This window comes from Amycolatopsis antarctica (assembly GCF_002262875.1).
Classification (GTDB): domain Bacteria; phylum Actinomycetota; class Actinomycetes; order Mycobacteriales; family Pseudonocardiaceae; genus Amycolatopsis; species Amycolatopsis antarctica.
Genome location: NZ_NKYE01000016.1, coordinates 1 through 56,028 on the forward strand (window position 1 = coordinate 1; position 56,028 = coordinate 56,028).

General features: G+C 70.1%; 53 protein-coding genes, 2 pseudogenes and 1 riboswitch (1 of these 56 only partly in view). Of the genes and pseudogenes, 32 read left to right on the forward strand and 23 right to left on the reverse strand.

Going from position 1 to position 56,028, the window contains the following annotated elements; genetic code table 11:
* Window positions 1-102: pseudogene (locus CFN78_RS22230) on the forward strand (IS5/IS1182 family transposase); the annotation flags it as partial.
* Between the two features lie 339 nt (window positions 103-441).
* Here CFN78_RS22230 and CFN78_RS22235 read toward each other — a convergent pair.
* Window positions 442-957: an inorganic diphosphatase gene (locus CFN78_RS22235; protein ID WP_094864823.1), complete on the reverse strand. Its 516-nt coding sequence runs from the start codon at window positions 955-957 to the stop codon at window positions 442-444.
* A 171-nt stretch (window positions 958-1,128) separates the two neighbouring features.
* Here CFN78_RS22235 and dacB point away from each other — a divergent pair, with 171 nt between their 5' ends.
* From dacB to folK, 13 genes are all read left to right on the forward strand, one after another.
* The gene (dacB, locus tag CFN78_RS22240; RefSeq protein ID WP_165777672.1) at window positions 1,129-3,237 is read left to right on the forward strand and encodes a D-alanyl-D-alanine carboxypeptidase/D-alanyl-D-alanine endopeptidase; all 2,109 of its coding nucleotides are present in this window, start codon (window positions 1,129-1,131) and stop codon (window positions 3,235-3,237) included.
* A gap of 40 nt (window positions 3,238-3,277) precedes the next feature.
* Window positions 3,278-4,357 (forward strand): zinc-dependent metalloprotease, encoded by a 1,080-nt coding sequence (locus tag CFN78_RS22245; RefSeq protein WP_240519623.1) that lies wholly within the window; start codon window positions 3,278-3,280, stop codon window positions 4,355-4,357.
* Entirely contained in the window at window positions 4,354-5,334 is a 981-nt protein-coding gene (gene tilS, locus CFN78_RS22250) for a tRNA lysidine(34) synthetase TilS (protein WP_094864825.1), read from the forward strand. The genes CFN78_RS22245 and tilS overlap by 4 nt, the downstream gene beginning before the upstream one ends.
* A gap of 3 nt (window positions 5,335-5,337) precedes the next feature.
* Window positions 5,338-5,892, forward strand: a complete 555-nt coding sequence (hpt, locus tag CFN78_RS22255; protein ID WP_094864826.1) for a hypoxanthine phosphoribosyltransferase — start codon at window positions 5,338-5,340, stop codon at window positions 5,890-5,892.
* Between the two features lie 139 nt (window positions 5,893-6,031).
* Window positions 6,032-6,397 (forward strand): hypothetical protein, encoded by a 366-nt coding sequence (locus CFN78_RS22260; RefSeq protein ID WP_094864827.1) that lies wholly within the window; start codon window positions 6,032-6,034, stop codon window positions 6,395-6,397.
* Window positions 6,398-6,416: 19 nt separating this feature from the next.
* Complete coding sequence (locus tag CFN78_RS22265; protein WP_420807916.1) at window positions 6,417-7,772, forward strand: hypothetical protein; 1,356 nt, start codon at window positions 6,417-6,419, stop codon at window positions 7,770-7,772.
* Between the two features lie 77 nt (window positions 7,773-7,849).
* On the forward strand, window positions 7,850-8,650 hold the full coding sequence (locus CFN78_RS22270) for an ESX secretion-associated protein EspG (RefSeq protein ID WP_094864828.1): 801 nt from the start codon (window positions 7,850-7,852) through the stop codon (window positions 8,648-8,650).
* A gap of 54 nt (window positions 8,651-8,704) precedes the next feature.
* On the forward strand, window positions 8,705-9,547 hold the full coding sequence (locus tag CFN78_RS22275; protein WP_094864829.1) for an ESX secretion-associated protein EspG: 843 nt from the start codon (window positions 8,705-8,707) through the stop codon (window positions 9,545-9,547).
* 207 nt (window positions 9,548-9,754) lie between these two features.
* The gene (ftsH, locus tag CFN78_RS22280) at window positions 9,755-12,217 is read left to right on the forward strand and encodes an ATP-dependent zinc metalloprotease FtsH (protein ID WP_094864830.1); all 2,463 of its coding nucleotides are present in this window, start codon (window positions 9,755-9,757) and stop codon (window positions 12,215-12,217) included.
* Between the two features lie 22 nt (window positions 12,218-12,239).
* Window positions 12,240-12,845 carry a GTP cyclohydrolase I FolE gene (gene folE / locus CFN78_RS22285; protein WP_094864831.1) on the forward strand — a complete coding sequence of 202 codons (606 nt, stop codon included), beginning with the start codon at window positions 12,240-12,242 and terminating at the stop codon, window positions 12,843-12,845.
* A 68-nt stretch (window positions 12,846-12,913) separates the two neighbouring features.
* Window positions 12,914-13,726 carry a dihydropteroate synthase gene (gene folP, locus CFN78_RS22290; RefSeq protein WP_094864832.1) on the forward strand — a complete coding sequence of 271 codons (813 nt, stop codon included), beginning with the start codon at window positions 12,914-12,916 and terminating at the stop codon, window positions 13,724-13,726.
* Window positions 13,719-14,129, forward strand: a complete 411-nt coding sequence (folB, locus tag CFN78_RS22295; RefSeq protein ID WP_094864956.1) for a dihydroneopterin aldolase — start codon at window positions 13,719-13,721, stop codon at window positions 14,127-14,129. Before folP ends, folB begins: the two co-directional genes overlap by 8 nt.
* Window positions 14,130-14,239: 110 nt before the next feature.
* Window positions 14,240-14,737 carry a 2-amino-4-hydroxy-6-hydroxymethyldihydropteridine diphosphokinase gene (folK, locus tag CFN78_RS22300; protein WP_094864833.1) on the forward strand — a complete coding sequence of 166 codons (498 nt, stop codon included), beginning with the start codon at window positions 14,240-14,242 and terminating at the stop codon, window positions 14,735-14,737.
* A 47-nt stretch (window positions 14,738-14,784) separates the two neighbouring features.
* Here folK and CFN78_RS22305 read toward each other — a convergent pair whose 3' ends face one another.
* Window positions 14,785-15,732, reverse strand: a complete 948-nt coding sequence (locus CFN78_RS22305) for a helix-turn-helix domain-containing protein (RefSeq protein WP_094864834.1) — start codon at window positions 15,730-15,732, stop codon at window positions 14,785-14,787.
* A gap of 168 nt (window positions 15,733-15,900) precedes the next feature.
* On the opposite strand from CFN78_RS22305, the gene CFN78_RS22310 reads away from it, so the two are divergent.
* From CFN78_RS22310 to CFN78_RS22340, 7 genes are all read left to right on the forward strand, one after another.
* Window positions 15,901-16,362 (forward strand): DUF3180 domain-containing protein, encoded by a 462-nt coding sequence (locus CFN78_RS22310; protein ID WP_094864835.1) that lies wholly within the window; start codon window positions 15,901-15,903, stop codon window positions 16,360-16,362.
* Window positions 16,363-16,431: 69 nt separating this feature from the next.
* A complete protein-coding gene (locus CFN78_RS22315; protein WP_094864836.1) occupies window positions 16,432-18,378 on the forward strand; it encodes a DUF6779 domain-containing protein in 1,947 nt (648 codons plus the stop codon).
* Window positions 18,379-18,530: 152 nt separating this feature from the next.
* A complete protein-coding gene (locus tag CFN78_RS22320; protein WP_094864957.1) occupies window positions 18,531-19,703 on the forward strand; it encodes a PrsW family intramembrane metalloprotease in 1,173 nt (390 codons plus the stop codon).
* Window positions 19,704-19,835: 132 nt separating this feature from the next.
* On the forward strand, window positions 19,836-20,780 hold the full coding sequence (locus CFN78_RS22325) for a Rossmann-like and DUF2520 domain-containing protein (protein ID WP_094864958.1): 945 nt from the start codon (window positions 19,836-19,838) through the stop codon (window positions 20,778-20,780).
* Window positions 20,777-21,658, forward strand: a complete 882-nt coding sequence (panC, locus tag CFN78_RS22330; protein WP_094864837.1) for a pantoate--beta-alanine ligase — start codon at window positions 20,777-20,779, stop codon at window positions 21,656-21,658. Before CFN78_RS22325 ends, panC begins: the two co-directional genes overlap by 4 nt.
* 62 nt (window positions 21,659-21,720) lie before the next feature.
* Window positions 21,721-22,215 (forward strand): aspartate 1-decarboxylase, encoded by a 495-nt coding sequence (gene panD, locus CFN78_RS22335; protein WP_094864838.1) that lies wholly within the window; start codon window positions 21,721-21,723, stop codon window positions 22,213-22,215.
* A 40-nt stretch (window positions 22,216-22,255) separates the two neighbouring features.
* The gene (locus CFN78_RS22340; protein WP_094864959.1) at window positions 22,256-23,041 is read left to right on the forward strand and encodes a type III pantothenate kinase; all 786 of its coding nucleotides are present in this window, start codon (window positions 22,256-22,258) and stop codon (window positions 23,039-23,041) included.
* Between the two features lie 13 nt (window positions 23,042-23,054).
* Here the strand turns inward: CFN78_RS22340 and CFN78_RS22345 are convergent, their stop codons facing one another.
* A complete protein-coding gene (locus CFN78_RS22345) occupies window positions 23,055-23,369 on the reverse strand; it encodes a DMT family transporter (RefSeq protein WP_094864839.1) in 315 nt (104 codons plus the stop codon).
* 37 nt (window positions 23,370-23,406) lie between these two features.
* Window positions 23,407-23,470: riboswitch (guanidine-III (ykkC-III) riboswitch) on the reverse strand.
* Between the two features lie 221 nt (window positions 23,471-23,691).
* On the opposite strand from CFN78_RS22345, the gene lysS reads away from it, so the two are divergent.
* The 4 genes from lysS (at window position 23,692) to CFN78_RS22365 (ending at window position 30,198) form a co-directional block, all read left to right on the forward strand.
* The gene (lysS, locus tag CFN78_RS22350; protein WP_094864840.1) at window positions 23,692-25,203 is read left to right on the forward strand and encodes a lysine--tRNA ligase; all 1,512 of its coding nucleotides are present in this window, start codon (window positions 23,692-23,694) and stop codon (window positions 25,201-25,203) included.
* A gap of 160 nt (window positions 25,204-25,363) precedes the next feature.
* On the forward strand, window positions 25,364-25,711 hold the full coding sequence (locus CFN78_RS22355) for a histone-like nucleoid-structuring protein Lsr2 (protein WP_094864841.1): 348 nt from the start codon (window positions 25,364-25,366) through the stop codon (window positions 25,709-25,711).
* A gap of 1,132 nt (window positions 25,712-26,843) precedes the next feature.
* On the forward strand, window positions 26,844-29,399 hold the full coding sequence (locus tag CFN78_RS22360; RefSeq protein WP_094864842.1) for an ATP-dependent Clp protease ATP-binding subunit: 2,556 nt from the start codon (window positions 26,844-26,846) through the stop codon (window positions 29,397-29,399).
* Between the two features lie 271 nt (window positions 29,400-29,670).
* On the forward strand, window positions 29,671-30,198 hold the full coding sequence (locus CFN78_RS22365; RefSeq protein WP_094864843.1) for a hypothetical protein: 528 nt from the start codon (window positions 29,671-29,673) through the stop codon (window positions 30,196-30,198).
* Between the two features lie 118 nt (window positions 30,199-30,316).
* Here CFN78_RS22365 and CFN78_RS22370 read toward each other — a convergent pair whose 3' ends face one another.
* The 3 genes from CFN78_RS22370 to CFN78_RS22380 form a co-directional block, all read right to left on the reverse strand.
* Entirely contained in the window at window positions 30,317-31,246 is a 930-nt protein-coding gene (locus CFN78_RS22370) for a trypsin-like serine peptidase (RefSeq protein ID WP_205660614.1), read from the reverse strand.
* A 388-nt stretch (window positions 31,247-31,634) separates the two neighbouring features.
* On the reverse strand, window positions 31,635-32,300 hold the full coding sequence (pcp, locus tag CFN78_RS22375; RefSeq protein ID WP_094864844.1) for a pyroglutamyl-peptidase I: 666 nt from the start codon (window positions 32,298-32,300) through the stop codon (window positions 31,635-31,637).
* 31 nt (window positions 32,301-32,331) lie between these two features.
* Window positions 32,332-33,306 carry an alpha/beta fold hydrolase gene (locus CFN78_RS22380; protein WP_094864845.1) on the reverse strand — a complete coding sequence of 325 codons (975 nt, stop codon included), beginning with the start codon at window positions 33,304-33,306 and terminating at the stop codon, window positions 32,332-32,334.
* 127 nt (window positions 33,307-33,433) lie between these two features.
* Between CFN78_RS22380 and CFN78_RS22385 the strand changes: the two genes are divergently transcribed.
* Both CFN78_RS22385 and CFN78_RS22390 read left to right on the forward strand, forming a co-directional pair.
* A complete protein-coding gene (locus tag CFN78_RS22385) occupies window positions 33,434-33,646 on the forward strand; it encodes a hypothetical protein (RefSeq protein ID WP_094864846.1) in 213 nt (70 codons plus the stop codon).
* A complete protein-coding gene (locus CFN78_RS22390) occupies window positions 33,639-34,607 on the forward strand; it encodes an endonuclease/exonuclease/phosphatase family protein (protein ID WP_240519624.1) in 969 nt (322 codons plus the stop codon). Before CFN78_RS22385 ends, CFN78_RS22390 begins: the two co-directional genes overlap by 8 nt.
* A 15-nt stretch (window positions 34,608-34,622) precedes the next feature.
* On the opposite strand, the gene CFN78_RS22395 is transcribed toward CFN78_RS22390, so the two are convergent.
* The 4 genes from CFN78_RS22395 to CFN78_RS22410 all read right to left on the reverse strand — a co-directional run bounded on the left by CFN78_RS22395 (window position 34,623) and on the right by CFN78_RS22410 (window position 36,991).
* Window positions 34,623-35,447: an SIR2 family NAD-dependent protein deacylase gene (locus CFN78_RS22395; protein ID WP_240519625.1), complete on the reverse strand. Its 825-nt coding sequence runs from the start codon at window positions 35,445-35,447 to the stop codon at window positions 34,623-34,625.
* Window positions 35,448-35,454: 7 nt separating this feature from the next.
* A complete protein-coding gene (locus tag CFN78_RS22400) occupies window positions 35,455-35,763 on the reverse strand; it encodes an antibiotic biosynthesis monooxygenase family protein (protein WP_094864847.1) in 309 nt (102 codons plus the stop codon).
* A gap of 164 nt (window positions 35,764-35,927) precedes the next feature.
* Window positions 35,928-36,122, reverse strand: a complete 195-nt coding sequence (locus CFN78_RS22405) for a DUF397 domain-containing protein (protein WP_094864848.1) — start codon at window positions 36,120-36,122, stop codon at window positions 35,928-35,930.
* Between the two features lie 8 nt (window positions 36,123-36,130).
* Window positions 36,131-36,991: a helix-turn-helix domain-containing protein gene (locus tag CFN78_RS22410; protein ID WP_094864849.1), complete on the reverse strand. Its 861-nt coding sequence runs from the start codon at window positions 36,989-36,991 to the stop codon at window positions 36,131-36,133.
* A gap of 132 nt (window positions 36,992-37,123) precedes the next feature.
* On the opposite strand from CFN78_RS22410, the gene CFN78_RS22415 reads away from it, so the two are divergent.
* On the forward strand, window positions 37,124-37,348 hold the full coding sequence (locus tag CFN78_RS22415) for a hypothetical protein (protein WP_133116423.1): 225 nt from the start codon (window positions 37,124-37,126) through the stop codon (window positions 37,346-37,348).
* Here the strand turns inward: CFN78_RS22415 and CFN78_RS22420 are convergent, their stop codons facing one another.
* Window positions 37,349-38,809 (reverse strand): M1 family metallopeptidase, encoded by a 1,461-nt coding sequence (locus tag CFN78_RS22420; RefSeq protein ID WP_094864851.1) that lies wholly within the window; start codon window positions 38,807-38,809, stop codon window positions 37,349-37,351. It lies immediately after the preceding gene.
* A 13-nt stretch (window positions 38,810-38,822) separates the two neighbouring features.
* Here CFN78_RS22420 and CFN78_RS22425 point away from each other — a divergent pair, with 13 nt between their 5' ends.
* Window positions 38,823-39,614, forward strand: coding sequence for an alpha/beta fold hydrolase (locus tag CFN78_RS22425; protein ID WP_240519626.1), 792 nt, complete (start codon window positions 38,823-38,825; stop codon window positions 39,612-39,614).
* 46 nt (window positions 39,615-39,660) lie between these two features.
* On the opposite strand, the gene CFN78_RS22430 is transcribed toward CFN78_RS22425, so the two are convergent.
* The 5 genes from CFN78_RS22430 to CFN78_RS22450 all read right to left on the reverse strand — a co-directional run bounded on the left by CFN78_RS22430 (window position 39,661) and on the right by CFN78_RS22450 (window position 45,103).
* Complete coding sequence (locus tag CFN78_RS22430) at window positions 39,661-40,725, reverse strand: peptidoglycan recognition protein family protein (protein WP_094864964.1); 1,065 nt, start codon at window positions 40,723-40,725, stop codon at window positions 39,661-39,663.
* Between the two features lie 361 nt (window positions 40,726-41,086).
* Entirely contained in the window at window positions 41,087-42,166 is a 1,080-nt protein-coding gene (locus CFN78_RS22435) for a peptidoglycan recognition protein family protein (protein ID WP_094864852.1), read from the reverse strand.
* Between the two features lie 287 nt (window positions 42,167-42,453).
* Window positions 42,454-43,329: an HhH-GPD family protein gene (locus tag CFN78_RS22440; RefSeq protein ID WP_094864853.1), complete on the reverse strand. Its 876-nt coding sequence runs from the start codon at window positions 43,327-43,329 to the stop codon at window positions 42,454-42,456.
* 37 nt (window positions 43,330-43,366) lie between these two features.
* Window positions 43,367-43,870, reverse strand: coding sequence for a beta-class carbonic anhydrase (locus tag CFN78_RS22445; RefSeq protein WP_094864854.1), 504 nt, complete (start codon window positions 43,868-43,870; stop codon window positions 43,367-43,369).
* Window positions 43,871-44,002: 132 nt separating this feature from the next.
* Window positions 44,003-45,103, reverse strand: a complete 1,101-nt coding sequence (locus CFN78_RS22450; protein WP_094864855.1) for a LacI family DNA-binding transcriptional regulator — start codon at window positions 45,101-45,103, stop codon at window positions 44,003-44,005.
* Window positions 45,104-45,323: 220 nt separating this feature from the next.
* On the opposite strand from CFN78_RS22450, the gene CFN78_RS22455 reads away from it, so the two are divergent.
* The 3 genes and pseudogenes from CFN78_RS22455 (at window position 45,324) to CFN78_RS22465 (ending at window position 48,108) form a co-directional block, all read left to right on the forward strand.
* Complete coding sequence (locus CFN78_RS22455; RefSeq protein ID WP_094864856.1) at window positions 45,324-46,355, forward strand: metal ABC transporter solute-binding protein, Zn/Mn family; 1,032 nt, start codon at window positions 45,324-45,326, stop codon at window positions 46,353-46,355.
* Between the two features lie 71 nt (window positions 46,356-46,426).
* Window positions 46,427-47,167 (forward strand): annotated as a pseudogene (locus CFN78_RS22460) (metal ABC transporter ATP-binding protein); the annotation flags it as partial.
* A gap of 47 nt (window positions 47,168-47,214) precedes the next feature.
* Window positions 47,215-48,108, forward strand: a complete 894-nt coding sequence (locus tag CFN78_RS22465; RefSeq protein ID WP_094864858.1) for a metal ABC transporter permease — start codon at window positions 47,215-47,217, stop codon at window positions 48,106-48,108.
* Here the strand turns inward: CFN78_RS22465 and CFN78_RS22470 are convergent.
* The 7 genes from CFN78_RS22470 to rlmB form a co-directional block, all read right to left on the reverse strand.
* Entirely contained in the window at window positions 48,062-49,372 is a 1,311-nt protein-coding gene (locus CFN78_RS22470; RefSeq protein ID WP_205660615.1) for an alginate O-acetyltransferase AlgX-related protein, read from the reverse strand. The genes CFN78_RS22465 and CFN78_RS22470 overlap by 47 nt on opposite strands.
* Window positions 49,373-49,525: 153 nt before the next feature.
* Entirely contained in the window at window positions 49,526-50,755 is a 1,230-nt protein-coding gene (locus CFN78_RS22475) for a DUF445 domain-containing protein (protein WP_094864860.1), read from the reverse strand.
* A 60-nt stretch (window positions 50,756-50,815) separates the two neighbouring features.
* A complete protein-coding gene (locus CFN78_RS22480) occupies window positions 50,816-51,991 on the reverse strand; it encodes a DUF445 domain-containing protein (protein WP_205660622.1) in 1,176 nt (391 codons plus the stop codon).
* Between the two features lie 173 nt (window positions 51,992-52,164).
* On the reverse strand, window positions 52,165-53,601 hold the full coding sequence (locus CFN78_RS22485; RefSeq protein WP_094864862.1) for an MBOAT family O-acyltransferase: 1,437 nt from the start codon (window positions 53,599-53,601) through the stop codon (window positions 52,165-52,167).
* A 123-nt stretch (window positions 53,602-53,724) separates the two neighbouring features.
* Window positions 53,725-54,618 (reverse strand): hypothetical protein, encoded by an 894-nt coding sequence (locus CFN78_RS22490; protein WP_240519627.1) that lies wholly within the window; start codon window positions 54,616-54,618, stop codon window positions 53,725-53,727.
* Window positions 54,619-54,800: 182 nt separating this feature from the next.
* A complete protein-coding gene (locus tag CFN78_RS22495; protein WP_094864863.1) occupies window positions 54,801-55,238 on the reverse strand; it encodes a GNAT family N-acetyltransferase in 438 nt (145 codons plus the stop codon).
* 41 nt (window positions 55,239-55,279) lie between these two features.
* Window positions 55,280-56,028 carry the 3' portion of a 23S rRNA (guanosine(2251)-2'-O)-methyltransferase RlmB gene (gene rlmB / locus CFN78_RS22500; RefSeq protein ID WP_094864864.1) on the reverse strand. 208 nt of this gene lie beyond the right edge of the window, so 749 of the gene's 957 nt are visible here — the last part of the coding sequence; its start codon lies beyond the right edge, outside the window; the stop codon is at window positions 55,280-55,282.

The window sequence follows — 56,028 nt, forward strand, 5'->3', positions numbered from 1 at the left end:
ATCCGATTGATGGCCGCACGGCTAGCAGGCGAAAACGTCGAACCTCACGGCCCCATCGAGACCGAGGCAGCCCAACGCCTAGCAGACGACCTCACACCCTGACCACCAAGGTTTCACCACACCCTCTGAGGCGGGGCCCGGACCGGCCTGCGATCGGTGTCGGCAACAGCGACCGGCGCCAGTAGAGGTGGAGCACCACCACCGAAGCTCACGACGATGGCCGGTACCGCGCACAACGAGCAGGCGATTGAGCGCATCGCGGCCCAGGTGCGCGAGTTCCTCGCGGGCTACCCGGTTCCGGGCTTCGCCTGCTGAGCGCGGCGGCGAGCCGGTAGCGGAACCGGCCGTCCCGGAGAACACGTCTGCGGTGCCGCCTGGTGGCGACACCGCAGATACGTGTCAACGCAGTCCTGACCGTCGGGGTCAGACCTGGACGCCAGCTCAGTGCTCGCCGCCCTCGGCTTCCAGCTTCTCCAGCCGGTCGACCTCGCGGGCGTAGGACCGCTCGATCTCCTGCTCGGACTCGACCCGGCCCGCCCAGGAAGAACCCTCGACGCTCTTCGCCGGTTCGAGATCCTTGTACACCTCGAAGAAGTGCTGGATCTCCAGCCGGTGGAACTCGTTGAGGTGGTGGATGTCGCGCAGATGCTCCAGTCGCGGATCGTGCGACGGAACGGCCAGCACCTTGTCGTCCGGGCCCTTCTCGTCGGTCATCCGGAACATGCCGATCGCGCGGCAGCGGATCAGGCAGCCCGGGAACGTGGGCTCCTGCACGAGTACCAGCACGTCGAGCGGGTCACCGTCCTGGCCGAGGGTGTCATCGATGAACCCGTAGTCGGCCGGGTACTGGGTGGCCGTGAACAGGGTGCGGTCGAGCTTGATGCGCCCCGTCTTGTGGTCCACTTCGTACTTGTTGCGTTCCCCTTTGGGGATTTCGATCGTGACGTCGAATTCCACGCCGTCCTCGCTGCTCTATGTCATCGGTAGCGCCCTTGGGAGGGCGGCTCGCCGTTTCACTGTGTTGACCTCACTAGTGTGGACTACGGCGCAGGCGGGGAACGCATCACCGGGTGTGAGATTGCCCCTGGCCGTATGACGGGGACACGAGAGCGACGTGGAGGAGGGTGCGTGCCGGAGCCGGAGGGGCCTGCGTGGCCGTCGGGGGACAGCGACGACGAACAGCGGGAACGGTCCGGCGACGAACGGACCCACGAGCTGAAGCGTCCCGCGCCCGACCTGCACGACCAGCCGACGGTCTGGGCGCAGCGGCCCAGCACGGCATCCGCGCCGGAACCTCCCGGCGACACGACCGCGGAACCCCCGGCCACCGGAGGGGAAGCAGCGGCGGCCGACAAGGCCCAGCCGGCGGGCTGGTTCGAGGAGCCGACCTCACAGCTCCCGCTGCCTGCCGCACGGGACGGGTCCGCCGCCGAGCATCCCGGAGCGGACCAGCAGCGGACCGAGCCACGGGCCGTGCCCGGTCCGCAACCCGGTCAGCCACAGCAACCCCGGCAACCCCAGCCGCCGCACCAACCCCAGGCACAGCACCAACCGGCCCGGCAGCAGCCTGCGCAGGCTCCCGCGCAGCAGCAACAGCCCGCCCAGCAGCAGACCCCGCCGGGCGAGCGGACCGTGGTGACGCCGGGCCTCGACCCGGCGCGGACCGGGCAGCAGCGCCAGGCCCCGCCGCACGAGCACCCGACACAGCCCGCCACGCCGCCACCCGCGGGCACGCACGCCCAGCCGATGCGGATCGAACCCGGAATGGAGAACGTCCCGGCGGCGGCGTCCACCGGGGAGCAGCCCGCCGCGTCCGCCGGACAGGACGGCGCATCGGCCGCCCCGCGGAAACGCAGGAAGCGCACGTTGATCGGCAGCGGTCTCGCACTGCTGCTGGTGATTGCCGTGGGGGTGGTTCTCGCCCTGCCCGCCGTCTCGAACCGGCTCGCCCTGCCCTGGGCACCCAACGCGCCGAAGGCCGACCCGCCCGCCGCCGAACCGGTGAACCTGTCACTGCGCGGGCCGGGCGACACCCCGGGGCCGACGGCGGACGGGGTGACCGCGGCGCTGCAGGGACCCGCGGGCAACGCCGCACTGGGCACGCTGACCGGCAGCGTCGTCGACCCGGCGACCGGCCGGACGCTCTGGGAACGCGACGCGGGCACTCCGCTGACCCCGGCGTCCACCACGAAGCTGCTGACCGCGGCCGCCGCGCTCCTCTCCCTTGACCACGGCGCGCAGTTCAGCACCAAGGTCGTCGCGGGCGAACAACCCGGATCGGCCGTGCTGGTCGCGGGCGGTGACGTCACCCTGTCCTCACTGCCCGCGGGGGAGGAGTCGATCTACCCGGGGGCGGCGCATCTCGACGAGCTCGTCGAGCAGGTCAAGGCGGCATCCGGCGGCCAGGTCAGCTCGGTGTCGCTGGACCTGAACGCCTTCACCGGCCAGCCGACCGCACCGGGCTGGGCACCGGAGGACACGCCCTCGACCTACATGGCCGACGTCGTGCCCGCGATGCTCGACGGCGGACGGTCCAGCGCGACCGACGGCAAGGCGATGCGGGTACCCAACCCGGGCGGCGTACTCGCGCAGCAGCTCGCCGGCAGGCTCGGCGCGCAGGTCGCCGCACCCGTCACCGCAACGGCCCCGCAGGGCGCCAAGGTCCTCGGCGAGGTCTCCTCGGCGCCCCTGCGGGAACTCGTGGACACCATGCTGGTCACCTCGGACAACCTGCTCGCCGACGTGCTCGCCCGGCACGTGGCGATCGCCGCCGGCAAGGACCCGTCCTTCGCCGGTGGTGCCGAGACGACGCTGCAAGTGTTGCGCGACAACGGTTTCGACCTCACCGGCGTCGAACTGTCGGACGGCAGCGGCCTGTCCACCGCGAACCGGGTGCCGGCGAAACTGCTGACCGAGCTGCTGGCCGTGGCCGGGGCGGCGGACGGGGCCGACCCGAGGACCGCGAAGCTGCGCCCGATGCTCGGCGGCCTGCCCGTCGCGGGCGGCAGCGGAACTCTCGCCGGCCGCTACACGGCCGCACCGGCCGACACCGGCAAGGGCTGGGTCCGGGCGAAGACCGGCACGCTCTCCGGCGTCAACACCCTCGCCGGGATCGTCCTTGACGCCGACGGTCGTCCGCTCGTGTTCGCGCTGATGTCCGCCGGTTCCGACCTCGGGCCCGGCCAGGCCGCGCTGGACGGCGTCGCCGCCGCGCTGCGTGGCTGCGGCTGCCGTTAGGCGGCGGCGCACCGCCCGAGCCGCGGGTAGCGTCGGGCGGGTGAGCGAGGCGAAGCAGCGGAACGGGCAGGCGCCGGGCGCGACGATCGACTGGCGGCTGGCCGCGGCCACCGGGGCGCTGCTGGTGCGCGGTGGACCGGTGGTGCCCAGGGCCGAGGCCGACACCGCCGTGCGCGACCTGCGCGAGATGACCATCGACGCCGAGGCGCACGTGCGTGAGCTGACCGGGCTCGGCCACGGACTCCCGCTGTTGCCGGGCGAGGTGGTCGACCGTCCGGGATGGGTGCGTGCCGCGGCGTCCGGGCTCGGCGAGCTGACCACCGGCGCGCTCACCGGTGGCGAGGGTGCTGTCCCGCCCGCGCGCGGCGGGCCGATCGGGCAGGTCGTCGCCGGTGGCGCGGGCGTGCAGACCGGTCTGGTGCTCGCCTTTCTGGCTCCCCGCGTACTCGGCCAGTACGACCCCTTCGGCGGACCGGACCGGGAAGGGCGCCTGCTGCTGGTGGCGCCCAACGTGGTCACGGCGGAACGCGCGATGCGGGTCTCCGGCGCGGACTTCCGCATGTGGGTGTGCCTGCACGAGTGCACCCACCGGTTGCAGTTCACCGCTGTCGGCTGGCTGCGAGACTACTTCGCCGGGCAGGTCCGCACGCTCGTCGGCGGACTGACCGAGACCGAGGGGTTCGGCGAGTTGCTCGGCAGGCTCCCCGACGCGCTGCGCAGGCGCGGCGAGGACTCGCTGGGACTCGCCGAGCTGATTCAGTCGCCCGCCCAGCGGGAGGTGTTCGACCGGCTGATCGCGCTGTCCACCCTGCTGGAGGGACACGCCGACTTCGTGATGGACGCCGTCGGCCCGGCCGTGGTGCCGTCCGTGGCGACCATCCGCTCCCGGTTCACCGAGCGGCGCAAGGGCGGCGGCCTGTTCGACCGCCTGCTGCGCAGCCTGCTCGGCGTCGACGCGAAAGTCCGCCAGTACGCGCAGGGCGCGGCGTTCACCCGGCACGTCGTGGACGCCGTGGGCATGTCCGGTTTCAACGCCGTCTGGGCCTCGCCGGACTCCCTGCCGACGCGCGCGGAGATCGCCGCGCCCGGCGACTGGGTGCGCCGGGTCCACGGCGGGTGAGCGGCAAACCGCACCCGGCACTGGCCCGGGTACGCCGGGCCGTCCGGGAGTTCCTGCGCTCCGTGCCTCCCGGCGACCTGTACGTCGCCGTCTCCGGCGGAGCCGACTCGCTGGCGCTGGCCGAGGGCTGCGTCCACGCGGGTGCGCGGACCGGGGTGAAGGTCACCGCGCTGATCGTCGACCACGGTCTGCAGGACGGTTCCGCCGAGGTCGCCACCACCGCCGCGGCCACGGCGCGGGAGCTGGGCGTGCACGAGGCGCGGGTGCTGACGGTGCGGGTCTCCGGTAGCGGTGGCCCGGAGGCCGCTGCCCGCCGCGCCCGGTACGCGGCCCTGCGGGCGGAACTGCCGGAGGGCGGGCTGCTGTTACTCGGGCACACCCGCGACGACCAGGCGGAGACCGTGCTGCTCGGACTGGGCCGCGGCTCCGGTCCGCGTTCGCTGGCGGGCATGCCCGCGTTCGAGCCGCCGCTGGCACGTCCGCTGCTGGACGTTCCGCGGGAGGTGACCGTGCGGGCGTGCGCCGCGCTGGGCGTGACGCCGTGGCAGGACCCGCACAACGCCGACCGGCGGTTCACCCGCGTCCGGCTGCGCACCGAGGTACTGCCGCTGCTCGACGAGGTGCTCGCCGGTGGCGTCCCGGCCGCGCTCGCCCGTACGGCCGCCCAGCTCCGGGAGGACTCCGCCGCGCTCGACGTGCTGGCCGCCGAACTGCTGGCCGAAGCCCGCGACGGGCAGGGAGAACTCGATGTGGCCGTCCTCGGCCCGGCCCCGGCGGCGCTGCGCAGGCGGGTACTCCGGCGGTGGCTGCTGGACGCTGGTGTGCGTGAGCTCACAGACGCGCACCTGCGTTCCGTCGACGCCTTCATGGGTGAATGGCGGGGCCAGGGCGGCACCTGGTTGCCGGGCGACTTGGTGGCGTTCCGGGCGCATGGCAGGCTCACCGTGAATCCACTCGACCGGAGTAAAGGGGACTGACCCGTGTACGAAGGCGACATCGCCTCCGTGCTCGTCACCGAGCAGCAGATCAACGACAAGATCGCCGAGCTGGCCGAAGAGGTCGCCGCCGATTACCCGGTCGGCGAGCAGGGTTCGGACCTGTTGCTCGTCGGGGTACTCAAGGGCGCCGTCATGTTCATGACCGACTTCGCCCGCGCGCTGCCCGTGCCGACACAGCTCGAGTTCATGGCCGTCTCCTCCTACGGCTCCGCCACCTCGTCCTCCGGTGTCGTCCGCATCCTGAAGGACCTGGACCGCGACATCGCGGGCAGGCGAGTGCTGATCGTCGAGGACATCGTCGACTCCGGGCTGACGCTGTCCTGGCTGCTGCGCAACCTGGCCAGCCGGAACCCCGCCTCGCTGGAGGTCGTCTCGCTGCTGCGCAAGCCGGAGGCGGTGAAGGTGGACGTGCCGGTGAAGTACATCGGGTTCGACATTCCCAACGAGTTCGTCGTCGGGTACGGCCTCGACTACGCGGAGCGATATCGGGACCTGCCGTACATCGGCACCCTTGATCCGCGCGTGTATTCGTCCTGATCGCAGTCCGGCGGTGGAACACGCTGCGTATGAGCTCGCGAATCCGGAACCCGGACTCGCCGAACCGCGTCATACGGGCACGCTCGTTGCGTTAACCTATGCGAAGAGGCTCCGATCTTGGGGACAGGAGAAGGTGGAGATGGGGAACAGCATCGCGGACGCCAGCGCGTTCCGGAACGCAGCCGTCAGTGGCCAGGTCGGGGTGGATCCGGACGCGGCCCAGGCCGTGCTTCAGAAGATCCGCACCGGTAAGGACGCCGTCGAGTCGCTGCTCGGCAATGCCGGCGCGCTCGCCGAGGCCCCGAAGCTCGGTGCCAACCCGGTCGGGCAGGCGATGTCGCAGAAGTTCTCCTCGCGCGCCGACGGTGGGGGCGATTCGTACGCCGACGCGCTGCAGAACCTCTTCAGCCAGTACGACCAGGCCGAGCAGGCCATCGTCACGGCGATGAGCCGCTATCACGAGATGGATCAGGCGGCAGGCGACCCGTTCCGCGGTCAGGCCTGAAAGCAGGGGGACGACAATCATGAGCAGCATGTACGGGAGTGACTCCGGCTCGAACGGCTCGGCGGGCTCGTCGGTTTACGGCGGGCAGGTGGCGCTGGGGGACGGTTCCGCGTCCTCGGACATCGTCGCGCAGGCACGCTCGCGGCAGGACGGCTTCGACTACGGCGCCGACCTGGCGATCGCCAGCCCGCCGAACTGGGAGGCCCAGGAGAGCTCGCAGCTCTACATCGGCGCCACCTCGAACAACGAGCCCGCCTCCGCGGAAGGCCTCTCGCAGACCTGGTCGCACCATGGCCGGGAACTGCACCAGGCCGCCAACGACCTCTACACCGCCATCTCCGAACTGGGCGCGGCCTGGATCGGCGGTGGTGCCGCCGCGGCGCAGGGTTCGCTCGTCGCCATCGCCAACTCGTCCTCGCAGGCGGGTGAGGCCGCGAACGTCATGAGCAACCGGATGACCCAGCAGGCCGCCGCCGCTGCCGAGGTCAAGAAGATGCCCGCGCCCAAGGAGTTCGACCCGGCGCAGCAGACGGCCGCGATGCTGGCCGGTGGCCCGGCCGCGATGACCGCCGACCTCAAGGTGCAGGCGGACGCCGCCAAGGACGTCAAGGCGCAGCAGGTCCAGTACTTCAACGCCTACACCTCGGCGATGTCCGAGGTCGACGGCACGACGCCGAGCTTCGCCCCGGCCTCGCTCGGGCTCAAGCCCGCGGCGAACGTGTCCGGTCTGAACGCGGCCTCGATGGACGTCGGCGGGATGCCGGGTGGCCCGGCCGGTATCGGCGGAGTCCAGCCGGGTTCGCTCACCGTCGCCGGTGCCGGCGCCGGCGGGCTCGCCCCGGGGCTCGGCCAGGCGGGTTCCGAGACGCCCGCCCACACCAGCACATCCGGGTACGCGGCGCAGTCCGGCCCCTCGGCCGGGTCGGTGACCGGTGGTGGCTCCATGCCGTCCGCGCCGCAGGCCCCGGCCGCGCCCGCCACCACCGCGCAGGCCCTCGGCGGCGCGGCAGTCGGCGGTGCGCTCGGTTTCGCCGGCGGCAGGGCGCTCGGTGCGGGCAACCGCAGCGGTACCAAGCAGCAGTCCAGCGACTCGGGTTCCGCGGCGCAGGGGCAGGGCAACAGCGCCGCCGCCGCGAGTCCGCAGCAGCCGGGTGTTGTTCCCGCCGGTGGCACGATCGGAGCGGGCGCCCCGCCGCCCGCGGGTCCGGTCGGCGGCGGTGCCGGCATGGGTGCCGCCCGTCAGCAGCAGGAGCAGGAAGAGGAGCACACGCACGCGTCCTTCCTCATCGAAGCCGATCCGGACGAGGCGTTCGGGGCCAACGAGGCCACGCCGCCGCCCGTCATCGGTGCCTGGTCCGAGGACGAGGAGCGCTAGATCGTGGCGCTGGCCGTGTCGCGGGCGGGCGATCGTGATCCGGGGTTCGTCCGCCCCCTCGCCTCCGGGGACGTTTAATGGCACGGACGGAGCTGCTCACGCCGCTCGAGCTGGATTTCCTGTGGGAGTCCAACGGAACCGGTGAACTGCCCTATCCGCTGGAAGCGCGGTCGCACGGCGCGACACTGGACGAGCGCGCCGCGCTGCGCACGCAGACGATGGCCGGGCTGGTCCAGCGCCGGGTGGCCGACGATCGGGGCCGGGCCGAACCGCACATCGAGGACTGGTTCGGCGTGCTGGCCGGCGCGGACATCAGCCTCGACGCGGTGCACCTGACCAATCCGGGCTCGGCGCCGGTGCTCGCCGTGGCGTCCTCGCTCGGCGGTCAGGCACTACTGGCCGTCCAGGACCAGCGTGGCCTGCACCTGCGGGACGTTCCGGCGGACGGTCTGCACAGTGCGATCATCGGCCTGCTCCCGCCCGCTCCGCGCGGCTCGGAGAAGTCGATCACCGTTCCGCTGGACCAGCTCATGAGCAGCTCCGGCGCGGACTTCCTGCAGCGCAGGGGGCCCGATCCGCAGGATGGCAGCCGGGCGAGCGTCGACGAGGACCGCAAGGCGCTGGCCCGGTTGCACGCGCAGCCGCGGCTACGCGGCGGGCAGATCGGCGCCAACGCCCGCAACCGGATGGGCGGCCGTTCGCGCATGCCGGTGCTGAGCTGGTTCGACACCGAGAGCGGCCGCTACTTCACCCAGGCGACCCGTGGCCGGGACGGCCGTGACTGGATCACCATCGCCCCGGCCGACGCGGCCACGCTGCGGCACCGGCTCGCGGAGATGCTCTCCGGTGCGATCAGCGCGAACACCGCCGCGCTGTAGCGCACCGGGAGCGCGGCGCTAGCCTCCGTACACCGACGTCGAAACCAGGGAGAGATGGTGGCACCGCAGGAGTTCTTCTCGCCGATCGCCTTCGACTTCCTGTGGGAGGCGATGCGGATCGGCGAGCTGCCCTACCCGCTGCAGGTGCCTTCGCACGGTGCCACCGAGGACGAGCGGATCCTGCTCCGCCGCAGCACCAACGCCGAGCTGGTGACCAGGGGCGTCCGCGATCCGCAGGGCAGGCTGGAGCCGCACGTCGAGCAGTGGCTGCGGCTGCTGGCCCGTCCCGCGGTGTCCATCGACGCGCTGCACATCCCGGAGTACCGGATGCCGCCGGTGGCGATCCTGGCCGCCTCGGACGGTCGCGAGGCCGTGATCGCGATCCAGGACCACCAGGGCATCCGGGTGCGCCCCGCCTACCCGGACGGCCTCGCCTCCGAGGTCGTCTCGCTGCTGCCCGCCGGACCACGGGGCAGCGAATCCTCGATCACCCTGCCGCTGGACGAGGCGATGCGCACCGCGCCCGCCCGGACGATGGCGGGCGTCGGCGCCGCGCGGGAGGCCGAAGCGGCGGACAAGGGCGGCCGGTGGGGGCGGAGCCGGCGCGAGCGTTCCGGCCTTGCCGAACGCACCACCGACCCGCGGGAGGCCTACGGCAGGCTCTCCGGACAGCCCAGACTGCGCGGCGGCCAGATCGCCGCGAACAGCCGCGACCACCTCGGCGGCAAACGCCGTTCGCCGGTGCTCGCCTGGTTCGACACGGCGGGCGGGCGCTACCTCAGCCTGTCCAGGCCGGGGCCGGACGGCCGGGAGTGGGTCACCATCTCGCCCGCCGACGCGAAGACCCTGCGCTCCCGGCTCGGCGAGATGGTCGGCGGCGTCGCCACCGCAGGTTAGGGACGTTCGCCCACAGCGATCCGGCGCCGGGAACCTCTGTCGCATACCGTCCGTTGACCTGCGAGAGGCTCCCCGGCCACGCCGCCGTCAACGGGCGGTACCCTGGGGAGAACGATGCCCTGCGTTCCGCCGGGCGTCATACCGTGACGGCGGATGCCGGACCAACCGCCTAACCAGGGAGGGTCGAGGCCACCACGGCCGAGTCGAATGGACCGTAAGCGCCTGCTCAAGAACCCACTGCTGTGGATAGTCGCGGTTCTGCTGATCTATTTCGCCTTCAGCATGATCTTCGACAGCGACCGGGGCTACTCCCAGGTCCCCACCTCGCAGGCCCTGTCGGAGATCTCCGCGGGGAACGCGAAGGAAGTCACCTTCGAGGACAAGGAACAGCAGCTCAAGCTGTCCCTGACCAACAAGATCGAGGTCGAGGGCCAGCAGGTCGACCAGGTCCTGACCAAGTTCCCGTCCGGGGCGTCCGGGCAGATCTACTCCGCCCTGAACGAGGCGAAGAACGGTCAGCAGGACCTGACGTTCGACACCACCGTCACCCAGGAATCCTTCCTCACCCAGTTGCTGATCTACATGATCCCGCTCGGGATCCTGCTGCTCCTGCTGATGTGGATGATGAACAACGCCCAGGGTGGCGGCAACAAGGTCCTCAACTTCGGCAAGTCGAAGGCCAAGCAGCTCAACAAGGACATGCCGAAGACGACCTTCGGCGACGTCGCGGGGGCCAACGAGGCCGTCGAAGAGCTGTACGAGATCAAGGACTTCCTGCAGAACCCCGGCCGCTACCAGGCACTCGGCGCGAAGATCCCGAAGGGCGTGCTGCTCTACGGCCCGCCCGGTACCGGTAAGACGCTGCTCGCCAGGGCCGTCGCCGGCGAGGCGGCCGTGCCGTTCTACACGATCTCCGGTTCGGACTTCGTCGAGATGTTCGTCGGTGTCGGTGCCTCCCGTGTGCGTGACCTGTTCGAGCAGGCCAAGCAGAACGCGCCGTGCATCATCTTCGTGGACGAGATCGACGCGGTCGGCCGTCAGCGTGGCGCCGGCCTCGGTGGCGGGCACGACGAGCGCGAGCAGACGCTGAACCAGCTCCTCGTCGAGATGGACGGCTTCGACGCGCGCGGCGGGATCATCCTGATCGCGGCCACAAACCGTCCCGACATCCTGGACCCCGCGCTGCTCCGCCCCGGCCGCTTCGACCGGCAGATCCCGGTGTCCGCGCCGGACATGCGTGGTCGCCGGGCGATTCTGAACGTGCACGCCAAGGGCAAGCCGATCGCGCAGGACGCCAACCTGGACGGCCTGGCCAAGCGCACCGTCGGCATGTCCGGTGCCGACCTGGCGAACGTGATCAACGAGGGCGCGCTGCTCACCGCGAGGGAGAACGGCACCGTCATCACCGACGCCGCTCTCGAGGAGGCGGTGGACCGCGTCGTCGGTGGTCCGGCCCGCAAGAGCCGGATCATCTCCGAGAAGGAGAAGAAAATCACGGCCTACCACGAGGGCGGGCACGCGCTCGCCGCGTGGGCGATGCCGGACATCGAGCCGGTCTACAAGCTGACGATCCTGCCGCGTGGTCGCACCGGCGGGCACGCCCTGCTCGTCCCCGAGGACGACAAGGAGCTGATGACCCGTTCGGAGATGATCGGCAGGCTCGTCTTCGCGATGGGTGGCCGTACCGCCGAGGAGCTCGTCTTCCACGAGCCCACCACCGGTGCGTCCTCGGACATCGAGCAGGCCACGAAGATCGCCCGCGCGATGGTCACCGAGTACGGCATGAGTGCCCGCCTCGGCGCCGTCAAGTACGGGCAGGAGCAGGGCGACCCGTTCCTCGGCCGTTCCGCCGGCAGGCAGGCGGACTACTCGCTCGAGGTGGCGCACGAGATCGACGAGGAGGTGCGCAAGCTCATCGAGACCGCGCACACCGAAGCGTGGCACGTGCTGAGCACCTATCGCGACGTGCTCGACGAGCTGGTCGTGGAGCTGCTGGAGAAGGAAACGCTGCAGCGCAAGGATCTCGAACGGATCTTCGCCACGGTGGAGAAGCGGCCGAACATCACCGTGTTCAACGAGTTCGGCGAGCGGACCCCTTCGGACAAGCCGCCGATCAAGACCCCCGGTGAGCTGGCGATGGAACGCGGCGAGCCGTGGCCCCCGCCGGAGCCGGAGAAGCCGTTCGTGCCGGAGCCCGCGCCGACCCCGGTCGCGACCGCGCCGGGTGCGGGTGACCTGCCGGGTGGTCCGCCGTACTCGCAGAGCCCCGAGCCCGCCAATCCGTACGCCCCGCCGCCTCCCGGTGGCTACCCGAACGGCAACCGCGGCAACGGTGGCGGCCCGCCGAACGGCTGGCAGTCCAACGGCGGCGGTTACCCCGGCCAGCACCAGCACGGGCCGCAGGGCTACCCGGGCCAGCCCGGTCAGCACCCGGGCGCGCAGGGCGGCCCGCCCAACTACGGTGCGCCTCCCGGGTGGACCCCGGCGACGCAGCCGGGCAGGCCCAGCCAGCCGTGGCGGCCGGACGGCCCGCCGCCTGGTGAGCAGCCGACCAGGCAGTACGGCGATCCTTCGGGAAGTCAGCACAGCGGACAGTTGCCGGATGATCGCGGTGAGGAACAGCGGTACCGCGGCAATCCCGACGAGCAGGACGGACCGCATCGCCGCTGAGTAGGCCGGTTACGCTCACCGGGTGAGCGAGCAGCGAGCCGCGGGCCCCGGCGGTCCGGTTTTCGACCAGGCGCGAGCCGAACGTGCGATCCGGGAACTCCTCCTCGCTTGCGGGGAGGACCCGGATCGCAACGGCCTCCAGGAGACCCCGGCACGGGTGGCGCGGGCCTATCAGGAGATGTTCGCCGGGCTGTACGACGACCCGGACACCGTCCTGGACAAGACCTTCGACGAGAGTCACGAGGAACTCGTCCTGGTCACCGACATCCCGATGTACAGCACCTGCGAGCACCATCTGGTGCCGTTCCACGGTGTCGCGCACGTCGGTTACATCCCGAACGAACTGGGCCGCGTCACCGGTTTGTCGAAGCTGGCCAGGCTGGTCGATCTCTACGCCCGTCGTCCCCAGGTGCAGGAACGCCTCACCTCCCAGCTCGCGGACGCGATGGAGCGCAAGCTCCAGCCGCGTGGCGTGATCGTGGTGGTGCAGGCGGAGCACCTGTGCATGGCGATGCGCGGTATTCGCAAGCCGGGTGCGCGGACGACCACCTCGGCGGTGCGCGGGCAGTTGAAGAGTTCGGCGTCCTCGCGGGCGGAGGCGCTCGACCTGATCAAGGGCCGGCGGTGACCCCGCCGACCGCGCGGACCCCGCCGACCCCGCCGACTCCACTGCCGTCGCCGGGCCGGTGTGCGGTGATGGGCATCCTGAACGTCACGCCCGATTCCTTCTCCGACGGTGGCCGGTATCTCGACGTCGAGGAGGCGCTGGCGCACGCCAGGGCGATGTGGCGGTGCGGCGCGGACGTCATCGACGTGGGTGGCGAGTCGACCCGCCCCGGTGCGGAGCGGGTGGACGCGGCCACCGAGACCGCCAGGGTGCTGCCGGTGATTCGCGAGCTGGCGGACGAGGGTCTGGTGCTGTCGGTGGACACCTCGCGGGCCGAGGTCGCTGCGGCCGCGCTGGAGGCGGGCGCGCGGGTCATCAACGACGTGTCCGGCGGGCTGGCGGACCCGGGGATGGCCAGGGTGGCGGCGGAGAGCGGCGTGCCTTTCGTGCTGATGCACTGGCGGGGGCACAGTAGGGACATGAACGCGCTCGCCACCTATGCCGACGTCGTCGCGGAGGTCCGGGCCGAGCTGACCGAGCGGGTCGATGCCGCGCTGGCCGCCGGGGTCCGGGAGAGTGCGATCGTGCTCGATCCGGGGCTCGGCTTCGCGAAGCGCGGCGAGCACGACTGGGAGTTGTTGCGCGGCTTGGATTCGTTGCTGAGCCTGGGTTTCCCAGTGCTGGTCGGAGCTTCCCGGAAACGCTTCCTCGGCGCTTTGTTGTCCGATGTGGACGGTATGCCGCGCCCGCCGGGCGGACGGGGGAACGCGACCGCCGCGGTTTCGGCGCTGGCCGCGGCCGCCGGTGCCTGGGGGGTGCGGGTGCACGAGGTCGGTTCCTCGCTGGACGCGGTCAGGGTGGCGGCGGCCTGGGCTCTGCCGGAGGGGGATGGTGATGGCTGATCGGATCACGCTGACCGGCCTGCGGGTGTTCGGCAGGCACGGCGTCTTCGAGCACGAGAAGCGGGACGGGCAGGAGTTCGTCGTCGACATCACGGTCTGGCTGGAGCTGGCCGGGGCGGCGGCGTCCGATGATCTGTCGAAGACCCTGCACTACGGGGAACTGGCGGAGCTGGCTGCCGGGGTCGTCGGCGGGCGGCCGTACGACCTGATCGAGAGCGTTGCCGGGCGGATCGCGGACGAGGTGATGGCCGACGAGCGGCTGCACGCCGTCGAGGTGACGGTGCACAAGCCGTCCGCGCCGATTCCTCTGGCGTTCGACGATGTGGCGGTCACGATGCGCCGTTCCCGCCGGGCCGCCGGCGGGCCGGGGCGTGGCCGGGCGCGGCCGGCGGAGGCGCCGTGAGTCGCGTTGACGTGTTTTTCTCAGCGGAGGCGCCGTGAGTGGCGTTGACGTGTTTTTCTCAGCGGAGGCGCCGTGAGTGGCGTTGACGTGTTTTTCTCAGCGGAGGCGCCATGAGTAGAGCGGTGCTGTCGCTGGGGTCGAACCTCGGTGACCGGCACGGTTTCCTGTTGCTGGCCGTGCGTGGTCTCGGCGAGCCGCTGACGGCCGTGTCGAGTGTGTACGAGACGGCGCCGTGGGGGGTGGAGGACCAGCCGTACTTTCTCAACGCGGTGTGCGTTGTGGACGATCCGGCGCGGGACCACTGGGCGTGGTTGCGGGCGGCGCAGGCGTTGGAGGCCGCGGCGGGCCGGGTCCGGGAGCAGCGCTGGGGCCCGCGGACGCTGGATGTGGACCTGGTGACCGTCGACGGTGTGGCCTCCGCCGAGCCGGAGCTGTTGCTGCCGCATCCCGGTACGCCGGACCGTGCCTCGGTGCTGATTCCGTGGCTGGAGATCGAGCCTGGTGCCGTGCTGCCGGGGCACGGCCGGGTGGACGCGCTGTTGCGCGCCCGCCCGGCCGCGGATCGCGACGGTGTGCTGCCGCGGGCGGATCTGTCCTTGCGCGACTGACGCCGTCGTGCGGGATGCCCCCGGGTCACCCCGCACAACGGTGGTTCTCAGTTCGCGGACGCGCGCAGTGCGCCGATGAACCAGTCCATCGCTGGCTGCCGGGTGGGAACCGGTGGCCAGCCGTTGATGGTCGCCAGCAGTTGCCAGTACCGCTCGGCTCTCGGGTCGCTGCCGGATGCGATCTTGTCGGCCAGTTCGCGGCGGAACGCCGGGTCACCAGGTTCCTGTCCCGGGGTCGCCGACCCGTTCGCGATCTCGTCGGCGAGTTCCCTGCCCTCCGGCGAGGCCGGGTCGAGTCCGGCTTCGAGGTGGGCGTGCGCCCGGTCGGCCCATTCGGCCCACTGGTTCCGCTTGTCCTCGTCGGGTGGGCTCAGGTCCTCGCCCTCGGCCCTGCGCCGGGCGTTGCCTTCGCTCATGCCGCGGATCAGGGCGCGGAAGTCCTTGTCGCGCACCAGTTCCGCGAGTTCGATCCAGGCTTCGAGCTGTTCCGGGCTGGGGTCGTCGGGCAGGTCCGGCTTGGCCGAGCGCATCCACTCGTACAGGTCCGGGTCCACTTCCAGTCCGCTGCTGACCTCCGCCCAGAACTCGTCGAGCAGTGCCCTGCGCTCCTCGTCCGACATCGATGCCAGTTTGTTCATCAGTTTCACCTCGTCCAGTTCGGATTCTCGTTTCGCTACCGCCCGCAGCACCGACCGGCGTAACCGCAGCCGGCGGATCTGCTCGTCGAGTGCCTCGACGTGCCGGGCCGCCAGTGCGGGCACGGTCGTCGTGCCTGCCAACGCACCGTCCACATCGGACAGTCCGATTCCCAGTTCGCGCAACGTCTTCACCAGCTCCAGTCGCGCGAGTGCGGCTGTGTCGTAGAGCCGGTAACCGGACGGTGTGCGGTCGGTCGGAGGGAGCAGGCCTTCGTCGGAGTAGAAGCGGATCGTCTTGACGGGCAGGCCCGTGCGGCGCGCCAGTTCCCCGATGGTGAACACCGTGCTCCCTCGCATGAGACCGATCCTGGACGTTCCAGTCGCTGGAGAGTCAAGCCGGGAAATGTCGGGCCCGCAATCCGCTCGCGATGTCGACATGCGGTGCGCACTTCGCCCGGCTGCGGCCGGGCGTCCGCGCCCGGAGTGCCGGACCTTCACCCGGAGCGCGCCGCTACGGTGGACGGTATGCACTTCACGCGGCCGCGAGAGCTCCTGATCGCCGGGCTGCTCGGCCTCGTCGGCGGTTTCCTGCTGTTCGAGTTCGCCTACGACTCGATTCCCCGGCTGCCCCGTCCCGCCGGGGCCACCCTCGGCGTGCTGGCGATCATCGAGGTGGTGCTGGCCTTCGGGGTGCGCTCCCGCATCCGCGCCGGCCGGGTGCACAGCGCGATCGCGATCGCCAGGGCGGTGGCGCTGGCGAAGGCCTCGTCATTGCTGGGCGCGCTGATGACGGGCTTCTGGGTCGGCTCGATCGGTTTCCTCGCCCCTAACGCAGACAGGCTCACGGCCGCAAGCCGCGATCTCACCAGTGCGCTGATCGGTGCGGTCTGTGCGGTGGTGTTGATCGGTGCCGCGTTGTGGCTCGAGCACTGCTGCCGGGCCCCGGAGCCACGTGATTCCGATCGTCCCACCGGAGCGACCGACTGACGGACGAATCACGCCGTTGGAGGTACCGACTAGGTCTCGGTCGGGTTACCAGAAGGTACTGTGGTGGCCATGACTGCCGAGGCTGACGACTCGCGCGGCCAGCCGTTGAGCAGGCCGTGGCTGGGCGTGTGCGTCACCCTCGTCGGTGTCTCCACGTTCGTGCTGGTGGCCACCCAGGAGCTGCGCTGGCTGCGCATCGGGGTGATCTCCGCGCTGTGGGCGGCGTTGATCTGTGCCTTCCTCGCGACCAAGTACCGCAAGCAGGTCGTCGACTCCGAGGACACCATCGAGCACGCGAAGGAGATCTACGAGCTCGAACTGGAACGCGAGGTTGCCGCGCGCCGCGAGTTCGAGCTGGAGGTCGAGGCGGAGACCCGCAAGCGCGTCGAGGCCGACTCCCGCGAGGAGCTCGACGCCCTCCGCAGCGAGGTCACCGCCCTCCGGGAGAGCCTGCAGGCGCTGTTCGGCGGCGAGGTCCTGTTCGAGCGCGTCGCGCTCACCGCTCAGTCCACCCGGATGCGCTCCTTCGGCGAGGAGCACCGCGTCGTCACCTCCGGCGAGAGCAACGGCAAGCCCGCGCAGCTCACCGGCCGCGCGGACGACGAACGCCCGACCGAGCTGATCGACCGGATCCTGGACCAGGGCCCGTCCTCGGTGGCCGAACGTCGCCGCCGGGTCGCCGCCGAGCTCGAGCGCGTCCAGGACCTGCGCCGGAACCAGCAGCAGGAGGCGAAGCCGGAGCGCACCCGGTCCACCGGGCAGTCACTCGGCCGCCGGGTCGCCCCGGGCGAGGCGCCGGGTGCGGCCGCCCGTGCCGCCACGGCGGCGAACGAGGCGAGCCGGGCGTCGGCCGCGCCGACCGGCCTGCCCACCGAGTTCCAGAAGCCGGCCGTCCCGCCTGCGAGCAGGCCGGGCGCCGCCGTGCAGCCGAAGCGGGTGCCACAGCGCAACGAAGCCCCGCGGCCGCCGGAGCCCCAGCGTCCCGTCGAACCCCACCGTCCCGTCGAACCCCAGCGACCGGTGGACGGTCCGCGCCGGACGCCCGCCGAGCGCCAGGAGCCGACCCGGCAGGTGCCGATCCGGCCGGAAGCCGCCCGCCAGGAACCCGCACCTCAGGAACCGACCCGCCAGGAGCCGACCCGCCAGGAGCCGACCCGCCAGGAGCCGACCCGCCAGGTGCCCGTCGTCCGGGACGCCGCGCGGCAGGAGGCCCCGCGCCGCGCCGAGCCGGCACGCCCCGCCGAGCCGCGAGCCGCGCAGCGGCCGGCAAGCCGTCCCGAGCAGCCGAAAGCCTCGCAGCGGCCCACACGCCCGGATCCTGTACGCCCGGAGCCCGCCCGCGCCGAACCGGCCGCCCCGGCCGCAGGACTGAACGAGTGGACGCCCTCCTGGGAAACCACTGGCAATGGGGCCCACGCCGGCAACGGCGCCCACAGTGGCAACGGAGCGCACAGCGCGTCCGGCGGTGCCCACGGCGGCGGTACGCACAGCGGCAGTACGCACAGCGCCGACGGTGCGCACAGCGCGGGCGACGGCGCGCACAGCGGGAACGGAACGCGGGGGCCGCAGGATTCGCTGTTCACCAAGCCGGTGGATCCGTCCGTCACGCCCGCCGCGCCGGAACAGCCCGCCTCCCGGCACGCGGAACCGAACCCGACCCTTCCCCCCTCCGTCCAGGCCATCCAGCGCCAGGGCCGTCCGGGCGGACGCCGCCGTCGTTCCGGCGAGGACGAGGAGCCGACCCCCGAGACCCAGGCCGCGCCCCCCGAGGAGACCGGCGGCGGACGCCGTCGCCGCCCGGACGGCGAAGCACCCTCCTGGCAGGGGCTTCCGGTCAGCGGCGGCAGGCGGGCCGCCAGCCACGAGGCCGAGCCGGAGCCGAGCGGACGCCGCGCGCGGCCCGAACCCGAGGAGCCGGAGGGCTCCCACGCGGCGGGCCGCTCGGTGGAGGAACTCCTGGCAGCGCACGGCGCGCAGTCCTCCGCCCCGCGTCGCCGCCGCCGAGCCGAAGACTGACGCACGCCCCTGGTGCGGCCGCACCGCGGTACGACGATCGAACGTGGTGAATGGCCGCACGTAGGGTGCTGCGTGTGAGGGGATCGGTCTCGACGCACGCCGCCACCGGCGAACCGCGCACGCAGGCGTCCGCGCGCTCGCGCCGCAAACTGATGCGCAGGCACCTGCCGCGCAGGCTGACGGTGTTGTTGCCGGTGCTGGGCACCATCGCGCTCGCGCTCTGCGGACTGCTGGTGTTCGGACTGGTCACCGACAACGTCGGCGTCGTGCCGTTCGCGGTCGGCACCGTGGCCGCGTTGCTGCCGGTGGCGGTGGTCGTCGCCGCTTTCCTGTGGATCGACCGCTGGGAACCGGAGCCGGCGAAGCTGCTGCTGGTGGCGTTCTTCTGGGGAGCCTGCGTCGCGACGCTCACCGCCCTGCTGCTCAACAGCACCGCGGAGGAGGTCGGCGACCTGCTGCTCGGCAGCGGCCAGGGCAGTAGGTTCAGCGCCATCGTCTCGGCTCCACTGGTCGAGGAAGCGGTGAAGGCGCTGTTCGTGCTGGCCGTGCTCTGGCGCCGGACGCGGGAGTTCGACGGCGTGGTGGACGGTATCGTCTACGCGGGTATCACCGCGGCGGGCTTCGCCTTCACCGAGAACATCTACTACTTCGCGCGGGCCTTCGACGAGAACGGTCTCGGCGGAGCCACCGGCGAGGGTGTGCTGACGGCGTTCATCCTGCGCGGGGTGCTCGCGCCGTTCACCCACCCGTTGTTCGCGGTGCTGACCGGCATCGGTATCGGCCTCGCCGCCCGCACGGCCAGTCGCAAGGTCCGGTATCTGGCACCGCTCGGCGGGTACGCCGCCGCGGTCGCCCTGCACGCGCTGTGGAACGCGGCGGCCACGCTCGGCGGCGCCGACACCTTTCTGAACGTGTACTTCCTGATCATGGTGCCGATGTTCGTCTGCGTGCTACTGCTGGTGTTGTGGCAGCGCCGCCGGGAACAACGTGTCGTGGCGGACGCGCTGCCGGACATGGCGGCGGCCCGCTGGATCGCCCGGTCCGAGGTGGAACTGCTGGCCAGCCTTTCCGGCCGCCGGTTCTGGCGCAGGCAGGCCGCCCGCGAATCGGGCAGGCGTGCCGCACGTGCCGTCGCCGCGTACCAGGCGACCGTCACCGAACTCGCCTTCCTGCGCAGCAACGACGCGGCCGGAGTGGCCGGGCCGGACGCTCCGCGCAGGCAGGAGGAACTGCTCACCGTGCTGGGGATGGCGCGGGCCGAGGCGGTACGGGCGGCGAGCGGATCGTCGTCGAAGGACGTTCGGGCAAACGGCACCACGGGGTGAAGATGGTCACCTACCGTCAGCGTCCTGGTCACCTGCGGGCTACTCTCTCGCCGTCGTCCGGTACCCGCTCGCGGAGCCGGACGCCGAACGAGCGAAGGGGAAACCTGTGATGTGCGTTCGCCGGGGAACGCGGTGACACGTCCGGCGCGCCTCGCCGTGGGGGTCGTCTCGGCCGGGCGCGTGGGCAGTGTGCTGGGGGCGGCTCTCGCCCGCGCCGGCCACTCGGTCGTCGCCGCCTCCGGTATCTCCGCGGCCTCGGTCCGCCGGGCCGAGACGCTGCTTCCCGGAGTACCGCTGCTGCCGCCCGACCAGGCCGTCCGCTCGGCGGATCTGGTGCTGCTGGCGATTCCGGACGACGCGCTCGCCGGCATGGTCGGCGGCCTGGTCAACTCGGGCTCGCTGCGTGCCGGCCAGATCGTCGTGCACACCTGCGGTGCCCGCGGTGTCGACGTGCTGGCTCCGGCCGCCGAACTCGGTGTCCTTCCGCTCGCCCTGCATCCGGTGATGACCTTCACCGGCAGGCCGGAGGACCTGGAACGGCTGTCGACGTGCAGCGTCGGCGTCACCGCCGCCGAGGGCGACGAGGCGGCCTGGAACGTGGGTGAGGCGCTGACGGTGGAGATGGGCGCCGAGCCCGTGCGGGTGCCCGGTGCCGTCCGCCCGCTGTACCACGCGGCCATCGCGCACGGGGCGAACCATCTCGCCACGCTCGTCAACGACTGCGTGGAAGTGTTGCGCGGAGCCGGGATCGCCCATGCCGAACGGGTGGTGGCCCCGTTGCTGTCGGCCGCGCTGGACAACTCCCTGCGCCGCGGCGACAGCGCGCTGACCGGACCGGTGGCTCGCGGCGACGCCGGTACGGTGCGCGAGCACCTGCGGGTGCTGGCCGAGCAGGCCCCGGACGTCGCCCCGGCGTACGACGCGCTGTCCCGCCGGACGTTCGCGCGGGCGCGCGCGGCCGGACTGCTGCCCGACGCCGCGGCGGCCGACCTGGACGCCTTGTTCAGCTCAACCGCGTCCGGCCCCGATTCGCCCGACGACTTCCCCGATACCGACCACGGACGTGAAACCCAGTGACCGTACCGAAGTTCACCCGCCACCAGGTCAACACCTTCCGCGCAGCCGAGGACACCGCGCGGGTCGCCAAGGCCCTGCGCGCCACCGGCAAGAAGGTCGTTCTCGTGCCGACGATGGGCGCGCTGCACGCCGGGCACCGCGAACTGCTGCGCAGGGCGAAGCGGCTGCCGAACACGGTGGTCGCGGCCTCGATCTTCGTGAACCCGCTCCAGTTCGGCGCCGGCGAGGACTTCGACGGTTACCCGCGTCCGCTCGACCGGGATCTCGAGGTGCTCGCCGACGCGGGCGTCGAGCTCGCTTTCGTGCCCGCCGCCACCGATCTGTACGGCCCGGACGCGGCGGTGACGGTGCATCCGGGACCGCTGGGCGACGAACTGGAGGGCGCCGCGCGTCCCGGCCACTTCGCCGGGGTGCTGACCGTGGTGTCGAAGCTGTTCAACATCATCCGTCCGGAGTACGCATTCTTCGGCGAGAAGGACTACCAGCAGCTCGTCCTTTTGCGAAAGATGGTGGCGGACCTGAACTTCGCCACCCGGGTGGTGGGTGTGCCCACGGTGCGCGAATCGGACGGGCTGGCACTGTCCTCGCGCAACGTCTACCTTTCCGATGCCGAGCGCGAACACGCGGTGGTGCTGTCGCGAGCACTGACCGCGGGGGCCTACATGGGCAGGCTCGGTGCGACGGCGGTACTGGACGCGGCGCGGTCGACGCTCGCGGCGGTGCCGGAGTGCGAGATCGACTATCTCGAACTGCGTGGAACCGATCTCGGTGCCGCGCCCGTCGATGGGGAGGCACGGTTGTTGATCGCCGCCCGGGTGGGGAGCACCCGGCTGATCGACAACGTCGGGGTGCTGCTCGGCGATGCCGGGCATGGCTGACCGAACACCGCCGGTGGCCGCGGATGCCGGTGACTGAGGACGCAGGGGCATAGGAGTCCACGATGTACCGCACGATGCTCAAGTCGAAGATCCACCGAGCCACCGTGACGCAGGCCGATCTGCACTACGTCGGTTCCGTGACGGTGGACGAGCGGCTGATGGAGGCCGCCGACCTGCTGCCCGGCGAGCAAGTGTCCATTGTGGACATCACGAACGGTGCGCGCCTGGAGACGTACGTGATCCCGGGGGAGCGGGACAGCGGCGTGCTGGGTATCAACGGAGCCGCCGCGCATCTGGTGCACCCTGGCGACCTGGTCATCCTGATCGCCTACGGCCAGATGGAGACGGCGGAGGCGGCGAACTTCCGCCCCCGCGTGGTCTTCGTCGACGCCGAGAACAAGCCGACCGACCTGGGGACCGACCCCTCGCGCGCACCGGAGGGCTCCGGTCTGGTCAGCGGTGCGCTGCCGGTCGCGGGCGAGGGCGACGCCTCGTTCCCGGTCGGCGAGACCGTCGACGCGGCCCGCCTCGACGCACTGCTGCACGCCGAGGGCTGAGGTGGCCCCGCCCCGCGTGCCGAGGGCTCAGGGCGACGGTCTGCTGCTGACCATCGACGTCGGCAACAGCCACATCGTCCTCGGCCTGCACTCCGGACGCGGCGAGCGGGCGTGGCTGGTCCGCGACCGGCGGATGCGCACCGACGCGCGGATGACCGCCGACGAGCTGGCGCTCACAGTGCGGGGTCTGCTCGGCAGCCACGCCGGCGAGGTCACCGGAATCAGCGCGCTGTCCACCGTTCCCGCGGTGCTGCGCGAACTGCGCGCGATGCTGGCCCGCTACTACGCGGACGTGCCGGCTGTCGTCGTGGAACCAGGCGTGCGTACCGGGGTCCCGCTGCTGGTGGACAACCCCAAGGAGGTGGGTGCCGACCGGCTGGTGAACACGCTGGCCGCACACCACCTCTTCGGCCGCGCCTGTGTGATCGTGGACTTCGGCACCTCGACCAATGTGGACGCGGTGTCGGCGAGGGGTGAGTTCCTCGGCGGCGCGTTCGCCCCGGGGATCGAGATCTCCGTCGACGCGCTGGCCGCCCGCGCCGCGGCCCTGCGCAAGGTCGAACTGGTCGCGCCCCGGTCGGTGATCGGCAAGAACACGGTGGAGTGCCTGCAGTCGGGCATCGTGTTCGGCTTCGCCGGCCAGGTCGACGGCCTGGTACGGCGGATCATCCGCGAGATCACGGCCGGCGAGGACGTGCCGGTGTCGGTGATCGCCACCGGCGGCCTGGCACCGCTGGTGCTGGCGGAGTCGGAGACGATCACCGACCACGAACCGCATCTGACGCTGCTCGGTCTGCGACTGGTCTACGAGCGCAACGTCCGCTGAAGCGGTTCCCCACTCAGGTGAGGACCTTCAGCCCCGCCACGCCCGCGACGATCAGCACCAGGCAGGTGATCCGCCCCGCGGTGACCGGATCGCCGAGCGCCGCCATGCCGTAGATCGCCGTGCCGATCGCGCCGATGCCGACCCAGATCGCGTAGCCGGTGCCGATCGGGATGCTGCGCATCGCGTACGCGAGACCGCCCATGCTCAGCACCAGCGCGACCAGGAACAACAGCGAGGGCTGGAGCTTGCTGAAACCCTTGGACGCGGCGAGTGCCGCCGCCCAGACCGTCTCCAGCACACCGGACAGGATCAGTATCACCCATGCCATGACATTCCTCCGCAGTGACAACTTGGTTGCTCGTTGTACTGCGTCGTCTTGTCGTGCCGGGTACGACGCGCTCGTCCGGGGCGGAGTGCACCACCGCTTCCGACGCTAGCACCGGCGGCGAGCGGGTGGCTGGTGGTTCTCACCACCGTCGGACGCTCACATGAGCGAGAGCATCCGGCGTCCACGATGTGAAATTCTGCTGAATTGCCTGGCCGGGCCGCCGGGGATTCCGGTGTCCGCCTTCCGTGGCGAAACGGACTCGGCGTGCACAACGGTAATCCGGTGGGCGTGGCCGTTATCGGTGTTCGTACCCTGTGTTCTCATGACGGAAATCTCCGCGACCGATCGCGACCTGCCAGAAGACGACCTGCCCGAACAGATGAGGATTCGCAGGGAAAAGCGCGACCGGATACTCGCGGAGGGTGTCGAGCCGTATCCGGTCGAGGTGCCGCGAACACACTCGCTGGCGCAGGTCCGGGCCGAGAATCCCGATCTTCCCGCCGATACCACCACCGGCACGACGGTGGGCGTGACCGGGCGCGTCATGTTCCTGCGCAATACGGGCAAGTTGTGTTTCGCGAGTCTCCGCGAGGGGGACGGCACCGAACTGCAGGCGATGATCAGCCTGGCCAAGGTGGGTGCCGACGCGCTGGCCGCCTGGAAATCGGACGTGGATCTCGGTGACCACGTTTTCGTCCAGGGTGAGGTCATCACGTCGAAGCGTGGCGAGTTGTCCGTCATGGCGGACGGATGGCAGCTCACTTCGAAGTCCTTGCGGCCGCTGCCCGTCGCGCACAAAGAACTCGCCGAGGAAACGCGGATCCGTCAGCGTTATGTCGACTTGATCCTCCGGCCGAAGGCGGGGGAAGTCGTCCGGACCCGCTCCGCGGTGATGCGTGCGCTCCGTGATTCCTTTCACGGCCGAGGCTTCACCGAGGTGGAGACACCGATGTTGCAGACGCTGCACGGCGGTGCTGCCGCGCGTCCGTTCGTCACGCATTCGAACGCCTTCGACCTCGACCTGTACCTGAGGATCGCCCCCGAGTTGTACCTCAAGCGCTGTGTTGTCGGCGGAATCGAGAAAGTCTTCGAGATCAACCGGAACTTCCGCAACGAGGGCAGTGACTCAACGCATTCGCCCGAGTTCGCGATGCTGGAGTTCTACGAGGCGTACGCGACCTACGACACCAATGCGCGGATGACCCGCGAACTCGTCCAGGAAGTCGCAGACTCCGTATTCGGTAGCCAGGTCGTCACGCTTTCCGACGGTACCGAGTACGACCTCTCCGGCGAGTGGACCACCCTCACCATGTATGACTCGCTCGCCGAGGCGGTGGGCGAGGAGGTCACTCCGGACACCGGTGTGGAGCGGCTGCGTTCGCTCGCCGAGGCGAATGGACTGGAGTCCGATCCGAAACACGGTCACGGCAAACTGGTCGAGGAATTGTGGGAGCACCTGGTGGGCGATCACCTGCACGCGCCCACATTCGTCCGCGATTTCCCGCTGGAGACGAGCCCGCTGACCAGGCAGCACAGGTCGCGGCCCGGTATCGCCGAGAAGTGGGACCTCTACGTGCGCGGATTTGAGCTGGCCACGGGCTACTCGGAGCTGGTGGACCCGGTGGTGGAGCGGCAAAGGCTGGTCGAGCAGGCGCGACTGGCCGGAGCGGGCGACAGCGAGGCCATGCCGCTCGACGAGGATTTCTTGCGCGCGCTCGAGTACGGAATGCCACCGTCGGGCGGCACCGGAATGGGTATCGACAGGCTGTTGATGGCACTGACCGGTCTCGGTATCAGAGAGACCATCCTCTTCCCCCTCGTGCGTCCTCAATAATCGGGAAGGGTAAGTTGACCTCCGTGTTCGACCACGACTTTCCGCAAACGAGATTTGCGCTGAGTCGTTCCAGCGGGTATCAATGTTCGAGTCAATGACTTCTGACGTACCCGGGCATCTGCCCGCCCGAAGATTCGCCCAGGCCTAAGCAGGAGGAAAAATGGCACAGAAGGTGCTCGTCTCGCTCGTGGACGATCTCGACGGTTCCGAGGCCGACGAAACGATCGAGTTCGGACTGGACGGCGTCGCCTACCAGATCGACCTTTCGGCGGACAACGCCGAGGAACTTCGCGACGCGCTGGCCCAGTTCATCGAGCACGCCCGACGTGCCGGCGGCCGTAAGCGTGCCGCTACTCGCGCGACCACCAAGGCCGCGGCTCGCCCGGCCACCGTGGACCGTGAGCAGAATCAGGCCATTCGCGCATGGGCCCGCAAGAGTGGCTACCAGGTCTCCGACCGTGGCCGCATCCCTTCCGAGGTCGTCGAGGCCTACCACAAGAAGAACTGAGCGGGCGCTTCTTTCGCTCCGTACGAGCGGGCACGGGCCGTCGGGATATCGCATCCCGGCGGCCTTTCTGCTGTCCGGAATGCGACGTTCGACCCGGTCGCCGGTAATCGTTCACCGGCCCCGGCGGTATACCGTGGGCGGGTCGGCGACGCGATGGTGGCCGAGTCGGCGACCCGTCGCTCCGAGTCATTGAGCCAGTACTTACCTGATGTCCGCCCGGTCGGCACCGGCGTGTTCGGTGAACGGTATCGACACGGATCGCATCGGCATTCCGGGTCGCGATCACCAGCGATCGGCCACGTTATCGGGCGCCCTGAGGCGGGCAATTCCAGCGCTTCCCCGCACGCGGTGTGTTGCCGCGTGCGTCCGGCATGTGAGAACGCGGCGGCTGCCCGCGAGCGCGATCATCTGATCGGTACCCGGCCGGATTCGCCGATCGCGACTTCGGTGTCTGTCACCGGGGCGGCGACGGCGAGCGAACCGGCTCGTGCGGGGCCGGTGAGAAGACGCCGGAAATCGTGCCCGGCAGCCCCTCGGGGCCGGAGTGGGCGCGCGGGGCGGACGTCTTTTCCGCCGGTCTGCGGAACCGGAGAACGGGCACGGCGAATGTGACGAGCAAGGACCCGATCGGCGGAACGAGTTGTTCGTGGAAGCGATTCGAGTGCGCTTCTGTCGCGCGTGCCGGTTCGCGCCCGGTTCCCCGGCGACCGAGGGCCGGAAATGCCGTCCGGATCGCCCGCCCGTCCGCTCGCATGCTCAGAAGAGCGACGCCGTCCGGATTGTCGCCGAGGGTGACCAAGTGGCCGCGGTGGCGTGGGACACACCCGATCGGACGCAGCTTCCCGCCCGGTGGTCCGTGTCCGTGTTCGCGGTGAGCGGACAGGCACTGATGGCGGAATCCGAAAGCATGGCTGTTCGTTGGACGAGGCGACCGCAAGCAGCGGAAATGACGCGGTGTCGTCCGGCGCCGGTTCGCAGGCAACGGCGAATTCCGGCACAGTGCCGGGCCAGCGTGGCCCGTTGGCTACTACAGTGGAACCACGGTGTTGAACTCATCGTGGGTGTCGTCCATACAAGGTTGGTCGGGACACGGCGAGATCGGGCCGCCGGCGCAGCAGTCGAGGGAGTGGGAATGTTCGAAAGGTTCACCGACCGCGCGAGGCGGGTGGTCGTCCTGGCCCAAGAAGAGGCCCGGATGCTCAACCACAACTACATCGGCACCGAGCACATCCTCCTGGGTCTGATCCACGAGGGTGAGGGTGTCGCCGCCAAGGCGCTGGAGTCGTTGGGGATCGCGCTCGAGGGCGTTCGCCAGCAGGTCGAAGAGATCATCGGCCAGGGGCAGCAGGCCCCGAGCGGGCACATCCCCTTCACGCCGAGAGCGAAGAAGGTGCTGGAGCTGTCACTGCGCGAGGCGCTGCAGCTCGGCCACAACTACATCGGCACGGAGCACATCCTGCTCGGGCTGATCCGCGAGGGTGAGGGCGTCGCCGCGCAGGTGCTCGTCAAGCTCGGCGCGGACCTGAACCGGGTGCGCCAGCAGGTGCTGCAGCTGCTCTCCGGTTACCAGGGCAAGGAGCCGCAGGAAGCGGGCGGCGGCCGCGGCGAGGGCACCCCGTCCTCCTCGCTGGTGCTCGACCAGTTCGGCCGTAACCTCACCGCGTCCGCGCGGGAGAACAAGCTGGACCCGGTGATCGGGCGCGGCAAGGAGATCGAGCGGGTCATGCAGGTGCTGTCGCGGCGCACCAAGAACAACCCGGTGCTCATCGGCGAGCCTGGCGTCGGCAAGACCGCCGTCGTCGAGGGCCTTGCCCAGAACATCGTCAAGGGCGAGGTTCCGGAGACGCTGAAGGACAAGCAGCTCTACACCCTCGACCTCGGTTCGCTGGTCGCCGGCTCCCGGTACCGCGGTGACTTCGAGGAGCGCCTGAAGAAGGTGCTCAAGGAGATCAAGACCCGCGGCGACATCATCCTGTTCATCGACGAGCTGCACACGCTCGTCGGCGCGGGTGCCGCCGAGGGCGCGATCGACGCGGCGTCGATCCTCAAGCCGATGCTGGCTCGTGGTGAGCTGCAGACGATCGGTGCGACCACACTCGAGGAGTACCGCAAGTACATCGAGAAGGACGCCGCGCTGGAGCGCCGCTTCCAGCCGATCCAGGTCGGCGAGCCGTCACTCGAGCACACGATCGAGATCCTCAAGGGCCTGCGCGACCGGTACGAAGCGCACCACCGCGTCTCGATCACCGACTCGGCGCTGGTCTCCGCGGCCACCCTGGCCGACCGGTACATCAACGACCGGTTCCTGCCGGACAAGGCGATCGACCTCATCGACGAGGCGGGCGCGCGGATGCGCATCCGCCGGATGACCGCTCCGCCGGACCTGCGCGAGTTCGACGAGAAGATCGCCGACGTGCGCAGGGACAAGGAGTCGGCGATAGACGCTCAGGACTTCGAGCGCGCCGCCCGCCTGCGGGACGAGGAGAAGACCCTGCTCGGCCAGAAGGGCGAGCGGGAAAAGCAGTGGAAGGACGGCGACCTCGACGTCGTCGCCGAGGTCGACGACGAGCAGATCGCCGAGGTCCTGGCCAACTGGACCGGCATCCCGGTGTTCAAGCTGACCGAGGAGGAGACCACCCGTCTGCTCCGCATGGAGGACGAGCTGCACAAGCGGATCATCGGTCAGGAGGACGCCGTCAAGGCCGTCTCCCAGGCGATCCGCCGTACTCGTGCCGGTCTGAAGGACCCGAAGCGCCCGTCCGGCTCGTTCATCTTCGCCGGCCCGTCCGGTGTCGGTAAGACCGAGCTGTCCAAGGCGCTGGCGGCCTTCCTGTTCGGCGAGGACGACGCGCTCATCCAGATCGACATGGGCGAGTTCCACGACCGCTACACCGCCTCGCGGCTCTTCGGTGCCCCTCCGGGCTACGTGGGTTACGAGGAGGGCGGCCAGCTCACCGAGAAGGTGCGGCGCAAGCCGTTCTCGGTGGTCCTCTTCGACGAGATCGAGAAGGCACACCAGGAGATCTACAACACGCTCCTGCAGGTGCTGGAGGACGGTCGTCTCACCGACGGCCAGGGGCGCACGGTCGACTTCAAGAACACGGTCCTGATCTTCACCTCGAACCTGGGCACCGCGGACATCTCCAAGACCGTGAGCCTCGGCTTCTCCTCGGCGAACGACGAGGGCTCGAAATACGAGAAGATGAAGCAGAAGGTCAACGAGGAGATGAAGAAGCATTTCCGGCCGGAGTTCCTGAACCGGATCGACGACATCATCGTCTTCCACCAGTTGACCAAGGACCAGATCATCAAGATGGTCGACCTCATGGCCACCCGCGTCGAGGGTGCGCTCAAGCAGAAGGACATGGGTCTCGAACTCACCGACAAGGCCAAGTCGCTGCTTGCCAAGCGCGGCTTCGACCCGGTTCTCGGTGCCCGTCCCCTGCGTCGCACCATCCAGCGGGAGATCGAGGACCAGCTCTCCGAGAAGATCCTCTTCGGCGAGATCCAGCCGGGCCAGATAGTCGTCGTGGACGTTGACGGCTGGAACGACGAGGAGGGCGAGAAGGACGACAAGGCGCACTTCGTCTTCCGTGGCGAGGCCAAGCCGCTGGACGTCCCGGACGCCCCGCCGGTGAGCATCAGTGCCGCAGGCAACGAGGACTCGGGAGAGTCCGAGTCGGAGTAAAGCGCGACCGCACAACGAAATCGGCCCCCGGGAATCCGTTCCGGGGGCCGATTTTCGTTTGTGCCGAACTCGGACGCGGACGCCGATACCGGGATGGACCGTCGCGAGAACGCATGCCGCCTCGTCCATTCAGGGGTCATTCAGGGTCCTCGTTGGGCCTCCCGGCGGATTGACCCCTGTGATCGCCGTTGGTTACTTTCTCCCAGGCTGTCACTCAAAGAGGTGATTTGGCCCAATCGATTCTGCGAGCGAGGGAGACGTAATGCCGAGGATGAGCAGGTCGCGACTGGCGGCGTCCACACTGGTGGCCGCGGCGGCCCTGACCGTGGCCGGGGGCAATGTCGCTGCGGCCGAGCAGCCCGCCGGCCCGCCGCCCGTGGACGTGGCGAACGCCCAGTGGCTCAACGCGGCCTGCGAGGTGCCGGCCAAGCGGGACCTGGACGTCACGAAGAAGATCTACGCGATCGGCGAGAAGCGCAAGGTCTCGGCCAAGGTCATGCTCTCGGCGTTCGAGGCGGGCTGGGTCGAGTCGCACATGAACAACCTCAACTGCGGTGACTCCGACTCGGTCGGCGTCTTCCAGCAGCGTCCGAGCCAGGGCTGGTGCGACGACCCGGCCGACTGCCGCGACGTGGACCACGCCACCAACGCCTACTTCGACCAGGCGATCCCGAACAGCTCCAACAACCCCGGCTACACCGCGGGCGAGCTGGCGCAGAGCGTGCAGCGCTCGGCCTACCCCGACCGCTACGACGAGCAGGAGGCCAAGGCCAAGTCGCTGCTGGCCGAGGTGAAGTAGGCGGACGCCTGATTGATGACCGGCCCTCGGCCCCGGGGAGATCTCCCCGGGGCCGAGGGCTGTCGCGGTCCGCCGAAAGCGTTGCCCGCCAAGGGGTTTCGCCGGGTCGGGCGGTAGGTCAGGCGTTCTGCGCCTGGTTGTAGACGGACTGGATGGTGCTGCCGAAGTACGGGCCGTACATCACGTTCGGCTGCGTGGTGTAGCCGAACGAGTTGACCGAGTTCAGTCGTCCGCCGGTGATCCAGCCACCGCCGGAGGAGCCGCCGGTCATGCTGCAGCGGATGCTGAGGTCGTTGGACCCGCCGACCTGGTCGTCGCCGGCCCGGTCGGCACACTTCCACAGGAGCTGGCCGTTGTACGGCGAGGCGGCGGGGTAGCCGAACGACTCGTAGCTCAGACCGCGAGCCAGGTTGAACGCGATGTCCTGCGCGCCGGTGACCTGGGTGAGGCTGCGCCCCGAGGAGTCGGTGTTCATCACCGCGAAGCCGACGTCGACGTTGAAGTCACCGGTGTTCGCCCAGCCGGACGTGGTGAGCAGCCGCTTGGCCGTCCACGTGCCGTACGGGCGGGAACCGTTGTCGTAGGCGGGAACGAACGCGAAGTTCGTGGCGAAGGCGCCGGGCCCCTCGTTGAGGCAGTGGCCCGCGGTGGTGACGACGTCGGCGTTCGCACTGCGCGTCGCCGTGCCCGAACAGACGTAGTTCGAACCCCCGAGAGTGAAGAAAACCTTGCCCAGCTTGGGATTCGGGTTCGCACGCACGGCGTCCCCGACGGCGGCGGCGCTGCGTTTCGTCGGCGTCACCTCGGTGCCGTGCCGGGTTCCCTGGCCGTTGAACCTGGCATCGGCGGGCAGCGCCTCCGCCATCCTGGCGTCGGTCCAGTAGCTCTCGATCCGGTCCTGTTCGCTCTCGGTCGTCGCGGCCTGCTGTTGCACGCCGGCCTTGTCGGCGGTGTCCTCGGTGGCGCCCGCCGGGGTCGTCAGTACCCCGGACAGGACGGTCGCGAGGGCGGCTCCGGCGATTGATGCACGAATGAACGTTCGCTTCATGGGTGCTGGTCTCCACAGGGTCCGGGCCCCGCGCAGGGGGCGGGGCCTTCGTGCGTCCCGGGGTTTGCCCGGAGCGCGCCGTGAAAGTAAGCAAGCTCAGGAGCGGAAAGACAGTCTTGCCGGACACCCTCGGTCGTGCTACCCAGAGTGCATGGCTGGTTTCCCAACGTGCACGGCAGTGCGTTGGAAACTCTCAAACGCGCAGGTACGCGCAGGTGGACGGCGATCGCTTCGATGTCCGTTGCCGCCGGGTGGCGGAGTTCCCCGCGTGATCGGTTACCCGCGCCCCGGACGGCCATGATCGACAGCGAGCGGCGAACCCTCACCCTGGCGAGTGAGGCCCAAGGGATGGTGCCGCGTGCACGGGGTGTGAATGCCCGGCACGGTTTCAGTGCAGGCTTCCGCCGGGGACGCTGATGTCCGTACGGACCTCGACGGCGATGCGCACGAGCGCGTCCAGCCCGGCGGCGCAGTCGCCGATCGCCAGGCTCGGCACGGCGGAACCGGCGGCCGCCACCTGTTCCGGGCTGTACGGGACGTGCACGAACCCGCCGCGCACGCCGGGCATTTCGGTGGCCAAATCGGTGGCCAGCAGGTGCATGAGGCCGTAGAAGACCTGGTTGCAGACGTAGGTTCCCGCGGTGTGCGAGACCGACGCCGGGACGCCGGCGGCACGGGCCGCCTCGGCGCACGCCTTCACCGGCAGCGTGGCGAAGTAGGCGGCGGGCCCGTTCTCGGCCACCGGGACGTCGAGCGGCTGCGCCCCGGCGTTGTCCGGGATCCGGGCGTCCACCAGGTTGACGGCCACCCGTTCCACGCTCAGCCCTGCCCGCCCGCCCGCCTGCCCGACGCACACCACAACGTCCGGCCGGTGCGCGGCGATCGCCTCGCGCAGCGCCGGCAGCGAGCGATCGAACACACACGGGAGTTCCACGGCGACGGGCTCGTACCCGCCGCCTCCGGCCCCGCCCACCAGCGTCGAGACGGCCTGCCAGGACGGGTTCACCGGCTCGCCGCCGAACGGTTCGAACCCGGTGAGCAGCACACGTGTCATGTCGTCAGGCTAGGGCGCGCCCTGATGACCCTCACGCGGCCGGGCGCTCCACCGGATTGCAGTAGGGCAGGTCGTCGATGGGCCGGTCGGTGAGGAAACGGCCGACCAGGTCGGTGAACTGCTCGATGCGCTCCATGTGCACCAGGTGATCGGCATCCTTGACGGTGGTGAACACCGCCCCGGGCACGCAGCCCGCGGCCACCCGCCCCATCGACGGCGTGGCCAGATTGTCGTGCTCGCCGGTGAACACCAGCGCGGGCAGCGGCGGCACCGGCTCCGGCCGGTACCACTCGTGGTTCATCAGCCGCTCGTTGTGGTCGGCGACGCCCATCTTGATCTGCCTCGGCGTCTGCGACATGAACTGACGGTGGATCAGCCGGGAGATCGCCGCGTGCCGGGCGATCGTTCCGGTGCCGGGCGGCGCCATGAACCGGGACACGAGTTCCTCGGCCATCGTGGCCTGCTGCTCCGGGCCGACCTGGTGCTCGTCGTCGAGCATCCGCACCCAGCGCACGGCCGCCTCGGCGTACTCCGGCGGGACGTAGGTGGTCATGCCGACCAGGATCAGCCGTTCCAGGTCGGCGGGGTAGTGCTGGGCGAACCGCATCGCGATGGCACCGCCGAAGCAGCCGCCCAGTAGGTTCACCCGTCCCAGTTCCAGTTCGCGCACGAGGTGCCGGACGGCGGCCGCCAGGAAGTCCAGCCCGTAGGTCGCGGGCAGGGCGTCGGCATCGCCGTAACCGGGCAGGTCCACGGTGACGACGTCGCAGAGCGGGGCCAGGTCGTTCTGGTGCCGGATCCAGGAGAAGCGGTCCTGGGAGGAGCCGCCGAGAATGACCAGCGGTGCGGTGACGGCGCCGCCACGCCGGACGAGCCTGCCGACGAACTCGAACCCGCCGAAGGTGAGCCGGTATTCGGTGACGTCCGGTGCGGTAGGCGTTCCCGGGACGCCGGCCGGTGCGGGCGGGTCGAGCGTGCTGTGCGGCGCGGTCGTGTCGGTGGACATGCGGGGGTACTCCCAAGCTCGCGGTCGCGGGACCCGAGAGGTCTACCACCGCGTATCGGGACCCGCTCCGCTGTTCATTCGATAGAGGGCGCGTCCGTGCGGGCGGGAGTTCGGGCAGACTTGCGCCATGTCACTGGTGGACGACCCGTTCGACTGGCGGGCGACGAAGAACGGGCAGGTGCACGTCTCGCGCGGCGGCCGCACGGTGACGGTGCTGCGGGGCTCCGCGGCGGCCACGCTGCTGGCGAAGCTGGAGCGGGCCGGTGACGGGGAGGCCGCGCAGCAGCTCCTGGCCCGCGCGACCGGCCACTACCGGCACGTCGGCAGGCCCCGTGGTTGACACCTACGAGGCGCCCGTCCGGCACCGCAACAAGTTCGTCACCGTGCTGCTGGCCGTCCCGGCGATCCTGCTCGCGGCGCACGCCGGGTTCCGCTTCCTCGGTTTCGACGGCAACCGTTACGTCGCCGCAGCGCTGGCCCTGACGCCGTACGTCACGGCGGCCGGGTTGTTGCTGGGCCTGGTGGCGCTGATGTCGCGGCGCTGGCTGATCGCGGCCGGCACCCTGCTGCTCGTCGCGGGGCTGGGGCTCGGCCTGCTGCCCCGGTACCTGGGCGACGAGCAGCCCGCCGCCGACGGCCCCGCGCTGCGGGTGCTGACGGTGAACATGTACTTCGGCGGGGCCGACCCGCGCACCATCGTCGACCTGGTGCGCACGCGGGCGGTGGAGGTGCTGAGCCTGCAGGAGGTGACCCCGGAGGCGCTGCGCGCGATGGAGGCGGCCGGGCTGGCATCCCTGCTGCCGCACCGGGTGCTGCGAGCCGAGCCGGGAGCGTCCGGCTCCGGGCTGCTGTCGGTGCACCCGCTGACCGAACTCGACCTGGCGGGCCCCTCGACGCTGGCGCAGCCCAGCGCGCGGCTGACCATGCCGGACGGCAGCTCGGCCGAACTGGTGGCGGTGCACCCGATGCCGCCGGTCGAGGAGTTCGCGGCGTGGCGGTCGGAACTGGCCGGGCTGCCCCGTCCGGCGGCACCCGTGCGGATTCTGGCCGGTGACTTCAACGCGACGCTGGACCACACCGCGTTCCGGGAACTGATCGGTTCCGGTTACGCCGACACGGCCGAGGAACTGGGCCGCGGCTTCCTGCCGACCTGGCCGTCCGGGAACTTCCCGCCGCCGGTGACGATCGACCACGTGCTGGTGGACCGGCGGGTGGCCGTCCGCGACCACCAGGTCTTCCACGTTCCGGGCGGCGACCACCGGGCCGTCTACGCGGAACTGACCCTGCCGCGTCGGAAGTGATGCGGGACAACGAATTCAGCGCAGCCGTTCGTCCACAGCGGACAGTGCTTCCAGTGCGCCCATCGGCAGCGAGATCCCTCGTCCGTGGCGCACCTCGGGCTCGCGCGGGTTGATCCGCACCAGCGCTCCGGTGGCCGCGGTGGCGAGCTCGGCGCGTCTGCGGACGGTGGGCACGGCGGTGCCCGCGCCCAGTTCCACGGTCACCAGCCCGCGCGCGCCACGGCGCCAGGCGTCCAGTTCGGCGAGGCGGGGCCGGGACCGTCGGTCGACCCAGGCGAAGTCGGAGAACATCAGGATGTTCGGCCGGGCCAGTTCGCCACAGTCCGGGCAGCGCGGCAACGGCGGCAGTGCGCGCATCGACTCCTCGTCGAGGAGCACGCGCAGATCGTCGACGGGCCAGATCCGGTCCCCGCACGGCACCGTGCACTGGAGGTGGTGGATCGATCCGTGTACCTCGGCGACGTGGCCGTCCGGATACCCCGCCGCCTGGAACTGACCGTCTACATTGGACGTGAACACCCGGGTGCCGCCCGGCGTCCCGGCACCCCACTCGCGCAGCAGCCGGAAGCCCTCGTGTGGCACGGTCGCCCGGTACAGATCCAGCCGGTGACCGTAGAAGCCCCACGCCAGCCCCGGATCGGCGGCGAAGTGTGCCGGGTCGGCGACCTCGGCGAAGCTCAGCCCAAGCCGGGCGTAGGGCGGGTACGCGCGCCAGAATCCCTCGTCGCCACGGAAGTCCGGCAACCCGGAGTCGACGCCCATTCCCGCGCCCGCGCACACCAGCAGCGCGCCCGCGCCCGCGATCAGTTCGGCGGCGCGGTCCAGTTCCGCATCGAGCAAGGCCGTGCTACTCCGCCGTCTTGCCCACGGCGTGCACGACCTCGAACTCGTACAGGCTCGCCCCGGAGCTGACCTTCGGCCCGTTGCCGCCGTGGCTTTGCCGGGACGGCCCGTTCGCCCACGCCTGGAAATGCTCCTCGGTCTCCCAGCGGGTGTACGCGAAGTAGCGCGTCTCCCCGGCGACCGGGCGCAGCAGTTCGAAGCCGAGGAAGCCCGGTTCGTCCGCCACAGCGCCGAGCCTGGCGGCGAACCGCTGCTCCAGCTCGGGGCCCGCGCCTTCGGGAATCTCGATCGCGTTGATCTTCACAACAGCCATGAACCCAGCCTACGTGTCACCCGTACGGCCCAACCAGGCCGCAATATGTCGACGTATTGCGAAGCATCGTGCACAAGGCATCGCAATATGTCGACGAATTGCGGTGGCGGCGGGCGCAATATGTCGACGTATTGCGCACCGGGTGGGCGGTCGGGGTAGGTCTGTCAGAGGTCGTAGTCGCCGTCTTTGACGCTGGCGATGAAGGTGGTCCACTCCTGGTGGGTGAAGGTGGCGGTGCCGGCGTCGGGGGTCAGGTTGTTGCGGACCTGGACGGCGTCGTCGGTGAACTTCGTCTGCACGCAGGTGGTGCCGTTCTCCGACCTGCGGGGGACGAACCACTCGTCGGTCTTGCGCGGCATCGGTTGCCTCATTTCAACTCTCGGTGCACCCGGCGCAGGAAGGTGGTGCTCTCGTCCCGGCCGAGCGCCTTGGCCTTGGTCAGGTCCAGGTGGTGTGCCCCGCGAGCGACCTCGGCGGGGCTGTCCCGAATGATACTGCGCCCGTAGCTGTCGAGGATCAGCATGTCGGGCGCGGGAGCAGGGAATCGGTGCCAGGTCAGGGTGATACCGAGAAACGAGTGCACGCCGGAGCCGAGCGGCAGAACCTGGAGCACCACGTTGTCCATCGTGCTGTTGACCTCGATCAGGTGGGCGAGCTGTTCACGCATCACAGCCTGTCCGCCTACACCTGAGCGCAGCGCGGCTTCGCCGAGAATGCACCAGTAGCTCAAAGGCGGCCGATCTGTCCGGGTGAACACTTCTGCTCGCCCCATCCGGAGGTCGAGTAGTTTCGCGGCTTCGTCGGGCCGGTTCGCGTCCTCCCATCCGAGGATCGCTTCGGCGTAGGGCCGGGTTTGCAGCATCCCGGGGATCAACTCCGAAGAGTAGAAGACCGAGGAAAGTGCCTGCTCTTGCAAGTCCACTGCACGCCGGATGTCGGCCGGGATCACGGCTGCCGTGTAGGGACTGTTCGGCCTGCGCTTGCGGGACGTGCGGGCGAACTCGACCAGTTCCTCGTGGTCCCGGCCCTGGACGCCGTAGTGGTCGAGCAGGCGTTCCAGCTCCACCGGTTTCGGCTTCGACCGTCCCACTTCCAGGTCGCTGATCTTCGACACGCTGCAGCCGAGCAGTTTCGCCGCGTCCTCCCGGGTCGCTCCGGCGTCCTCGCGCAGCCTGCGCAGGGTGGCGGCGACCTGGATGTGCTCGGTTCTCGGTGCGGGCTTGGACATCGTCTTCCTCCGAGGTCACGGTGTGGCAGGGGCACCCGGTCAAGTTCACCCGTGTAGTTGCGCATTAAAAATACGTGCGTAGTTTACAGTCCTTGTATCGACAGGGCACACTACAACGGAAGGTGACCGGTCATGTACTCAGACATGAAGACGAACAGCGGCACGTGGCTCTCGATCAGCGAGGGCGCCCAGGTCGGCTACCGCGTCGAGCCGGACGGGCGGTACGCCGACTTTCACTTCCACGGCCCCATGGAGCTGGAGATCGGCATGCCCGCCGAACTTGTCCGGCGCTGCCGGGACCTGTTCCGGGACGCGGTCGCCGAGATGGACCGGGCCGGGCGAAACGACGTCCGTTAGTCAGCGCGGCGGAGCCGGGTACAGATACTCCTCGGCGGGGATGACGGTGCCGCGGAACCAGGCGTCGAAGAACCCGCGCAGATCCTCACCGGCGATCTCGCCGACGAAGGTCTCGAACTCCGGCCAGCTCGCGTTGCCGCCGAGATTGTGATCCGCCCACCCGCGCAGTACCCGGTCGAACCGCTGTTCGCCGAGTTGCCTGCGCAGCGCGTGCACGGCGAGGATCCCCTTGTCGTAGACGCCGTCGAACTCCTTGCCTGGCCCCATGTCGTACAGCTTCGGCGCCCAGAAACCGTTGTCCGCGCGGAACCTGTCGACGGCGAGCCGATACCGGTCGTCCAGGTTCTCGCCGGTCGTACCCTCCGACCACAGCCACTGCGCATAGCTGGCAAGGCACTCGTTCAGGCAGATGTCCGCCCACGACTGCACCGACACCGAGTTGCCGTACCACTGGTGCGCGAGCTCGTGCACCACCGTCTCCAGGTCCGCCCACTGCGCGTACGTCGGCCTGCCCTGCGTCTCCAGGGAGAAGCCGATGTCCGCCTGCAGGTGGATGCCGCCCGCCGAACCCTGCGGGTACGGGCCGAACCTCCCCGACAGGAACTCGATCACCTCCGGCACCCGCCCGACCGACTCGCGGCGCTGTTCGGCGCCGGGGGCGTAGGCGTCGATCACCGGGGTGCCGTCGGACAGCGCGCCGCGTTCGATGGTGAACCTGTCGATCGCGACCGTGGTGAGGTAGCTGGCGACCGGACGGTCCTCGATCCACGTCGTGGTGGTCCAGCCATCGGCGGTGGGACCGGGCTGCTCGCGGCCGATCGACATGACCTGCCAGTCGCTGGGCACGCGCGCGTTGACGGTGAACTTCGCCTTGTCCCGCGGGGTCTCGTTCACCGGGAACCAGAACGCCGCCGAGTGCGGTTCGCCGAGCACGAACGCCCCGCCGGAGGCGCTCTGCTGCCAGCCGTTGTCGCCGAGCGAGCCGGGGGCGGCGGCCAGCGGGGTGCCGTCGTAGCGCACCCGGGCGGACACGGTCGCGCCCGCGGTGATCTGCTGCGCCGGGGTGACGACCAGTTCGAACTCGCCCTCCCGCGCGAACTCCGCCTGCCGCCCGGCGACCTCGACCGAGCGCACGTCGAAACCGCGCAGATCCAGGTTGAAGCGGCTGAGGTCCTGGGTGGCGCGCAGAGTGACGGTGGTGTCCCCTTCGAAGCGCCTGCTCGCCGGGTCGTAGCTGAACGACACCTCGTACCCGAGGGCGTCGTAGCCGCCGTTGCCGTCGAAGGGATAGTAGGGATCACCGGCTCCCGCCGCGCCCGGCGTCGGGACCCCGGGCGTCGGCGCGGGCACCGGACGAGCCGGATCTGCGGGTTCGTCCGGCAGGGTCGGTGTGCACCCGGCGACGAGCACGCCGATCGCGCACACCACCGTCGCGAGGCGGCTGCTGTCACGGCTGCGCATGGAGGGAGTCTAGGTGGACGGGCCGAAGGTGCCGGAAACCCGCACGGCCGGGGGCGAGGTCGTCGACTTCGGCGGCGAGGGCCCGCCGATCGTCCTGCTGCACGGCCTGATGGGGCGGGCGCGGACGTGGTGGGCGGTGGCGCGCTGGCTGCGCCGGTACGGGCACGTCCTCGGCCTCGACGCCCGAGGGCACGGCCTGCGCGCGCGGAAGGGGACCTGGCGCACGGAGGAGTTCGTCGAGGACGTGGCCGGGTTGATTCGCGAACTGGACGCCGGGCCCGCCGTGGTGATCGGTCACTCGATGGGCGGCCTGCACGCGTTCGCGCTCGCGGCCACGTATCCGTCCCTCGTGCGCGCGGTCGTCGTGGAGGACATGGCGCCCGACCAGCGGGGGCGCACGGTGGACACCTGGCGCGGGTACTTCGAGTCGTGGCCGGTGCCGTTCCAGTCGCTCGGCCACGTGCGGGAGTTCTTCGGCGGTACCGGGGACTACTTCGCCGAGTGCGTGGTGGACCGCGGCGACGGCTACCACCTGATGGCCGACCTCGCGGACCTGTACGAGATCGCGTCCGAGTGGGGCCGTCGCGACTACTGGTCCTTTGTGGACGGTGTCAGGTGCCCGCTGCTGGCCGTCGAGGCGGAGTTCACCGCGATGCCGGCCGGGCAGCAGGCGGAACTCGCCGCACGGGTGCCCGGCGGCAGGCACCTCGTCGTCGAGGGCGCGGGACACGTCGTGCACGACGATGCCCCGCAGGAGTACCGCGGCGCCGTCGAGGCGTTTCTGGCCGCCCTCCCGGCTCCCTGACGCCCTTCCCCGCGACGTTGGTCGCGGGGAAGGGCAGGGATGTCGGTCAGGCGGAGAGGAGTTCCTTCCACGCCTGGGTGTTCAGCGTGCCGAGCGAGGCGGAACGGGTGCCGGTGGAGTCGGCGAGCACGCCGGCCGCCCTGGCCGCGTCGCTGCCGGTGCCCGGGGCGACCGAGGGCGTCAGCAGCGGCCAGACGTCGGCACCGAGGAAGCCGCGTTCGTCGGCGAGCATGCTTGCCATGCAGGTGTGCCGTTCGACGCCGCGGGCATCAGCGAAGGCGGCGACGGCGTCGGCGGTGGCCGGGCCGAACACGCCGTCGGTCGGCACGCCGCGCAGGCCCTGCCCGCGCAGCAGGTGCTGTGCGGCGAGCACCTTCTGCCCGGTGTCGCCCGGCTTGAGCAGCGGCCACTCGGCGACGGTCAGCACCTCGCTGTTCAGTGCCTTGCCGACGGCCTTGCGCAGCTCCGGCAACCGGCCGTAGAGAACACCACCGGGGCATTCCGTCGAGTTGAAGTCACGGTGCCCCTTGATGTTCGCCGGCGTCACGCCGTACTGGCTCGCCATGTACGACACCAGTTCCACCAGCGAGCTCCACAGCTTCGCGGGTACCGAGGCGGTCACGTAGTTGCCCTCGTTCTCGATGCCGATCGCCTCGGTGTTCTTGCCGGACACGTGCGCGCCCTCGACGTGCTTGTTGCCCGACTTCAGTGCGTCCAGGCTGTGCTGGCGCCCCTCGACGATGAATCCGCCGCGACTGTTGGTGAACTGCTGGCCGCTGTCCGACCAGCCGTTGCCGTCCATGTGCGCGTTCTGGATGATGCGGGACACCTCGAAGGCGCGCGCCTTGCTGAAATCGTCGGTGTTGCCGGGACTGGCCGTGTGGTGCACGACGATGTAGGTCGGTTTCCGGTCGAGCACGGTCACCGTGCTGCTCGGCTTGCGCGCGTTCCAGTCCGACCTGCTGTACATCGTCGGCGCGGCTTTCCCGGACACCGATTCTACGGGCGCGCTCTCGGCGAACGCGGATCCCACGGGTAGCGCGCCGAGCGCGCCGACGGCGGTGACGGTCAGGCCGCCCTTGATCAGGGTGCGGCGGTCCACGGAGGGCATCTCGGCCATTCTCGGTCTCCTCAGGCAGTGGTGAATCCACCTGGGCACCCTGATGTGGTTCTGCCCCGTGCGCCCCAGTGGTATTCGTCGATTGCGCGCGACGCTAACGGCTGGACGTTCTCCGGACAATAGATAACCGACTTTGGTCGTATTATGTCGAAGAATGCCGATACGCGCGGGCTAGTCGTACTGGTCCATCTGGCGGTGCGGAATTCTGGAATCAGCCGAAACGGGCGCCGGTGGCGCAATTCCTGTCTGGGCAGGGAAAATCATCCGATGTCCGGAACAGCGGTGCCGAAATTGGTAGCCGCGTGGCTGGGGAATCGTCGGGGTACTCCCCAGCCACGCGGTCGTCGGGGCGTCAGGCGGAGAGGAGTTCCTTCCACGCCTGGGTGTTCAGCGTTCCGAGCGAGGCGGTGCGCACGCCGGCGGCGTTCGCCAGCACACCGGCCGCGCGGGCCGCTTCGGTGTTCGTGCCGGGTGCGACGGCCGGGGTGATCAGCGGAAGCAGATCGGCACCCAGGAAACCGCGCTCCTCGGAGCGCATCGTGGCCGTGCAACTGTGCTTCTCCAGACCGCGGGCGGCGGAGAGGGATTCGACCGCGTCCGCGGTGGACGGTCCGAAGACCCCGTCGGTGGGCACGTTGCGCGCGCCCTGCTCCCGCAGAAGGTGTTGCGCGGCAAGGACTTTCTGACCGGTCTGGCCTGGCTTGAGCAGCGGCCACTCGGTCGCCTCGCGCACCTCGACGCCGAGCGCACCGCCGACGGCCTGCCGCAGTTCGGGCAGCCTGCCGTAGAGCACGGTGCCGGGGCACTCGGTGGCGTTGAAGTCGCGGTGGCCCTTGATGTTCGCGGGCGCCACGCCGTACTGGCTGGCCATGTAGGCGACGAGCTGCACCAGCGAGGTCCAGAGGGCGGGCGGCACGTCGACGTCGACGTAGATGCCCTCGTTCTCGATGCCGATGACCTCGCTGTTGTGGTTGCCCACGTTGGCGCCCTGGACGTGCTGGGTGCCGCCGTTGAGGATCTCGATGCTGCGGTGCCTGCCCTCGGTGATGAACCCGCCGCGGCTGTTGGTGAACTGCTGGCCGCTGTCCACCCAGCCGTTGCCGTCCATGTGCGCGTTCTGGATGACGCGGGAGATCTCGAAGGCGTGTTCCTTCGAGTAGTCCTCGCTGTTGCCGGGGTCGGCGGTGTGGTGCACGACGATGTAGGTCGGCTTGTGGTTCTCGACGACGATGGCGCCGCTCGGCGGGCGGGCACCCCAGTCGGAGGTGCCGAACATCTGCGGTGGTGCCGCGACCGTCCCGTTCGCCGCTCTCCGCGCGATCGGGGCTGCGGACGCGGTGCCGATCGGCAACGCGGTGAGCGCACCGACAGCGGTGACCGTCAGTCCACCCTTGAGCAGGGCGCGACGGTCGAAGCCAGGCTTCTCAGCCATTTCGATCTCCCTCGGCAGGGGCGAACTCGCCGGGAGCGAACTCGCCCAGATCTATGCGTAGTGCTGCGTTATTCGGTTATGCGCAGGTGTTGATGCAGGGGTTTTCAACGGAGACGGTAGCCGCCCGGCGGGGGCTGAGACAATGGCTAACCAACTCTGGTCGGTCATTGTTGATGAGCGCCAATTCTACGGAGAGTAGAGCGATTGGTCCGTTCGGCGGATCAATACCAATGGACCGGAGGGAATATGCGGAGCGTTTCTTCCGCTTTCTTGCTCGGAAGTGGCGGTCAGTGCTCGCCGGGCAGCGCGAATCGGCCGTCGCCGGTCTGCTCCAGCAAGCCGTCCACCAGCAGCGAGTCAAGACAGCGGTCCCGCTGTCCTGCTTGCGGCCAGACCAGGTCGAGCGCCGCCCGGTCGACCGGGCCCTCGGTACCGCGCAGCACGTCCAGCAGCAGTCCGCGAACCTGACGATCGGTGCCGGCGAACCGCTGGACCTGCTTGACGGGCCCGGCGTACGCCGGCCGTCCGGCCCGCTGCCATGCGCAGTCGCCGTACACCGGGCAGTCCGCGCACCGTGGCGTCCGTGCCGTGCAGACGAGGGCGCCCAGTTCCATCAACGCCGCGGAGAACCGCGCCGCCCGGCCGTCCTCCGCGGGCAGGAAGGCCTCGACGTCGGCGAGATCGCGGGTGGTTGATGCCGGACCGGCCTCGCCCGAACCGTGCACCGCCCTGGCCACGACCCGGCGGACGTTGATGTCCACCACCGGCGCTCGCCTGCCGTAGGCGAACGCCGTCACCGCCCGCGCGGTGTAGGCACCGATACCGGGCAGGGCCAGCAGAGTGTCCACATCGGACGGTACGAGGTCACCGTGCTCGGCGGCGATGGCCGTGGCGGCGGCGTGCAACCGCAGCGCGCGACGCGGGTAGCCGAGCTTTCCCCAGGCGCGCACCACCTCGCCCTGACTCGACGCGGCGAGATCCGAGGGGCGGGGCCACCGGGCCATCCAGGCCAGCCAGATCGGGCGCACCCTGGCCACCGGGGTCTGCTGCAACATGATCTCGCTGACCAGCACGCCCCAGGCGGTGCATTCCGGTTCCCGCCACGGCAGGTCCCGGCCGTGCGTGTCGAACCAGGAGAGCAGGGCGCCTTCGTCGATGGACATCGCGGCGAGCCTACCCGCGCGGCATCGCCGCCCGACGTTACGGCTTGGCGCCGTCGACCTCGGTCAGCCTGCCCTCGTGCACGTCGTAGACGAAGCCCCGGACCTGGTCGGTGTGCGGAAGGAACGGGCTGTGCCGCACGCGGTTGATCGAACCGCGGACACTGTCGGCGACCTCGCGGAACGCCTCCACCGCCCAGGTCGGCCGCAGTCCGCTGTCGGTCTCCAGTTCGTCCTTGAAGTCGTCCTCGGTGACCATCGAGAGCCCGCAGTTCGTGTGCTGCACGATCAGCACCTCGCGGGTGCCGAGCTTGCGCTGGCTCAGTGCAAGCGAACGGATCATGTCGTCGGTGACCACACCACCCGCGTTGCGCAGCACGTGCGACTCACCCTGCAGCAGGCCGAACAGCTCGAAGACACGGATGCGCGCGTCCATGCAGGTGAGAATCGCGACGTGCAAAGAGGGGCTCGGCGAGGAACGATCGCCGCGAACGGCATCGTCCAAGGCGTCGTTGCGCTTGAGCAGGACGTCTATCGCGGTCATGGTGCCTCCTCGGCCGCGGTGCCCGGCACCGTGGACGGCGGTCGGGTCGGGATGTCCTATTTCAACCGTCGTGCCGTGCCGCGGGCAAGCCGGTACGACCAACGTCACCCCGTCCGGCGGGCGTGCGCTCGATCACGGGCCGAACCACAGCTCCTCGGCGGTTCGCGGGGGAGCGGAGGTGGTGCCGACGCGCAGTTCGGTCGGCAGCGTGATCACCTTCGGCTCCAGCCGCTCGTTGTCGACGAGCAGCAACCGGCCCGCCACCCGGCCCTTCTCCAGTACCGGCTGGTGCACGGTGGTCAGCCCGGCACGCTGGGCGTCGGCGATGCCGTCGAAACCGGTCACCGTCAGATCGGCCGGGACGCGCAGCCCACGCCGTCCGGCTTCGGCCAGCGCGCCGAGCGCGAGGATGTCCGAGGTGCAGATCAACGCGGTGACCTGCGGATAGGCATCGAGAAGCTGGCGGGCGGCGGACGCTCCGTCGTCCACCGTGTGCTCGAAGCGCTCGACCACGGGAACGCTCGCCCAGTCCACCCCCACCTTGCCGAACGCCTCGGCCAGCCCCTCCAGCCGCGTGCGCTGGACGTGGAAGTGGGCGGAGCGCTGCCGTTCCAGCGAGACGAAGTCGTCGTTGCGTTCGCGAGCCAGCCGCATGCACAGCACACCGACCTGACGGTGACCCAGTTCGATCAGGTGCCCGGCCATCTTCCGGATCGAGGTGCTGTCGTCGGGGCCGACCCGATCGAGGCCCTCGATGCTCGGCTGGTCGATCACCACGGTCGGCACCGGCCGGGACAGCACCGCGGCCAGGTGCGGATCGTCGTCCGGTACCGAGTAGACGACGAAACCGTCCACACCGGCCCGGTGTACGGCGGCGACCTCCTCGCTACCCGGGCTCGCGGGCACCAGGTGGAGTCCGACGCCCGCTTCCTCGCAGGCCAGCGCGAGCCCTTCGAGCACGCCGACGGCGGCGGGGTCGCGGAAGGCGTAGGACAGGTTCTCGGTCAGCAGCAGCCCGACGGCACCGGCCTTACGGGTGCGCAGCGAGCGGGCGACCGGGTCCGGGCCGGGGTAGCCGAGCTTGTGCGCGGTGTCGAGCACCCGGCGGCGCAGCTCGGGGGAGAGCTGGTCGGGCCGGTTGTAGGCGTTCGACACGGTGGTTCTGGACACGCCGAGTTCGGCCGCCAGCGACGCCAGTGTCGCTTGCCGCCGTGTCCGCATTGGCCGCGCCATGAACAAACCGTAACGGTTCAGAAGCCATTCCAGAAGCTGGACCCGGCCCAGCTCACACCTGTTCGCGGTCCAGCTCGCGCCCGCGGAATTTTTGACACGTTCATCCGTTGGGGTAAAGTGAATTCGACAACGGTTTCCATTACGTGTTCCGCGTTCCCGGCCGGAGCGCCGATCCCGGGTAAAGCCGTTGTGCCCCTTCATCTTTCTCAGGAGCCGCTCTATGACCACTCTGCGCACCGGCCGCCTTCTCGGCGCCGTCTCCGTCGCCGTCCTGGCCCTCGGAACGGCCGCCTGCGGCTCCGGCGACTCCGCGTCGGGCGGCTCCGGCGACTCCGGCGGCAAGCTCGCCGTCACCACTTCCACCAACGTGTGGGGCAGCGTCGTGTCGGCCATCGGCGGCGACCAGGTCGAGGTCAGGTCCATCATCGACGACCCGTCCGGCGACCCGCACTCCTACCAGGCCACCCCGGAGGACGCGGTGGACGTGCAGGACGCGAAGTTCGTCCTCTACAACGGCGGCGGCTACGACGACTTCTTCACCAAGCTCGCCGAGCAGGCGCCGGAAGCCCGCAAGGTCGTCGCCTTCGACGTGTCCGGCAAGGGTGCCGAGGGCTCCGGTGCCGAGGCGGGCCACGACCACGAACACGCCGAAGGGGAAGCCGGGCACGACCACGAGCACGCCGAGGGCTCCGGCGGCGAGGCGGGCCACGACCACGAGCACGGCGTGAACGAGCACGTCTGGTACGACCTGCCCACCGTCTCGAAGGTCGCCGACCAGGTCGCCGCCGAACTCGGGCAGCTCCGTCCCGAGGCGAAGCAGACCTTCGACGGCAACGCGACGGCGTTCAAGGGCAGGATCGACGAGCTGACCGGAAAGGCGGCGAAGATCGGCGGCGACCGCCCCGGCGCCAAGGTCCTCGCCACCGAGCCGGTCGCCCACTACCTGCTGGAGGCCGCCAAGCTCACCGACGCCACCCCGGAGGACTTCTCGAAGGCCATCGAGGAGGAGTCCGACGTACCGGTCGCCGCCCAGGACGCCGTCAACCAGCTCGTCACCGGCAAACAGGTGCGGGCCGTCGTGCACAACTCGCAGACCAGCACCCCGGTCACCGACCAGCTCGTCGCCAACGCCAGGAGCGCGGGGCTGCCCGTCGTCGATGTGACCGAGACGCTGCCCGAGGGGCAGAGCGACTACATTGCGTGGATGACCCAGGAAGTGGACGCACTCACCGGAGCCCTGAGCGGTACATGACCGTCGCGCCCGTGCAGATCGAGGGCGCTGACCTGACGTTCGGCACCCGCACGCTGTGGTCCGGCCTCGACCTGGAGGTCCGGCCGGGCGAGTTCCTGGCGGTGCTCGGCCCGAACGGTTCCGGCAAGACCAGCCTGCTGCGCGTGCTGCTCGGCCTGCAGGAACTGACGGCAGGCTCGGTGCGGCTGGTCGGCCACCGCCCGGGGCGCGCCAACACCCGCGTCGGCTACATCCCGCAGCAGCGCGCCATGGACGAGGCGCTGACCATGCGCGGCACCGACCTGGTCGGCCTCGGACTCGACGGGCACCGCTGGGGCACCGGCCTGCGCGGACTCGGCGAACGCAGGCGCCGGATCGCCGGGGCCGTCGCCTCCGTCGGCGCCGAGTCGTACGCGAAGGGCCCCGTGGGCAGGCTGTCCGGCGGGGAGCAGCAGCGGCTACGGGTGGCGCAGGCACTGATCGGTGAGCCCGAGGTGCTGCTCTGCGACGAACCGCTGCTCTCGCTCGACCTCGCCCACCAGCGGGCCGTCAGCGAGCTGATCGACCGGCGCAGGCGCGAGGCGGACACGGCGATCCTGTTCGTCACGCACGAGATCAACCCGATTCTGTCCTATGTGGACCGAGTGCTGTACTTGGTGAACGGCGAGTTCCGGATCGGCACCCCGGACGAGGTGATGAACTCGCGCACGCTGTCCGAGCTCTACCGGGCGCGGGTCGAGGTGATCCACGTCGGCGGGCAGATCCACGTCGCCGGGGCGCACGGTGCCCTGTGCGAGGAGGAAGCGCACCATCTCGACGAGCACGTGCCGTGACGGCTGCCGGCGCGTACACCACCGGTGACCGGCACTGAGGGCAGGGAATGGACAAGCTGTTCGACTTCGAGCTGACCGCACGGCTGCTCGGACTGGATTTCGTGCAGACGGCGCTGCTCGCCGCGGCCGTACTCGGCCTGGTCGCCGGGGTACTCGGCCCGCTGATCGTGATGCGGCGGATGTCCTTCGCCGTGCACGGCACCGCCGAACTCGCGTTCACCGGAGCGGCGGGAGCGCTGCTGCTCGGCGTCGGGGTGGAGTACGGGGCACTGGCCGGAGCGGTCGTCGCGGCGCTGCTGCTCGGCCTGCTCGGCGGCCGGGAGTCCGACCGCGACTCGGTGATCGGCGCGATCCTCTCGTTCGGCCTCGGTCTCGGCGTCCTGCTGCTGTGGTTCTACCCGGGGCGTGCGAGCGGCAAGTTCGGCATCCTGGTCGGCCAGATCGTCGCCATCGAACCGACCGACCTCACCGTGCTGGTCGTGGCCGCGCTGCTCGTACTGGTCGTGCTCGCCTTCATCTACCGGCCACTGCTGTTCGCCAGCGTCGACCCCGGTGTCGCGGTGGCGCGCGGCGTACCCGTGCACATCCTGTCGCCGGTCTTCGCCGTGCTGGTCGGTATCGCGACCGCGCTGGGAGTGCAGATCGTCGGCGCGTTGCTGGTGGTGGCACTCATGGTCACCCCCGCGGCCGCGGCGGCCCGGATCACCGCGAGTCCCTGGCGGGCCACGGTGCTGGCCATCGTCTTCGCCGAGGTCGCGGCGCTCGGCGGGATCGTGCTGTCACTGGCCCCCGGGGCGCCGGTGAGCGCGTTCGTCACGGCCATCTCGTTCGTCATCTACCTGACCTGCAGGCTGGTGTCGTACCTGCGCGGCCGGACGCGCAAGCAGCGGCCGGTCAGCGGATCGGGCGCGCAGCCATTGCTTTCCGTGCCGACGCGATGAAGTCGTCCTCGAGGAACGGCAGGTTCCCCGAGGACGCCGCCCGCTCCACCGTCTCCACCACGACCACCTGCGAGTCCGCGAAGGCCTTCGCCGCCGTGTCCGGGTCCGAGTTCACCGACGGGTAGGCGAGCATCGTCAGGTTGGCGAACCCGCCCGGCAGGTAGCGCGAGGACGTCTCGGTGAACGAGTCGCCGAAGATCAGCACCTGCTCGTCGACCGTCCCGGTCACCGGCACCGACACCCGGTAGGCGGGGGTGTCGATGCTGCCGATGGGCGCGGCCGTGCGGTCGGTGCGACCGTCCGGCCGCAGATCGTAGGCGGTGTTCGTCTTCTCGCCCGACTTGCCGAGCAGCGGTGGGAGGTCAGCGTCGATCGTGTACTGCGAGGTCCGTTCGCTTCGCCAGGTCAACGTCGTCCCGGGCTCGACCGCCTCGGCCAGTTCCCTGGTCAGCACCACCGAGCCCTCGTCGGTCCAGTGCGTGTCGTTCGGCGGGTAGATCGGGCTGCCGGTCTCCTGCTGTGCCGCGCGCAGAGGCCCGCGCAGGTCCAGCGCCCCCGCCTCCTCGGTGAGTTTCCGCCACACCTCGCCGCTCGCCGCGGTCGCGCAGTCCTTGCCGGGGTAGTTGCCCGGCAGGTACTCGGGCACGACCGTCGACTTGTCCGGCGCGACGACGAACACGAACCGGCGTCCGGAGCTCTCCACCGCCTCGCGCAGCTCGCCCAGTTTCGCCACCGTCTCGTCCATCGGGCGTACCGGCGAGCACTTCGCGTCCGCGTCATAGCCGTAGTACAGCCAGCCGTCGGCACCGCGCACCACGCGGCGGTAACCCGCGCCGCCGTCGGACGGCCCGGAGTCCTCGACACCGCCCGCGTCCGGCGGGGGCAGTGGCAGGCCGGGCAACGGTCCGGCGTCCGGCGCGGTGCCCTGGTCCAGCGGCGCGGGCTCGCCGAACAGGCCCTGGCTCACCGCGTCCGCCGCGGCGATCGCCCCGGAACGGAAGACGAGCTGGTCGGTGGCCCAGGCCGGCAGGTCGGTGAAGAAGGACCAGCCGTCGGCGAGGCTGGGGAAGGCGGCCAGCTCGTGGTTCTCGATCTCCGACGGCCGGGCGCCGAACACCCAGGACAGCGTCGGCGCGACGAAGAACACCAGGGCGCAGGCGATGGCCGTGAGCTGCTTGCCGCCGTGCCGCGGCCGGTGCAGGGCGTGCTCTCTCGGCAACCATGCCTCGTGCACCGCGGGCAGCTTCGGGGATTCTTGCGCCACGTGCACACGGTAATCGGTCGACGTACCGCGAGGAACGCGAACCGCCTTATGTCGACGTATTGCGAAGCATCGTGCACAAGGTATCGCAATATGTCGACGTATTGCGGTACCGCGAGCGGCAATATGTCGACGTATTGCGGTGCTGGGAGGGCGTCAGTGCAGCATCAGCAGGACCTGAAGCTCGCCGACCAGCGCGCCGATGACCGCGCCGACGGCGATGAGCTTCCACTCGTCCTGCCGGAACGCCGGCCGCAGCAACCCCTCGTACTCGATCGGGGTCAGCTCGCGCATCCGTTCCTCCACCATGTGCGCGACGTCCATCGCCTCGGTCAGGTAGTCCTCGGCGTACCGGACGGTCGTCGGGAAGGTGGCCATCACCCGCTGCGCGGCGGCCCGCTTCATCTCGGTCATCCGCCGGTCACCGATCGCCACCGCCACCACGGGACGCGCGATCGAGGCCTGCTCGTCGACGGCCTCGGCGACCATCCGCTGCACCATCGCGAACAACCGGTCGGACCGCGGACCGGACAACACCGAGCGCAGCAGGTTCGGCACGGTGAGCACCTCGCGCGCGATCAGTTCGCCGTACTGCTTGGCGACCTCCTCGCGCCTGCGCTGGAACTTTCCCTGGAGCGTGAACCGGTTGAACAGCCGGATCGGCTCCCTCGGCACGAAGATCAGCTTGATCGCCAGCCAGTCGGTGAACAACCCGATCGCACCGCCGAAGATCGGCATCACCAGCGGCTCCTTGGTGATCGCCCAGACCAGGGCCTGCGCGATGCCGAGCGTGAAGCCGAAGTAGATGCCGGAACGGGCGATGAACGCCATCTCCGGCCGGGACGTCTCCCGGATCAACCGCACCAGCAGTGCCTTGTCGCTGGTGAGGTTCTGCACGGTCATGTGCTTGACGTCGAGGATCTCGTCCAGGTTCTCCCGGATCTCCTCCATGAGCTGCCGGGCGAGCTTCGGCGAGGAGGCCTGCACCTGCTTGACGATCATCTCCTGCGCCATCGTCGGCAGCACCTCCCACATGCGCGGGTGGTGCTCGGCGAGTACGTCCCGGGCGATGTCGTCGATGGCACGCAGCAGCGGCTGCTCCACCTCGCGGACCATCCGGTCCGGGTCGATGCGGGCGAAGACCTCCTTGAGGTCCAGCAGGTTCGAGGTGAGCAGGTCGGTGGCGACGGCCGCCATCCGGCCGCCGTGCCGCGGGACGACGCCCTGCCAGCCGAAGATCGTCCCCTTGATGCCGACGAACTCCAGCGGCCGGAACATCATCTCGATCGCGACGCGCTTGGTGACGTAACCGATCAGCGCGGCGATGAACGGGATCGCGGCGTAGAGCGGCCAGTGCTGCTCCAGGTCGGCGAGGATCGCGTCCACCTCGTCCTCCGTTTCCCCGGGTCAGCGTCGTCGTTCGGGCAAGTTCTAGCAGGGGACCGGTCAGTGCAACAGCAGCAGCACCTGTAGCTCGCCGACGAGCCCCCCGATGATCGCGCCGACGGCGATCAGTTTCCACTCGTCCTGCCGGAACGCCGGGCGCAGCAGCTCCTCGAACTCCATCGGGCTGAGCTTGCGCATCCGGTCGACGATGGTGTTGCGGACGTCCAGCGCGTTCGTCGCGTACGTCTCCGCGTGGTGGATGGTGCTCGGGACGAGTTCGGCCGCGCGCCGGGCGGCGGTCCGCTTCATCTCCTGGAAGTTGCGCGACCCGACCGCGACGGCCACGAACGGCTTGACGACGCTGGCCTGCGTGTCGATGGTCCGCCGCACCTCGCGGGTGATGATCTCGAACAGCCGGTCCGACTTCGGCCCGTTCAGTACGCCTTCGAGAATGTTGGGGATGGTGATGATCTCCGAGGCGATCATGTCGCCGTAGTCGGCGGCGACCTGATCCTTGCGCTTCTGGAACACTCCCTGCCAGGTGTAGAAGCCGAAGAAGCGGCGCGGCTCGCGCGGCAGGAAGATCATCTTCAGCGCGAGCCAGTCGGTGAACCAGCCGATCAGCACACCGAACAGCGGGAGCACGATCGGCGACTTGGTCAGCGCCCAGACGGCGAGCTGGACGAAGCCGAGCGCGAAACCGAACACGATGCCGGAGCGGGCGATGAAGCGCATCTCCGGCCGGGAGATGTCCCGGATCAGCCGGTTCAGCAGTTCCTTGTCCCGCACCAGGTTCGTCACGACCATGTGCTTGAGGTCCAGCACGTCGTCGATGTTCTCGGAGATCTCCCGCATGATCTTGGCGATCGCCTTCGGGGCCTCCGCCTGGATGCGGCTGAGCAGCAGTTGCTGCGCGCCGTTCGGCAACATCTCCCACAGCCGTGGCTGGTACTGCTCCATCACCTCGCGGGTGACGTCCTCGACCACGCGCAGCAGCGGGGCCTCGATCTCCTTCGCGACCTGCTCGGGATCCAGGCGCGCGAAGATCTCCTTCGGATCGACGAGGTTCTCGGTGAGCATTTCGGTGGCGGTCGCCGCCATCCGCGGGGCGTTCGCGGGCAGCACGCCCTGCCAGCCGAGCAGCGGTTTGATCCCGACGAACTCGATCGGCCGGAACATCATCTCGATCGCGACGCGCTTGGTGACGTAGCCGATCAGGGCGGCGATGAAGGGCATGCTCGCGTACACGACCCAGTGCTCGGCCAGATCGGCGAGAATCGCGTCGACGTCCAACCCCGGCCTCCCTACTCCCTGGTAGACCGTAGCTGTCTCACCCGGTCGGTGGGCAAGCCGGAGTCGCACTGTTCGCCTGGCCGGACCCGTCGCCCCGGCGGATCACCGCGCCGGCGTCAGAACTGCTCGTACAGGAACGGGCTGAAGGTTCCGGTGGCGACGAGGATCGCGGCGTAGGCGATGCCGACGGTCATCACGGTCACCCGGATCGCGGTGGCCGCCGTCGCGCGGGAGGACTCCAGCAGCGGCCCGGTTACCGGGTGCGCGGGCAGGAACACGACCCCCAGCGCGGCGAGCATGATCACCAGGCGCTGGTTGGTCAGCGCGGAGTCGACCACGTCGGATAGGCCGTCCAGGTCCGGCAGCAGCATGTGCCCGATCATCGTCAGCGCCTGCCCCAGGTCCGGTGCGCGGAAGAACACCCAGCCGAACACCACCAGCAGCAGCGTCAGCGCCCGCCTGCCGGTCCGCGGGAGCGTGCGGTCCGGTGTGACGTCCCAGCCGAACGCCCGCTCCGCGATCAGCAGCGCCCCGTGGAACAGCCCCCACACCAGGAAGGTCCATTCCGCCCCGTGCCAGAAACCCGTCAGCACGAACACGATCGTCAGGTTGCGGTACGTGCTGCGCCGTCCGCCGCGGTTGCCGCCGAGCGGGATGTAGACGTAGTCGCGGAACCAGCGGGACAGCGACATGTGCCAGCGTCGCCAGAACTCCGTGACGGTGACCGAGGAGTACGGGCGGGCGAAGTTCTCCGGCAGCCGGAATCCCAGCATCCGGGCCAGCCCGATCGCCATGTCGGAGTAGCCGGAGAAGTCGAAGTAGAGCTGCAGCGTGTACCCGATCGCGCCGAGCCACGCCATCGCGAAGGTCATCTCGCCGGCGGGGGTGGCGAAGCAGGCGTCCACCATCGGCGCGATCGAGTCGGCGATGACGGCCTTCTTGCACAGCCCGAGCGCGAACCGGGGGAACCCGGCGGCGATGTCGTCGAGACGGTGGTTCCGGTGCTGCGGGAGCTGGTCGGCGATCTCCCGGTAACGCACGATCGGCCCGGCGACGAGCTGCGGGAACATCGAGATGTACGTGGCGAACGAGACCGGATTGCGCAGTGCGCGGCGTTCCCCGCGATAGATGTCGACCACGTACGAGATGTGGTGGAAGGTGAAGAACGAGATGCCGATCGTCATGGCGAGGTCGACGACCGGGAAGCTGCCGCCGAGCAGCCTGGCCAGCAGGTCGAACTGCTCGGTGGCGAAACCGGCGTACTTCCAGATCACCAGTACCGCGACGTCGAAGCCGACGACGCCGATCAGGATCCGCCGCCGCCTGCCGGAGGTGCGGGTGTCCCATTCGTCCGGCTCCAGCGCGGTCCCGGCGAGGAAGTTGACGATCATGCAGGTGAGCAGGAGCAGCACCGAGGCGCCCGCCCCGCTGGTGTAGAAGATCAGGCTGCCCAGCGCCACGATGCCGTTGCGCCAGCTCCTCGGGAGCACCAGCACGGCGAGCAGCAACGCCGGCATGAAGTACCAGAGGAACAACGGCGAGACGAACGACATCGATGCTCCGGGCCCCCTGGTCACGAATCTGCTCCGAGACCATAACCGACGTACCGGCGCCGTCCGCCGGAAACCGTGCGGCGGTCCGGCCGGACCGGCCGAACGGACCGCCGCGCGGGCGGCTCAGCCGAGTACCACGCCCGCGTAGCCGTACTCGTTCTGGAAGTAGGCCAGCAGCGTGCTCGCGCTCGCGCGGTGCACCTGACCCGCCGCGGCGGGATCGAGCACCAGGTACTCACCGTTCTCGTGGGCCGCGACCGTGAGGAAGTGCGGGACCACGCCGGTCGACCACGGCAGGTCCTTCGTGTTCCCGGCCAGCACGGCCGGGCTGCCGGCGCGCACCCGTGCCAGGATCGCGTCCAGATCGTCCCGGATCACCGTCGAGGACACGTCGTTGGCCGCCAGCGCCTCGACCACGTCCGTCTCGACCGTGCCGAATACGTCGGGATCCTGGTAACCGGGGTCGTAACCCATGTCGGCGCGGGCCTGGTTGATGGCGCTCACCTGGGAGGCACCCCAGCCGCGCGGGGTGACGCCGTGCGCGAGCAGAGCGGTCACCACGCTGGTCGGACCGCAGTCCTCGCCCTGGTTCGGCTGGCCCTGGAACTGCGAGACGGGAACCAGGTCGTCGATGCCGCCACCGTCGCCGCAGTCCGGGACGCCCGGGATGCGCCCGTCGTGCCCGGTGTCCAGGTAGGCGTCGGCGAGATAGCCCCCGAGCGCCGGGACGTAGTCCCAGAGGTCGCTGCTCCAGCCGTTGGTGTTGGTCACCGGCTGCCCCTGTTCCTGGCAGCCGATGTCGACGGTGTCGCCGTCCCGGACCGGCCCGAGCGAACCGCTCTCGCTGGTCGCCTGCTGCCGGACGCTCAGGCCGTCGCCGTCGGTGTCGCCCACCGTGGCGGTCGCCGCCGAGGCGGTACCGGTGACACCGAGCGTCGCGGCGGCGGCGAGGGCGAGGGTGGCCGCCACCCGGCGGATCGCCCGCCGCGGTGCCTGGCACTCTGACAGAACTGACATGCGGTCCTCCGAGGTGTTCGTTCGCCACCCGTGGCCGGGAGCGCTCCGGAAGGACAATTCCCGAATTGGGCTCATTCGGTGTGGGAAAGCACCGGAATGCCATCACGGAATTGGCTGGTGCAAACGGGAAACAATTCCGGATGACGGCCGAATGGTGCTTTCAGGGCAACGGCCGCGGCCGTTCAGTCGGAGGTCGCGCCCGCGTCGGTCGCCGTGCCGAAATCCCATACGAACAGGGTTTCCCCGTCGTACTCGCCGCCCGCGCTCAGATACGTCAGCCTGGCGGCGTCGTTCTCCTTCTCGATCAGCACCCACATGTCGTAGCAACCGGCGGTACGGGCCAGCGCCGCCAGCCGGTCGATCAGCGCGCTCGCGATGCCACGGCGCCGGTAGTCCGGCAGTACGCCCAGTTCGTACAGGATCATCTCCACTCCCTTGTCGGGGTGGAGCAGTTCGATTCCGGTGACCATGCCGACCGCGATTCCATCGGAATAGGCGAGCAGCAGATGGTGCCCTGCTCGGTCGAGAAAACGTTGCGTCCATTCCGGGGCGGGTGCGTCGTCGAACAGTTCCCCCGCCGCGAGAACGTCGGCGGCGTCGGTGATCCGTCGGATGTCCATTCGGTACACGGTAGTCCGCCCGCGTGGCCGGTGGCGGAGCCTCAGACCCGGCCCGCGACCCGCCTGCGCCGCGCGACCTCGGCCAGCAGGACGCCGGCGGCGACGGAGGCGTTCAGCGACTCGACGCCCGCCGACATCGGGATCGACACGGTGGCGTCGCAGGTCTCGCGCACCAGCCTGGACAGGCCGCGCCCCTCCGAGCCGACGACGATCACCAGCGGCCCGGTGGCCAGGCCGAGCTTGTCGATGTCGACCGTGCCGTCCGCGTCGAGGCCGACGATCATCAACCCCTCCGCCGCCCACGCCTTGAGCTGACGGGTCAGGTTGGTCGCGATCGCCACCGGCAGTTTCGCCGCGGTTCCGGCGCTGGTCCGCCACGCCACGGCCGTCATGCCCGCGCTGCGACGGCCCGGCAGGAGGACGCCCTGCGCGCCGAATGCCGCGGCCGAACGGATCACCGCGCCGAGGTTGCGCGGGTCGGTCACGCCGTCCAGTGCCACCAGCAGTGGCGGCTCGCCGGAATCGGCCGACGCGCTCAGCAGCTCGTCCGGGTGGGCGTAATCGAAGGGCGGGACCTGGAGGCCGAGGCCCTGGTGCATCGCCCGGCCGGTCTTGCGGTCCAGTTCCTCGCGCGGGATCTCCAGGATCGAGATGCCCTTGTCGCCCGCCCGCTGGACGGCCTCGCTGACCCGGTCGTCGGCGTCGATGTTCAGCGCCACGTACAGCGCGGTGGCCGGGACGTCGGCGCGCAGCGACTCGACCACCGGGTTACGCCCGGCGATGATCTCGG

What these genes read in the sequence shown, in the direction of transcription:
- CFN78_RS22480 (WP_205660622.1), bottom strand. Translation starts at nt 51,991, where the DNA reads ATGCCCTTCATCGCCGCCCTGATCGGCTACGTCACCAAGCGCGTCGCG.
- CFN78_RS22485 (WP_094864862.1), bottom strand. Translation starts at nt 53,601, where the DNA reads ATGTCGTTCGTCTCGCCGTTGTTCCTCTGGTACTTCATGCCGGCGTTG.
- CFN78_RS22455 (WP_094864856.1), top strand. Translation starts at nt 45,324, where the DNA reads ATGACCACTCTGCGCACCGGCCGCCTTCTCGGCGCCGTCTCCGTCGCC.
- CFN78_RS22305 (WP_094864834.1), bottom strand. Translation starts at nt 15,732, where the DNA reads ATGCGAGGGAGCACGGTGTTCACCATCGGGGAACTGGCGCGCCGCACG.
- folP (WP_094864832.1), top strand. Translation starts at nt 12,914, where the DNA reads ATGGGCATCCTGAACGTCACGCCCGATTCCTTCTCCGACGGTGGCCGG.
- CFN78_RS22435 (WP_094864852.1), bottom strand. Translation starts at nt 42,166, where the DNA reads ATGGCTGAGAAGCCTGGCTTCGACCGTCGCGCCCTGCTCAAGGGTGGA.
- lysS (WP_094864840.1), top strand. Translation starts at nt 23,692, where the DNA reads ATGACGGAAATCTCCGCGACCGATCGCGACCTGCCAGAAGACGACCTG.
- CFN78_RS22400 (WP_094864847.1), bottom strand. Translation starts at nt 35,763, where the DNA reads ATGGCTGTTGTGAAGATCAACGCGATCGAGATTCCCGAAGGCGCGGGC.
- folB (WP_094864956.1), top strand. Translation starts at nt 13,719, where the DNA reads ATGGCTGATCGGATCACGCTGACCGGCCTGCGGGTGTTCGGCAGGCAC.
- CFN78_RS22430 (WP_094864964.1), bottom strand. Translation starts at nt 40,725, where the DNA reads ATGCCCTCCGTGGACCGCCGCACCCTGATCAAGGGCGGCCTGACCGTC.
- CFN78_RS22495 (WP_094864863.1), bottom strand. Translation starts at nt 55,238, where the DNA reads ATGGACATCCGACGGATCACCGACGCCGCCGACGTTCTCGCGGCGGGG.
- CFN78_RS22370 (WP_205660614.1), bottom strand. Translation starts at nt 31,246, where the DNA reads ATGAAGCGAACGTTCATTCGTGCATCAATCGCCGGAGCCGCCCTCGCG.
- CFN78_RS22405 (WP_094864848.1), bottom strand. Translation starts at nt 36,122, where the DNA reads ATGCCGCGCAAGACCGACGAGTGGTTCGTCCCCCGCAGGTCGGAGAAC.
- CFN78_RS22450 (WP_094864855.1), bottom strand. Translation starts at nt 45,103, where the DNA reads ATGGCGCGGCCAATGCGGACACGGCGGCAAGCGACACTGGCGTCGCTG.
- CFN78_RS22385 (WP_094864846.1), top strand. Translation starts at nt 33,434, where the DNA reads ATGTCACTGGTGGACGACCCGTTCGACTGGCGGGCGACGAAGAACGGG.
- CFN78_RS22260 (WP_094864827.1), top strand. Translation starts at nt 6,032, where the DNA reads ATGGGGAACAGCATCGCGGACGCCAGCGCGTTCCGGAACGCAGCCGTC.
- CFN78_RS22420 (WP_094864851.1), bottom strand. Translation starts at nt 38,809, where the DNA reads ATGCGCAGCCGTGACAGCAGCCGCCTCGCGACGGTGGTGTGCGCGATC.
- pcp (WP_094864844.1), bottom strand. Translation starts at nt 32,300, where the DNA reads ATGACACGTGTGCTGCTCACCGGGTTCGAACCGTTCGGCGGCGAGCCG.
- CFN78_RS22410 (WP_094864849.1), bottom strand. Translation starts at nt 36,991, where the DNA reads ATGTCCAAGCCCGCACCGAGAACCGAGCACATCCAGGTCGCCGCCACC.
- CFN78_RS22315 (WP_094864836.1), top strand. Translation starts at nt 16,432, where the DNA reads ATGACTGCCGAGGCTGACGACTCGCGCGGCCAGCCGTTGAGCAGGCCG.
- CFN78_RS22345 (WP_094864839.1), bottom strand. Translation starts at nt 23,369, where the DNA reads ATGGCATGGGTGATACTGATCCTGTCCGGTGTGCTGGAGACGGTCTGG.
- ftsH (WP_094864830.1), top strand. Translation starts at nt 9,755, where the DNA reads ATGGACCGTAAGCGCCTGCTCAAGAACCCACTGCTGTGGATAGTCGCG.
- CFN78_RS22365 (WP_094864843.1), top strand. Translation starts at nt 29,671, where the DNA reads ATGAGCAGGTCGCGACTGGCGGCGTCCACACTGGTGGCCGCGGCGGCC.
- CFN78_RS22360 (WP_094864842.1), top strand. Translation starts at nt 26,844, where the DNA reads ATGTTCGAAAGGTTCACCGACCGCGCGAGGCGGGTGGTCGTCCTGGCC.
- CFN78_RS22355 (WP_094864841.1), top strand. Translation starts at nt 25,364, where the DNA reads ATGGCACAGAAGGTGCTCGTCTCGCTCGTGGACGATCTCGACGGTTCC.
- CFN78_RS22445 (WP_094864854.1), bottom strand. Translation starts at nt 43,870, where the DNA reads ATGACCGCGATAGACGTCCTGCTCAAGCGCAACGACGCCTTGGACGAT.
- CFN78_RS22490 (WP_240519627.1), bottom strand. Translation starts at nt 54,618, where the DNA reads ATGTCAGTTCTGTCAGAGTGCCAGGCACCGCGGCGGGCGATCCGCCGG.
- folK (WP_094864833.1), top strand. Translation starts at nt 14,240, where the DNA reads ATGAGTAGAGCGGTGCTGTCGCTGGGGTCGAACCTCGGTGACCGGCAC.
- CFN78_RS22465 (WP_094864858.1), top strand. Translation starts at nt 47,215, where the DNA reads ATGGACAAGCTGTTCGACTTCGAGCTGACCGCACGGCTGCTCGGACTG.
- CFN78_RS22275 (WP_094864829.1), top strand. Translation starts at nt 8,705, where the DNA reads ATGGTGGCACCGCAGGAGTTCTTCTCGCCGATCGCCTTCGACTTCCTG.
- CFN78_RS22310 (WP_094864835.1), top strand. Translation starts at nt 15,901, where the DNA reads ATGCACTTCACGCGGCCGCGAGAGCTCCTGATCGCCGGGCTGCTCGGC.
- CFN78_RS22320 (WP_094864957.1), top strand. Translation starts at nt 18,531, where the DNA reads ATGCGCAGGCACCTGCCGCGCAGGCTGACGGTGTTGTTGCCGGTGCTG.
- CFN78_RS22440 (WP_094864853.1), bottom strand. Translation starts at nt 43,329, where the DNA reads ATGTCCATCGACGAAGGCGCCCTGCTCTCCTGGTTCGACACGCACGGC.
- CFN78_RS22380 (WP_094864845.1), bottom strand. Translation starts at nt 33,306, where the DNA reads ATGTCCACCGACACGACCGCGCCGCACAGCACGCTCGACCCGCCCGCA.
- CFN78_RS22415 (WP_133116423.1), top strand. Translation starts at nt 37,124, where the DNA reads ATGTACTCAGACATGAAGACGAACAGCGGCACGTGGCTCTCGATCAGC.
- CFN78_RS22265 (WP_420807916.1), top strand. Translation starts at nt 6,417, where the DNA reads ATGAGCAGCATGTACGGGAGTGACTCCGGCTCGAACGGCTCGGCGGGC.
- panD (WP_094864838.1), top strand. Translation starts at nt 21,721, where the DNA reads ATGTACCGCACGATGCTCAAGTCGAAGATCCACCGAGCCACCGTGACG.
- CFN78_RS22270 (WP_094864828.1), top strand. Translation starts at nt 7,850, where the DNA reads ATGGCACGGACGGAGCTGCTCACGCCGCTCGAGCTGGATTTCCTGTGG.